Raw genomic sequence first — 57,671 nt, forward strand, 5'->3', positions numbered from 1 at the left:
CCACCACCAGCCACGAACCCGACAACCGCCCCCGGGACACATCAGCCAACGGCTTCCACGTCACCCGATAACGCCAACCATCCACCACCGACTGCGTACGGCGTCGGCGGCGCCACGCCGACAGCGCCGGAACGACCTCGCTCAGCGGCTGTTCGCCGTCGAGGTCCAGTTCGAGCGCGGCGGCGAGTTCGGACACGTCCTCGTGCTCGACCGCGTTCCAGAAGGCCCTGTCGGCTGAATCGGTACCATGCGCTGCCAGGGCAGCGGCTTCGTTGGCGGCGGTCCGCGAGTCCATCCAGTAACGCGAGCGCTGGAAGGCGTACGTCGGCAGCTCGACCCGTCGCGCACCGGTACCGGCGAAGAACTGCGCCCAATCCACCTCCGCCCCCCGAACGTGAACGCGAGCGACAGCGGTGAGCAGGGTGCCCGTTTCGCTGCGGCCGGAGCGCAGGGCGGCGGCGAAAGCGGTGTCCTGCGCGTCCACGCCGTCCTGCGGGTGAACGCAGTCCTGCACCATGGCGGTGAGCACCGCGTCCGGGCCGAGCTCCAGGAAGGTGCTGGTGCCGCGCTCCTGAAGGGTGCGTACGCCGTCGAGGAATCGTACGGCTTCGCGCACGTGCCGCACCCAGTACTCGGGACTGGCCAGCTCGCCGGCGCCGGCGGCGCGGCCGGTGAGGAGAGAGACGAGGGGTAGGGTGGGCGTGCCGTACTCCAGGACCTGCGCCACTCGGAGGAATTCCTCCAACATGCCGTCCATGTGCGGCGAGTGGAACGCATGACTGACGACGAGCTGCTTCGTCCTACGGCCCTGCGCGGCAAATCCGGCAGCGATCTCCGCCGCTGCGTCCTCGTCACCCGCGACCACGACCGAGTGCGGGCCGTTGATGGCGGCGATGCTCACTCGCTCCGTAAGCAGCGGAAGAACCTCGTCCTCCGACGCCTGCACCGCGATCATCACGCCACCACCTGGCAGCGCCTGCATCAGGCGACCGCGTGCGGCGACCAGCATGCACGCGTCCTCCAGCGAGAACACGCCCGCCACATGCGCGGCGGCGATCTCACCGATCGAGTGCCCTGCCAGGAAGTCCGGCTTCACACCCCATGACTCGATCAGCCGGAAAAGCGCCACCTCGACCGCGAACAACGCGGGCTGTGTGTAGGCGGTCTGGTGCAGGAGCGCGGCCTGGGGTGTGCCCTCCTCGGCGAACAGCACGTCGAGGAGCGGGAGTTCGAGCTGGTCGTCCAGATACCAGCAAGCGTCGTCGAGGGCGTCGGCGAACACCGGGTAGACGTCGTACAGTTCACGGCCCATGCCGAGGCGCTGGCTGCCCTGCCCGGTGAAGAGGAACGCCAGCTTGCCGGTAGCGGGTGCGCCGTACACGACGGAGGGTGTCTCGGTGCCCTCGGCGAGGGCGTGCAGGGCGCGCAGGAACGCCTCGCGGTCGTCGCCGAGTACGACGGCGCGCTGCTCGAAGACGCCGCGGGTGGTCGCGAGCGAGTGGCCGATGTCGCGGGGTGTGGCGTCAGTGTCCGCCGCAAGGCGGGCGCTGAGTCGGCGGGCTTGGGCGCGAAGGGCTTCGGGGGTCTTGGCGGACAGGGCCAAGGGCAGGAGGGCGGATGCGGTCGCGTCATCCGACACCTGTTCCGACGCCGGCATGGCATCCGGCACCTGTTCCGGTGCGGACATCGCTTCCGCCACGCGTTCCGCTGCGGCTGCGGGGTCGGCCGCTACAGCCGTCCGCGCGTCGGCGCGGTCCTCGGCCGGCGGCTCTTCGATGATGGCGTGCGCGTTGGTGCCGCTCATGCCGAACGAGGAGATTCCGGCGCGGCGCGGGCGGCCCGTCTCCGGCCATTCCACGGCCTGCGTCAGCAGGGAGACCTGACCGGCGTCCCAGTCGACGTGCGGGGTCGGCGCGTCGACGTGCAGGGTCTGCGGGAGCACGCCGTGCCGCATCGCCATGATCATCTTGATGATGCCGCCGACACCGGCGGCTGCCTGCGTGTGGCCGATGTTCGACTTCAGGGAGCCGAGCCACAGTGGGCTGTCCTCGGGCCGGTCCTGACCGTAGGTGGCAAGGAGCGCCCGGGCCTCGATCGGGTCGCCGAGGGTGGTGCCGGTGCCGTGGGCCTCGACGGCGTCGACGTCGGCGGTGGCCAGGCCCGCGTTGGCGAGCGCCTGGCGGATGACGCGCTGCTGGGAGGGGCCGCTGGGGGCGGTGAGGCCGTTGCTGGCGCCGTCCTGGTTGATGGCGGAGCCCCGCACGACGGCGAGCACCGGGTGACCCTTGGCGCGCGCGTCCGACAGGCGCTCGACGAGCAGCATGCCGACGCCCTCGCCCCACGCCGTACCGTCGGCCGCGGCAGCGAACGGCTTGCATCGGCCGTCGGCGGCCAGGCCCCGCTGGCGGCTGAAGGCGATGAACGAGCCGGGGCTGGCCATCACGGCGGCGCCACCGGCGAGCGCAAGGGAGCATTCGCCGGTGCGCAGTGCCTGTACGGCCAGGTGGAGGGCGGCGAGCGAGGAGGAGCAGGCGGTGTCGACGGTGACCGTCGGGCCCTCGAATCCGAAGGTGTAGGCGATGCGGCCGGAGGCGACGCTCGCCGCGTTTCCGGTGACGAGGTAGCCCTCGAATCCGTCGGTGGCGTCCTGGAGTCGGGGGCCGTATTCCTGGGTCTCGGCGCCGACGAATACGCCGACCTGGCCGCCGCGCAGTCGGGCGGGGTCGACGCCGGCCCTGTCGAATGCCTCCCAGGACGTTTCGAGGAGCAGTCGCTGCTGCGGGTCCATGGCGAGTGCTTCGCGCGGTGATATACCGAAGAATGCTGCGTCGAATTGGTCCGCGTCATGCAGGAAGCCGCCCTCGCGGGCGTAGCTGGTTCCGGATCGGTCCGGATCGGGGTGGTACAGCGAGTCGAGGTCCCAGCCTCGGCCGGTGGGGAATTCCGATATGGCGTCGGTGCCGGCTGCGACGAGGTCCCACAGCGATTCGGGGGATTCCACGCCGCCGGGGAAGCGGCAGCCGATGCCGACGATGGCGATGGGTTCGTCGCTGCTGACGGCGGCGGTGACGGGCGCCTCGGCGGCATCGTCCAGGCCGAGGATCACGGTGCGCAGATGGCCGGCGAGGTGGGCGGCGGTGGGGTGGTCGAACGCGAGGGTGACCGGCAGCCGCAGGCCGGTTCCGGCGGTGAGCCGAGCGTGCAGGTCGACGGCGGCGAGCGAGTCGAAGCCCAGTTCCAGGAAGGGGCGGTGGGGGTCGAGGGTGGCGGGGGCGGAGTCCCGCAGCGCGGCGGAGGTCAGCGAGGTGACCCACTCCAGCAGGGCGGTGCGCTGTTCGGGCTCGGTGAGGCCGGTCAGGCGCTGCCGCCACGACGTGGTCACCTCGGGGCTCCCGCCTGGTGTTCCGCTGGTCTCGGAGGCGGCAGCGGCTGTGGCGGCGACACCGGTCTCGGAGGCACCGTCAGCTTCGGCAGCAGCACCGGTTCCAGAGGCGCCGTTGGCTTTGGCTTCGGCAGCGGCTTCGGAGGCGACATTGATTTCGGGCGTGAAATCCTCGGACTGATTCACCATCGCGCGCTCCATTACCCCCGGATAAGATTCCAAGACCAGGGGTCACTCTCGCATGCGTGAGAAGTGGGAGAAACCCCTAACAAGCCCCTATGGACCCCTATCTCAGAGCCCCGGGAAGCACCCCTTGACTGGCGTGCGCGACTACATCAGGATGCGCCGAGAAGGCTGGCAATTGCAAGAATTTCGATGCTATTTCATCCTCTGACTTCCGGCCCGGCAAATGAATGCCTCCCCGAGACGAGCGCGTTCCCGTGCGCGTTCCCGTGCGCGTTCTGTTCGTCTCGGGGGCGCCAACGGCGGGCTGCCTGTGGAGGGACGCGGGCAGGGGCCGTATCCGGAAGTCATGTCCGGATACGGCCCCTGCCGCTTGTCGAGGCAGTCCGGTCGAGATGTCGAGGTGGAGGGGCGGCACGGGGGTCGCCGCCCCTCCACCTCTCGGGGGATCGCCAGTTGGTCTTGGGAGGGTCAGCCGCGGGGGACGCGTTCGATGAACGCCGCGAGCAGCTTGGGCACGGCCTCCTCGGCGAAGGCGAGCCCGTCGCCGACGGAGACATCGCGGACCCTGTAGATGCCGTCGCCCGCGGCGGTGGTCGCGCCGAGGGTGAGCAGTCCGTTGCGGCGCTGGAAGAAGGAGCGGGTGATGTTCCAGCCGATGACTCCGTCGCGCTGGAGGGCGGCCGTGCGGTGCGCGAAGGTGCCTGCGCGCACGACGAGGTAGCGGTCGCGGATGCCGTGGCCGAGCGTGCGGTAGGCGTCGTTGGCGAGGGCGATGACGACGGGCAGTCCGACCAGGGCCGTGATCCAGGCGGAGTGCACCAGGACGGGGCTCAGCCACAGTCCGAGCCCCAGCAGTATCGCCACGATGGGCACGAGGACCATGAGGCCTCGGTTGATGCGGCGGCGCAGGGCGACGCGAGGGTGCGGGACGAGCTCGGTGAGCTCCGTCGGGGACCGGTCCTCGGCGAGGACGTCGGCGGCGACGCGCAGGGCCTCTTCCCGGGGTACGGGCGGGGTCAGACAGCGGCGGCTGCGGTTCTCGTCGCGATTGCCGAGGCCGCCGGCGATGGCGTTCAGCCGAGCCCCGCCCGCCCGGCGCAGCAGCATGGGCTCGTTGACCTCGACGCCGCGCAGTCGGCGCTCCTCCAGGGTGACGGAGCGGGAGACGAGCAGGCCGCGCCGGACCTGGAAGACACCGTCCTGCAGGCGCTCCAGGCGGTAGTTGGCCCAGGCCTCCACGAAGGTGACGGTGGAGACCGTGACTCCCGCGACGACGATGGCCACGATCGCCACGAGGATGCCGAACCACAGGGGTACGGAACCGAACCGGTCCTCGATGTCGTTGACGATGCCGAGTTCGAGCGGGTCGATCTTCATCTCGTGCAGGATGCGGTAGGCGGTGCCGGCGCCGAGAAAGACGCTGCCGACGCCCCAGATGGTGAGCGGGGCGTACCGCAGCCAGGCCCAGTCCATCTCCGCGATCGTGACGTCCTTGTCGGAGCCGCTGGTGATGTCGCTACCACGCCGGTCGAGCAGGAGCCGGCGCAGCTCGCGCGCCTGGTGTCCGGTGATGCCGTCCAGTGAGAGCTTGCGGGTGGACGACGAGCTCTGTTCGCCGGTGCCGATGCGCAGAGAGGTGAGGCCGAAGAGGCGGTGCATCGGCTTGGCGTCGAGGTCGACGCTGCGGATCCGGTCGACGGGGACCGAGCGGCGGCTGCGGAAGAGCAGCCCCGAGCGCAGTTCGATGCGTTCGCCGGTGACGCGGAAGCGGGTGGTGAGCAGCCGCATCGTGCTGATCCCGGTGATCACCAGGAAGGTGATCAGCAGAGAGCCGAGGGAGATGAGCGCCTGGAGGTTCGCGCCGGTCAGGACGAGCGTGACGATGAAGAGCGCGAGCGGTCCGCCCAGCATGCTGAGGTTGACGAGCAGCAGGCGGGCGCTGAGCTTCCGCCACTCGGTGGCCTCGGCGACGCCGCCACGGTGGGAGGTGACGGTGGTCCCCCGCTGCTCGGTGTCGTGGCTCATGTCGCGTCTCCCGGCGTGGCCTGGGTGGACTTGGTGAGGTGCTCGACCACTTCCTGTGCTGTCCGATGGTCGATGCCCTTGATTTTCACGGCGCCGGTGGCGGAGGCGGTGGTGACGGTGATGCCGGAGAGACCGAAGAGCTGCTGAAGGGGGCCGCGAAGGGTGTCCACGGTCTGGATGCGGGACAGCGGAACGACACGCCAGCTCTGCCAGAGCCAGCCGGACGTCGCGTAGACGGCTTCGTCGGTGGTCTCCCAACGGTGCACCCGGTAGCGCCAGACGGGCATGACGGCCATGTAGGCGAGGCCGGGTACGAGCGAGATCAGGAAGGCCCAGCCGAAGAAGGGCCGCGCGGGCGGGATGAAGAGGTACAGCGCTCCGAAGACGAACGGCAGGGGCAGGGCGGACATCGCCGACTGCAGGGTCCACCAGCCGAGAGCCCGGCCTTCGACACGATTTCGGGGAGGCCTGAGCCTCACATCATCCAAGCGCTCCACTGTTCACCCTTGCTTTGAGAGATCACGCACCCGAACCGGAACTGGCGAGGTCAGTGCGCGCTGACGGAGCCCTCCTGGGCCGCGACCGTGCTGCCGGCGGCCGGAGTGTCCTGGTCGCGCAGCCGGCGGCGCTTGTTCAGCAGGACGGCGGTGCGCGTCAGCACCATGGACAGGGCCATGAAGACGAAGGCGTTGGAATAGACGTCCTGGCCGCTGAGTTTGTAGTGGATGCTGAAACGGATGATGCCCTCGCTGAACCAGTGCTCTGAACCGTAGGCGAAGAGCACACGTGAGGCGGACAGCACGCTCCATACGAGCGCGTAGCCGATACCGCCCTTGGTGAAGATCTCACCGGAGGCGTCCAGGTGGGCGGGGAGCAGTGCCGAAGCGATCAGCCCGCAGATGACACCGGCGCCGATGCCGGCGAGCTGGAGCAAGGGGTCGTTGCCGTCGGCCGGCAATGTGTGGACGAAGAGCGCAATGACAATGACGACCGCGGCGATGGAACGCAGCATCCGCATGTTGGTGACGCGACGGGTACCGAGGTCGGTCGACAGAACAATGATCAGGATCGTCCCGCTGGCGATCAGCGCGGTCAAGAACGGGCTCATGGGGTGTGCCTCTTCCAATCCTTCGGCGGTACCTGTCGTTCGGCGGTGCAGTCTCCGTGCCTCTGCACTCGACGCTAGGGCTCGTGCGGGGAACGCGGGGACAACCGACCAGTGGGTTCGGCTGTCAACCGACTGGTGGACACGGTGTACGCCGGCGGACCCGTTGCCGCTTTCGTGCCGAGTCCGGCGAGGGTGATAGGACTTGTCGGGTGAGCACTGAAGCCCGGGCTGGGGACGCGGCCGACGTTCTGGAACCCGCCTCTGAGGCGGGAACCCGATGGTTCGGCTTGTGGGACGCCTTCTTCGCGGTCTCGTACGCCGTCACCACCATGCTGCTGTTCACCTCCGTGGGTGAGCAGGCCGACCGTGCCATCGCGATGGCCGCGCTGACCCTGGCCGTACCCTGGTACGCGGCCCTGGGTCGCAGCGCGATGCTTCAGCAGGGACATGGACACGGCCAGCGCAAGATCGTTTTCTCCATCGGCCTGTTCGTGCTGTTCACGGTTGCCGTGGTCTTCGACCTGGCCGCGTCCTTCGCGCTGTTCGCCGTGGTCCCGATGCTGATGATGAGTCTGGCGACCTCACCGGCCATCGCCGTGGTCATGCTGGCCAATCTGATGCCGGTCATCGTGGTGTGGCTGCGCCGCGGCACCTTGGACCGCGGCATCCTGGCCGTTCTGCCCACCTCGCTCCTCGGCATCACGCTGTCCGTGATGCTCGGGCTGTGGATCACCCGCGTGACCCGGCAGAGCCGGGAACGGGCCGGATTGATCGAGGAGTTGCGCCGGAACCGGGAGCGTGTCGCCCGGCTGTCGCGCGAGGCGGGGGTCTCCGCGGAACGCGAGCGGCTGGCCCGGGAGATCCACGACACCCTCGCCCAGGGACTCACCAGCATCATCAGCCTCGTAGAGGCCGCCGAGGCAGACTTCACGGCGGATCCGGAACTCGCCCGGTCGCATCTGGGGCTGGCGGGGCGCGTGGCCCGCGAGAGCCTGGCGGAGGCCCGCGGGTTCGTCGCCGAGCTCACCCCGCCCGCGCTGCGCGAGTCGTCGCTGGTGCAGGCCGCACGACGGCAGGCCGAGGGCCTGACGGCACAGACCGGCATGCGGGTGGACGTCAGCATCGAGGGCAACGAGCGGGAACTGCCGATGACACTCAACGTGGTGCTGCTGCGCTCCCTCCAGGAGGCCATCGCGAACATCCGCAAGCATGCGGGCAAGGCCCGCACGGCCGAGATCCGGCTGGTGTACTCGGAGGGCGCCGTGCGGCTGCTCGTACGGGACGACGGGCCCGGATTCACCGTCACCGAGGACCAGCAGGGTTTCGGGCTGCGCGGAATGCGGACCCGCGCACAGGAGATCAGCGGGGCGGCGACCGTGGTCAGCCGCCCGGGAGAGGGCACCACCATCGAGGTGACGGTGCCGGTGAACGGAGAGGCAGCCGATGAGCGCTGACACTGCTATCAGCGTCCTGCTGGTCGACGACCATCCAGTGGTACGTGAGGGTCTGAGTTCGATGCTGCAGTCCGCCGACGGCATCAGCGTCGTCGGACAGGCCGGCTCGGGCGAGGAGGCGATCGCGATGGTCGCCCGGCTGACCCCCGACATCGTGCTGCTCGACCTGCGGATGGGCGGTATGGACGGGGTGGACACCACCGGCCACATCCTGCGCGCCTCCCCCGCCACCAAGGTCGTGATCGTGACGACGTACGAGAGCGACACCGACATTCTGCGGGCCGTGGAGGCAGGCGCGGCGGGCTATCTGCTCAAGGGCAGCTCCCGCGACGACCTGATGCACGCGGTGCGAGCGGCGGCACGCGGCGAAACGGTCCTGACCCCCTCGCTCGCCCCCAAGCTCTTCCGGGCCCGGGTGGTGGAACCGCCGGCGTTGTCGGACCGCGAACGCGAAGTGCTGCAGCTGGTCAGCCTGGGCCTGACCAACGCGGACATCGGCCGCCGCCTCTTCATCAGCGAGGCGACGGTGAAGACGCATCTGCTGCGCACGTTCAAGAAGTTGTCCGTCTCGGATCGCACGGCCGCGGTGATCACGGCCTTGGAGCGCGGCCTGCTGTCGTGAGACGCTCGGTCGCGGATGTGCTCGCTCTCAGGCGATGCCCGGAAGGCTGACGTCCGAGAGCCGTGCGGGCAGATCGCGGCGCCGCTTGACCTTCAACTTGCGGTATATACGCGTCAGATGCTGCTCGACCGTCGACACGGTGACGTACAGCTTCGTTGCTATCTCACGGTTGGTGTGGCCGCGCGCCGCCAGCAATGCCACCCGCGCCTCGGCCTCCGACAGGACCTCGACTTCCTTGGGCGGCTCCGCCTCCCGGCCGCTCTGGGCACCCACCTCGCCGTCGCTCTGGCCGGGCATGAACTGCCGGCACAGTGGTTCTGCGCCGCAGGACTTGGCTACGTGCCAGGCCTTGCGGACGAGCATCCGGGCCCGGTTGATGTCGCCGAGAGCGCGGTAGCTGCTGCCCAACTCTCCAAGGGCCAGGGCAAGTTGAAGCCGGTCCTGCCCCTCTTCCAAGGTCTCCACGGCCTCGCTGAGCCGCTTGAGCCGGTACTTGAAGTTGCCGCTGGTGCGGGCGAGCAGGAGCAGCAGGGAGCCGCGGGGACGGCTGCCCGGTGGCCCCGCCTCGCACTGCTCCTGCTGCTCGACGTACTCGCGGGCGCGTGCGGTGTTGCCGAGAGCCAGCCATGCCTCGGCGGCGTCGAGCCGCCACGGCACGAACTCCACGGCGTCCATGCCCCAGGCCTCCATCAGCTCGCCGCAGGTCAGGAAGTCGCGCAAGGCGGCATGGTGGCGCCCGGTCGCCAGATGGCAACGGCCCCGGGCCTTGAGGTAGTGCAGACCCGAGAGGGTGGCGAACATGGCCTCGGGTACGGGCTGTTCGAGCAGACTCATGGCCTCCTCGTGGTTGCCCATGTGAACCTCGGCCTCGACGAGGATGGCCAGCGGCAGCGCAATGCCCACACCCCAACTCTGCGAGGAGATCCGGGACAGGGCTTGCCGAGCCTGGGCGGCCGCGCCGGGCAGGTCGCCGCGGCGTAGCGCGATCTCGGCCCGTACCGCGCCGAGGGCGGCGTGCCAGGTCGGGGCGTTGCGTGCGGAGCACTCGCCGAGCAGCCGATCACACCAGTCGAGCGCCAGGTCGAGGCGCCCGGCATAGACGACGGCCATCAGGGCGAAGACGAGCGGCTGGAGAGTGCGGTCGCTGAGGTGGTAGCACTGGAGTACCCGGGTGGCTTCGGAGACGGCGGCTTCCGTCTGCCCTCCGCGCAGGGCGGTCCTGACGGCGTCGGCGGCCTGGACGTAGGCGCTGTCGGGCTTGTCGTACGGTACGGCCGCGAGCGCTGCGGGCTGCGTCCCCGGCGTGTCTGACAACGCTGTCCTGGGCGGCTCCACGGCCTCGAACAGGGCGCTGAGCGGCGGGCTGACCATCGTGAGCCAGCTCTGGGCGGCGGCGAGGGTGCTCGGGTCGTACGGGTGGGGGCCGGCGGTCCGCAGCTGACGTAGCGTCTCGCCCGCTCCCTGGGCCTGCCCCATCCACACCAGCGCCGAGACAGCCTGGACGAGATCGCGGTCGCAGAGCTGGCCGGCGGCGAGCTCGCGGGACAGCTGCCGCAGATGACTCTCCGCCGCGGCCGGGCTGCTGCGCCACACGATGCGCACCAGCCGGGACTTGAGGGCGGCGCGCCGGGGCCCCTTGGGGCAGGAGGCGACGGCCAGTTCACCGCATCGCAGGGCGAGTTCGTGTTCGTCCTCGACGAGGGCGTACTCGGTCGCCTCCTGGAGAACGGGGATCGCCCAGTCCTCGACGTTCTTGCGGGCGGCAAGGAGGTGACGGGCCACGTCCAGCGCGGCAGCCCCCTCTTGGTGCAGCAGCTTCGCGGCCCGCAGGTGCAGGGCGGACAGCGCAGCGGGCGGGGCGGCCTCCAGGACGGCGGTGCGGGCCGCGGGGGTACGGAAGGCACCTTTGTGCAGAACCGCGCACCGGCCAAGGTCCTGGAGGGCCTGTTGGATGGCTTTGACATGCAGGTCGACGATACGGCTGAGCTGGTCGGCGGAGCACGCGTCGCCGAGTACGGCAACGCCCCGGGCGACGGTCAGCATCTCGGGGTCGCCGCGGTGCAGGCAGTCGAGCACCGCCTGTTCGAAGGTCTCGGCGGGGGCGAGCCGTTGGAACGACTCACTGTCCCGGAGAGCCGTGAGACTGTCCTCCAGCAGCGCCCGGAGCAGCAGCGGGTTGCCGCCGGTGGTCTCCTGGCACTCGACGGACAGCCGATGCGCCGTCGACGCCGAGACGTGGTCGCCGAGGACGCTCGCAGTGCCGCTCTCGGTGAGCAGGGGAAGCCGGATCGTGGTGCAGTTGGGCTGGCGCAGCAGTTCGGCGTGGAAGGCGAGCTGCGCAGGCCGCAGCCGGACGGCTTCGGTGAGCACGATCAGCACGCGTGCCTGCCGCACCCGGCGGGCGAGGCACAGCAGGAAGTGGAGGGATAGTTCGTCGCCATGGTGGACGTCGTCGACGGCGATGACGATGGTCCTGTTGCGGGCGATCCGCAGCAGCGCGGCGCAGACGTGGGGCATGACGCGCTTGCCTGCTTCGACCGCACTTTCGGCGTCGGTTGTCTCGGCCGAGACGCGGTCCAGCAGTTCGGAGGCGTAGGCGTTGACCTCGGGCGAAATGAGCGCGGCACTGTCGAGGATCCTGCGCAGAATGCCGAAGGGAAGATAGCGCTCCGCTCGGGAGCCGGCGGCTTCGAGGACCAGCGCACCGGCGGAGATGGCCTCATCGGTGAAACTTTCCAGCAGGCTCGTTTTCCCGCTGGCGACGGCCCCGTTGATGACGGCGACACGTCCCCGGCCACGCAGTGCGCTGCCGAACAGTTCATTCAGCGTGTCCAGCTGCTTCTCGCGCTCGATCAGCCTTGCCGCCACAGACTTCCCTTCCCCCACACTGCACAACTTCCGGAGACTTCACGACGGGCCGGCCGACACTCGAGGAAGGCGCCGTCGCACCGTGTGTCCTGCGTGTGCACCGTGTGCACCGCCCGGCCGCCATCGCGGCCTGCCCCGTGTGATCGTCCGTCGGGCAGCCGTTGGTCATTCGGCTTCCCGGCCTCCGCCTGTGGCGGAGGCTGGCACGGGGCGTACCGGGGTTTCCCGGCTCCTCCACAGCGCTCTGCTCAGTCCTTGCGAGCCGCTGCGGCGAGTACTTCGGAGACGATCTTCATGATGCGCTCCTGATGATTCGCCAAGAAAAAGTGGCCACCAGGGAAACAATGAATGTCGAACCCACCGGTGGTGTGCCCTTCCCAGGCATCCGCTTCTTCCCGGCTGGTTCTCGGGTCGGCATCACCGGTCAGCACCGTGACAGGGGTCCGCACGATGTCTTCCTGCGCCGCGCGGTAGTTCTCGATCGCGGTGTAGTCGCTGCGAATGGCAGGCAGCACCATACGAAGAATTTCCTCGTCGCCGAGAATCCTCGAATCAGTGCCACTGAGTTCACGCATTTCCGCCACGATGCCGTCGTCGTCACGCAGATGCACCGTCTCACGGCGGAAGCTCGAGGGCGAGCGCCGCCCGGAGGCGAAGATCCGCACCGGCGTGATGCCGTGGTCGCGCTCCAGCCTGCGGGTCACCTCGAAGGCCAGAATCGCACCCATACTGTGGCCGAAGAATGCCAGTGGCCGATCCAGCCACGGCACGAGTTCTCTGGTCAGCGTATCGGCGTAGACGCCGATGTCGGTGATCCCGGGCTCCTCTCTGCGGTCCTGTCTGCCGGGGTACTGCACCGACAGAACGTCCACTGCCGGAGCCAGCGACTGGGACATGGGGAAATAGAAGGGGGCCGAGCCGCCGGCGTGCGGGAGACAGACCAGCCGGATCGGACTTTCGCCCGAAGGGTGGTAGCGGCGAACCCAGCGGCCAGTGTTCTGCTTCTCAATCACGGACTGAAACTCCCTGTTCGAGTCCCAGATACAGGCGCAGGCGTTCGACGGCGCGAACACATTGGTACATACGTTTCACGAGGCCATGTCTAGCAGAGCAGCCAAAGTCGGGAGTACCCCTACTCGACACCCCTACGCTGGCCGGAACACCCCTGCCCGCGCCCCTGAACTGGCGTGATAGCCCGTCACATAGGGCACCGCCCGGGCCCGGCGCGGAGCGGCCGGGGCACAGTTCCGCCGACCTCTGCCGGTTGCTCCGGATCGGTTCCCGACATCAGCGACTTCTGGCTGGATGGCTTGAAGTGGTTCGTCTCCCACTCCCCGCGAGGCGCCGCCTTTTTGCGTTTGCTTTACGGATGCGGCCTCCAGCGGCAGGCGATCGCACCCGCGATGTGACCCAGCCCACACAAGAGCCATGCCGACTGGTCGGTATGCTTCCGGTAACTCAGCAACTGGAGGCTCGATGTCTGCGATCAATCGCCAGATCCGCCTGGCAGCCCGCCCCGTGGGTGAGGTCACAGCAGATGACTGGGAGCACGCGTCAGCGCCTGTCGCCGAACCGGGAGACGGCTGTTTCGCCGGGCGGACGCGCTTCATCTCACTCGATCCCGCAATGCGTGGATGGCTCGACGACCGCCCCTCCTACCTGCCACCCGTGGGCATCGGCGAGGTCATGCGCGCGGGATCGGTGATCGAGGTGACGACCTCCAACCATCCCGCGTTTCAGCCCGGCGACCATGTCGTCGGCACGTTCGGCGTCCAGGAGCACGTCGTCTCCGACGGCAAGGGCGCCGTGAAGGTCGACCCGTCACTCGCCCCGCTCCCGACCTTCCTGGGCGCACTGGGCATGCCGGGCATGACCGCCTACTTCGGACTGCTCGACGTCGGCGCCCTCAAAGAGGGTGACACCGTCGTGGTCTCCGGCGCCGCCGGTGCGGTCGGTACCTTGGTGGGCCAGATCGCCAAGGTGAAGGGCTGCCGCGTGGTGGGCATCGCCGGCGGCCCGGAGAAGTGCGCCCTGCTGACCGACGAACTCGGCTTCGACGCGGCGATCGACTACCGCTCCGGCGATCTGAAGGGCGCGCTGCGTGACCAGACGCCCGACGGCATCGATGTCTACTTCGACAATGTCGGAGGAGAGATTCTCGACCTGGCCCTCACCCGGCTCGCGATGCACGCACGCGTCGTGGTCTGCGGTGCGATCAGCCAGTACAACAACGCGACACCGGTCCAGGGCCCGTCCAACTACCTGTCGCTGCTCGTACGGCGGGCACGGATGGAGGGCTTCGTGGTCTTCGACTACGCCAAGCGCTTCACGCAGGCCACGCAGGACATCGCCGGCTGGATCGGCGACGGCCGGATCAAGGTCAAGGAGCATGTGGTGAAGGGCACGGTGGACGACTTCCCCGCGACACTGCAGATGCTCTTCCGCGGTGAGAACGTCGGCAAGCTCGTTCTGGAGCTGGCGTGAGCACCGTACCGCCGCCGCTTCAGGGCAAGGTCGCGATCGTCACCGGTGGCGCGAGTGGCCTGGGGCGTGCCACCGCGCTGGCGCTGGCACAGGCCGGTGCCGAGGTCGTCGTCGCGGACCTCGACGCGGCGGGAGGCCGGGAAGTGGCCGAGCTCGTCGGCGGCAGCTTCCACGCCTGCGACGTCTCCGACCTGGAGGCCAACCGGGCGCTGGTGGACCGCGTGGTGGAGCACTGCGGCGGTGTCGACATCGCCTTCCTCAACGCGGGCGTGACGACGGGCTGCGGTGTCGGCGACGACTTCGACGTGGCGCGCTACCGCCGGGCGATGGGCGCCAACCTCGACGGAGTGGTCTTCGGCGTGCACGCGGTCCTGCCCGCTCTGCGGGCCCGCGGCGGCGGGGTGATCGTGGCGACCTCCTCACTGGCCGGCCTGGCTGCGGCTCCCCTCGACCCGGTCTACGCGGCCAACAAGCACGCGGTGGTGGGACTCGCACGCTCGCTGGGGCCGGCTCTCGCGGGGGAGGGAATCCGCGTGAACGCGATCTGTCCGGGGTTCGCCGAGTCGCGGATCATCGACCCGCTGCGCGACATGCTCTCCGACGAGGGGGTGCCCGTGATCCCGGCGGAGGTGGTGGCGGACGCGGTGGTGCGGATCGTCACCGGCGACGGCGCCGGAGAGTGCTGGTTCGTGCAGGCAGGCCGCGAGCCGGAGCCCTTCCGGTTCCGGAACGTACCCCGGGCGCTACCGGCTCCGGCGATCTGAAGAGTGTGCCGACGCACGCCCGGCCGGATGGGCGAGGGACTCCATCACGGCCGGTGCGCGCGAGCGCGATCGGCACCGGCCCGCGTCGCCTGCCGCACGAGACCGGCTCCCTGCAGCGGCGCGACGGCTCGGTGGGCGCCCGGCCGGCTGCTGGGCAGTGCTCAATCGATGACGGCGTTGGTCACGGTCGCGTCCGCCGGCGCCCGTACCGCGTTCAGCACGACGGCCGCCACCGACTCCGGCCGCAGGAAGTGGTCCGGGCAGTACTCGTGGCCCGCTCGTTCGGCTGCCTTGCGTTGCAGCTCGGTGTCGGTCGGGCCCGGGTGGATCGAGGTCACCCGGACTCCGTTGGCCTTCTCTTCGGCCTGCAGGGCGTCCGCGAACGCTCGCAACGCGTACTTGCTGGCGGTGTAGGGACCGCGGTTCGACTTGATCCGGAGTCCGGATCCCGCATTGATCAGGACCACATGTCCTCGGCGCCGGCGAAGTGACGGCAGGAGCAGCCGGGTGAGTTCGGCGGCCGAGAAGAGGTTGACCGCGAAGATTCGCTGCCACACGTCCAGTGAGGCATCGGCGATCGCGCCGGGCTCGGCGACGGCGGCATTGTGTACGAGCACGTCGAGGCGATCGATGTCGGCGGTGGCCCGGGCGAGTCCGCCGGGGTGTGCCAGATCGGCCACCCATGGACGGGCCCTGCCCGGCAGGTTGTGGGCGAGCCTCTCGAGTGACCGGACGTCGCGGCCGCCGAGGAGCACATCGTGTGTGGGCGCGAGTGCGCGGGCGATGGCTTCCCCGATGCCCCGGGAAGCTCCTGTCACGAGTGCGCGTGGTCGTGTGGTTGTCATGACGCAGTACCTCGCAGAACGGGCCGGAACGTGACCGGCAGGCTGGTCAGTCCTCGCATGAACCGGCTGTGTCCCCAGGTCAGTTCGGAGGGATCGACAGCGAGCGCCAGCTCGTCGCAGCGCTCCAGGAGGGCGCGCAGCGCGATCATGCCTTCCGCCTTGCCGAGCGGCGCGCCCAGGCAGTGGTGGATCCCGTGCCCGAACGCGAGGTGTCCTCGACTGTCACGGAGGATGTCGAACCGGTCGGGATCGGCGAAGCGATCCGGGTCCCGGTTACCGGCGCCGTAGGACAGCAGTACGGCTTCTCCGCCTCCGGGCACGGTGACCTCTCCGATCTGCATTTCGCAGGTCGTGAACCGCAGTACGGGCGCCATTTTGATGGGGCCGTTGTAGCGCAGGATCTCCTCGATCGCCTGCCCCATGAGATACGGCCGGCTGCGGAGCAGCTCCAACTGCTCGGGGTGTTCCAGCATCGCCAGCACTCCGCTGCCGATGAGATTCGCGGTCGTCTCGAAACCGGCCACCAGGAGGAGGAAGGACATGCTGATCACCTCGTCCTCCTCGTGATCGGTCTCGAGCAGCCGTCCCAGCAGGTCGTCGGAACCGTCGCGGGAATCCTTCTTCGCCTTCAGCAGCCCGGTGAGGTAATCGCGCATCTCGGCGGCGGCCTCCGGCATACGGCGCTGGTCGCCCTCGCTCATCTCCACGTAGACGCCGGCCAGCCGCGCAAAGGTGTCGCGCCCCTCGGCAGGCACGCCCAGTACCTCCGAAATCACCGTGAGCGGCAGACGCTTGGCGAAGTCGGTGATCACATCGAAGCGCCCCAGCGGAAGCAATGGGGAAATGAGTTCGTGGGTGATCTCCTGGATGCGTGGACACAGCGCATCGATGCGGCCCGGTGTGAACTCACCCGCCACCAGCGCACGAAGTCTGGTGTGGTCCGGGGGGTCGCAGCGGAGCATGTTGCGCGTGACGGTGTAGGTTTCGCCGGCGAATACCCATGGAACGGACTGCACGGTTCTGTTGCAGCGCCGAGGATCACTGCTCAACCGTGGATCTCTGCTCAGGGTTCGGATGTCCTCATGGCGCGTGACGAGCCATACGGGAGCGCCTGCGAACACCACGCGTCGTACGGGGCCTTCGGCCCGCAGCTGCGCCAGCAGCCCGTACGGTGCTTCGACGTAGCGTTTCTGTGCCATGAGATCGGTGACACCGCCGGCAGCCGTCTCGTCGGGCGGCCTGCGGCAAGAGGCGTCGTTGTCGGCCTGTTCGGCAGTCACGGGTCCTCCCTGTACCGCGGAGTCGCTTGTGTCCTTTGGACTCGTGCATGAGCAGGCAGCGCCAGGCGCACCGGCAACGCGTCGCAATGGGGGTTCGACGGGTCGGCCGTACACGGAGTCCACGCGCCCCATGAGTGGTAGATGCTGCGGTTCCGACGCTCCAGGTAGCAAATGAGATTGACCGGCCACCCGGTGTTGACGAAGACGTATTTGTCCATCCGCGTCGGGTGTTCGCTCAGCGGCGACCCGCTGCCGCCCGGTGAGTCGATGTTGTGCCAGTCGGGGTGAAGGTGAATCGACCCGAGAATGTCAAGCCCATCCAGCTCGGCGTCCCGCATGATACGGAGCAGGTCGATGGAATCGCACCAGTATCCGCGATGGGGGTTCTCGTAGGCCGCTCCGAAGCAGGGAATGATGGATTCCGAGAACTCTCCCAGGGCCGCACTGTCGGTGGCCCGGACGTTGCGACCGAATTCGACACGCTCGACGCGTGCGCTGTCGCCACGCATGCAGCCGACCAGCACGCCGAAGCACGCGTAGGGGAAGCCGGGCCTGATCTCTTCGTAGATGCGAAGCGCGGCGTCGAGGAAGGCGGAGCAAGCGGCGCTTTCCAGGAAGACGTGCACGTTGTCCGCGCGTTCATCGGGGCCGCTGCCGTTCATCACCATGAGCACTCCGGTCGTACGACAGGAACAGAGGTGAACCCGCGCAGCCGCCCGAAGCGCTGAACCGGTGGCCGGGCAGGCGCGAGATCCGGAAGGCGCTGCCGCAGCCGCCGCAGCACCATCGACATCTCCAGGTACACCAGTTCGGCGCCAAGACAGTAGTGAGCGCCTCCGCCGAAGCTCAGGTGACGTGCGCCGTCGCGCCCCGGCCGGAATTCGTCCGGCCGGGAGAACACGCCGGGATCCCGGTTGGCGGCACCCAGCACCGGCCAGACCTGCGACCCCGCGGGTATCGACACACCGCTGAGGACCACCGTCTTCGTGGGGATCCGGGGGGCGGGGGTGAACTGTACGGGCGCGTCGTAGCGGAGCACCTCGTCGACGAACATCCGGGCGCCGGCAGGGCCGTCCAGGAAGACCGCCCTCTCGGGGTGGCGCATCATCAGGACGATCCCCGTCTCGATCCCCGCAGCGATCTGCGGGTACCCGGCGACCATGAGTCCCGTGACAATGCTGACCAGTTCGTCATGGGGCAGGGCCTCAGGACAGTCGGTGTGGGCACGGACGAGTTCGGACATCAGATCATCGCCGGGCGCACGGCGCCGGCGGACCACTTCCGCCTGGAGGTAGTCGGTGAGCTGCCGCATCGCCGCGGCGCCACCGCTGTCCTGTCCGGGGAGCGGCCCGGAGGTGGGAAAGATGTCCGCGACGAGCGCCGACACGACGTCCCGATCCCCCTGCGGCAGTCCCAGCAAATGCATGATCGTGTCGCGCGGGATGGTCTCGGCGAGTGCGGTCATGTCGGCGACGCCGTTGCGGAGGGTCTCCACCACTGGCTCGATCAGCTGGTCGCAGAGCCTGCTGAACCACGGCTGCCGGCACCTCACATGCTCGACGAATCGCCGGGCCACCGCGGTACGCATCCTGGTGTGCCGGGGTGGGTTCTGTGAGCTCATGACACGCGCCAGAACGGGCGCCGGATGATGCCGTGTCCCACCGGAAGCCCTGCGAGCGCCCGGCGCGAGAAAACACTCGCGTTCGGTCAGGACACGCTGACAGTCCGTGTAGCGGGTCAGCAGGTACGAGCCGGTCCGGCACCTGTACACGGGTGCGGTCTCACGCAACCGCTCATAGACGGGATACGGGTCCCTTGAGTGAACATCCACAAGGGCGTCGGTGGAGCCGATGGTTCCCATGGCGTCACCCCTCGCCGTGACGGTGGTGGCGGGCCGGCCAGCCCCGTGTCCGTGGGACGGAGGCCCTCTTCCGGGGTGCAGCGGAGATCTCTTTTCAGCGCACCACCATTGACCACTCCAATCGGGTGACGTGCTACTCGGACCCCAGCCGGATTACTCCGAACGGGTGAGTCGCGCGGTGTGCAACCCCTGGGTTGCACCTGAGGGGTGCCGAACAAGCCGCACTTCGTGATTGCTGCCGGGAGGGAAACTCCGATTGCCGGCGCGGCGCCCGGTGATGAGATGCTGCGCTGCGCCGCCCCGCACGAAGTGAGGAACCCCAGCCGCGCGGGGGCGCTCGACACACGCCCGTCCCCGAGAAGAGAGATGGCCCATGTCCCGGCGCGTACCCGACCTCGATGAACTCGACCGCAAGATCGTCGCGATGCTCGTGGCCGACGCGCGGGCCGGCCTGCGGGAGATCGGGAAGGCGATCGGCCTCTCGGCGCCCGCCGTGAAGCGCCGGGTGGACAGGCTGCGGGAGCAGGAAACAAAGGAGATCCGCGAGTAGCCCCCGAAGTCCATCTTCTTCCGGCGCGCTCCCGGCCGCCCCGGACCGGCCGGCTCCTGCTCCGTCACGCAGGCGCGGCGGTGTGTGCCTTGGCGATGAGCATGTCGAGGAGCGAGAGCAGGGCGTTCCGGACGTCCTCACGGGAGCGGGCGTCGAGCATGAGGATGGGCGTGTTCGGGTCGCGCAGATGCAGCGCCGCCCTGATCTCCTCGGCCGTGTACGGCTGCTCGCCGTTGAAGCAGTTCGCGCCGACCACGAACGGAAGCCCGCGGTTCTCGAAGAAGTCGACGGCCGCGAAGCTGCGGTCCAGGCGTCGGGTGTCGACCAGCACGATCGCGCCGAGGGCCCCGTTCAGGAGGTCGTCCCACATGAACCAGAAGCGCTCCTGGCCCGGTGTACCGAACAGGTAGAGAACGACTCCGGCGTCGGTGAGGGTGATACGCCCGAAGTCCATCGCGACGGTGGTCACCGTCTTGGACTCGATGCCGTCGAGGTCGTCGACGCCGACACCCGCGGCCGTCAGCCGTTCCTCCGTACGCAGCGGCTCGATCTCGGAGACCGCCTCGACCAGCGTCGTCTTGCCGACGCCGAATCCCCCGGCGATCAGGATCTTGACGGGGGCCGCTTCCTGGGCAGGGGAGTCATATCCGGGCAAGGCTGTCCCTGATTCTCATGAGCAGGTGGACATTGGTGGTCTCGGCCTCCGCCAGGGGCGGCCGGTGGTGGATCAGCCCGCGGTCCGCGAGTTCGCCGAGAAGGACCGTCATCGGAGTGAGGCGCATGTGCATCCGGGCCGCGATCTCGGCGACCGCCCGCCCGTCCGGCGCCGGGCACATGGCGAGGATGGCCTGCCACTCGGTGGGCAGACCACCGTGGCTGTCCGCGGCGACCGCCGCCGTGATCGTGGTGTCCATGGTCAGGACAGCGTGCGGGGCGGCTGTACGGCCATCGGTCAGTGCGTACAGCCGCGTCCGGCGACGGCCTCGGCGCTGCGGATCGTCCGGCATTACGACGTGGGCGCCTGGGTGCGCTCAGGGGTGCCCAGCCACTCACCGAGCGCCTGCGCGGTCCGCACCGCCTCGCCGCCCAGCTCCCCGAGCCGTGCCTTGCGCGAGGTCACGACGATCAGCGTGCTGCCCTCCCCGCATCCGACGATGCAGAGATACCTGTCGTCCATCTCGACCAGCTGGCGGATCACCCGGCCACCGCCGACCTCCCGGGATATCGCCTTCATCGTGGCCGCGATTCCGGAGGACGCCGCGGCGATGCGCTCCGCCTGGGGCCGTTCCAGCAGGTAGGCGCTGAGCTTGATCCCGTCGTTGGACAGGAGCACGGCTCCTTGGATGCCGGCGATCCTGCTCAGGTTGTTGTCCAGGATGCTGAAGATCATGTCGTTCGGTGCCGTCGTCATGGCTGGTCCTGTCGGAGCTCTTGTTCCACTGTCTGGGTTCCGTGTTCGTAGTCCGCCCATGCGTCGGCCACCTCTTCAGGTGTCGCCTCGCTCTGACCGGCCACTGGTTCCGGTGCGCGTGGCGCGCGGAGTTGCTCGGCGATGTGGGTCTGCGGGACGCGCTCGGGCAGGGGCGGCCGGGAGTCGCCGTCCGGTGCCACGGGCCGGATCGGGAGCGCGCTCGCCTGCGACCGCTCATGTGTCCGACGGCTCGGCAGCCCGGACCGCGAATGCAGGACCAGCTCGGGCTTGCGTTCTTCGTTGCGCAGCGGTGCGGGGACGGGCGGCGCCGACTCGTGCGGCTGTTCGTGCTCGGTCGGCACGAGCAGTTCCTTGGGGATGATCACTACCGCCGACGTCCCGCCGTACACCGACCTGCGCAGCATGACCCTGGCCCGGAGCTGCTCGGCGAGGTGGCCGACCACGAAGAGACCCAGCCGGTGCGCGTTCTCCGCCAGTACGGCGTACGGCGGGGCCGAGTGCAGCCGTCCGTTCATCTCCTCGTAGCTCGCCGGGGTCACGCGCGGACCACGGTCCTCGATCTCGAGCGACAGCCCGTCCGCCACCAGCTCGGCCCGGATGACGACCTTCGACCTCGGCGGGGAGAACCGGGTGGCGTTGTCCAGCAGCTCTGCCAGGAGATGGCTGATCTGGCTGATCACGCGCGGTGCCACACTGATCTCGTCCAGGGCCTGCCGCTCGATCCGCCGGAAGTCCTCGACTTCCGCGGCAGCCTCGCGCAGCAGGTCGGCGACGCGCATGGGCTCGGTGTGCGGGTCAGGGATCTCACCGCCCGCCAGGATGAGCAGGTTCTCGACCTGCCGCCGCATGCCCACCGTCAGCTGGTCGGATCGCATCAACTGGGTGAGGAGCGCCGTGTCGTGGCCGAAGGAGTCCTGGAGGTCCTCGGTGAGGCTCAACTGGCGGCTGACCAGGTTCCCGGTACGTGAGGCGATGCCCGCGGCAAACAGACCGAAACCATGACGTTCGTCCGCGAGCTGCCTGTGCCCGTCGACGGACACGGCGACGACCCGGGCGAACGCGTCCCTGATCCGTCCCACCTCGTCCTGAGCACCGGTCGTCCTGGGCAGTGTGTCGGCATCGACGGGCTCACCACGCTGCAGCCGGGCCACGACATCCGGCAGCGTCTCCTCGGCGATGGTCATCGTGCGCTCGTACAGACCGCGCAGGCGGCGGAACACGGTGCGCGTGGTGAACACGACGACACCTGCGACGACCAGCAGTGCCCCGCCGCTTCCCGCGACCAGCCAGGCGACCTCCGCCTCGAGCTCTGCCGCCTTGGCGTCGGCCCGTGCGAGCAGCGCGCGCGCCCGGTCGGCGTTGAGCGTGCCCCACTGCGCCGCCCACTTCTCATGCGCGACCCGCCAGCCGTTGACCTCCCTGGGGAGCTTCACACGCGTGCCGATGTCCCCGTGCTCGGACACGACCGCGCGCTCGATGCGGCTCTTGGTCTGCCACTCCTCCGAGCCGTTGATCTGCGCGTAGAGCTCGCCATCCGCATCGGACAGATACGGCACGATCCATATGTCGTACAGGTAGCGCTGGGCTCCGACGGCGTTGACGAAGTCGGTGAACCGGGAGCTGGTCAGCTCCCTGGACGGTCCGGCCTGCGCGAGGATCGTGTCCTCCTGCGCCAGGATCTCCGACGCCGAGAACATGGCGACGACCACGCGGCTCTCCTGGGCGAGCGCGCCGTCCTCGAGGTGGCTGAACTCGTCCTGGTAGAAGCGGATCATCTGGCTGATCATGCCGGTGTAGAAGGCGATCGTACTGTCGGCGCTGCCACTGCGGGCGTCCGCGCGCTCCCGGTAGGTCCCCAGGTCGTCGAGGCCCTCCGTCACCTCCAGGAGGCGACGGTCCGCCTGCTCCGATCCAGCCGTGGCGGTCGCGGACGAGCGGCGGAATTCGGCCGCGGCGAGGTCCGTTGCCGTGCGCCGGTGCCGCAGGTCCTTCTCGGACACGGAAGAGCGCGCCCACCGTGCGGCCGTCGCCGACCGCTCGGCCTGCATCTCGGTCATGAGCTTGTACAGGGGGACGCCGATCCGTTCACCGGTCGCCACATCGCGACGCAAGTGCTCCGACTGTTCAAGCAACCGGTCCGCCGTCACGACAACTTGGACACCCATCGCCACGGTGGGGACCACCGCCAGCCAAATGAGCAAGGTACGCAGGCGCACGGTACGCCGTCGACGAATTCCCGATGGGTCTCGGGGGCCTTCGGGTTCTATGGGAGACATCAGTCCTCGAGGGCGGGGAGAGCGGGGACAGGCCGACAGCACGGCCCGGCGCAAGCCCGGGACGGGAGGGGAACGGCTGGTCCTGCTTCGGTGGAACGTGAGGGATGCAGATCATAACCAGCCACGCCGAGAAAATGAGAGGTTGCCGGAGTGATCCATGCGTGGTATGGGCGTCCGATAGTGCCGAAAACCGGGGGTTTGTACAGGAGTTCAGTTGATACCGCCTCGAAACGGCCCGGCGCCTGTGTCCGAGCCGCAGCATCTACGGGCCACCGCACAGGGCTCGTTGAACGTGGAGTTGATGGTGCCCGTCAGGCCGAGCCGTCCAGTGACGGCGGCGAGTGCGGACAGGACGGTGAAGGTTTCGGGCCGCCCCGCACCACCCCATGCCATCACATCCAAGTCGTGGATCCGGCCGCCGTGTTCGCGACGTCGCAGTCCCCCCGCGAGGCACAGAACGTGGTGGCGCTCAGCAAGACCGGCGCGACGTGGCACGATCTGTCAGGTGACCAGCAGACCCACCACGGCGCAGCGGCTGGGCGACCTCGCGCGGCTGCGGCGCGTCCGCGACCGGATCGACCGGGAGTACGCGCAGCCGCTGGACGTCGAGGCGCTCGCCCGCGGCGCGAACATGTCGGCCGGCCACCTCGGCCGCCAGTTCCGGCTCGCCTACGGTGAGTCGCCGTACGGCTACCTGATGACGCGGCGCATCGAGCGCGCGATGGCGCTGCTGCGCCGCGGCGACCTCAGCGTCACCGAGGTCTGCTTCGCGGTCGGCTGCTCGTCGCTGGGCACCTTCAGCACCCGCTTCACCGAGCTGGTCGGCATGCCGCCCAGCGTCTATCGGCGCCAGGCGGCGGACGCGACGGCGGGGATCCCGTCCTGCGTGGCGAAAGTGGTGACCCGACCGATCAGGAATCGAGAAGCACCGCATCCCGAGCCGTAGCTAGCGTGATCGCCATGGACATCACCATCCACGCGAGCTTCCTCCCGCACGACGCCCCGGACGCATCTCTGGCCTTCTACCCGTAGGCCGGCGAGCCCGAGGCCGGCCAGGAGCCGACCCGAGCAGCCGTACGGCGTGGCGACTGCGCTTCCGCGATCCCGCGGGCGACCTGATCCACATCCGAGAGCTGCGCTGAGCCGTCCGGCGATCGCGCTGAAGGCCACGCCGACGAAGGACAACCAGACGTTACGCTCGAAGCTCGTCGGATCGAGCCGGGCGACGCCGACGGAGCCGACTGAGGCCGCGAAGGCGGCCCCGCCCAACAGATGGAGACACGATGAGCAAGGCCACGAGGACGGACACCCCGTCGCCTGCGCTGCACGCTGCCGACAGCCACGATCTGATCCGCGTGCACGGCGCGCGCGAGAACAATCTCAAGGACGTCAGCGTCGAGATCCCCAAGCGACGGCTGACGGTGTTCACCGGCGTGTCCGGCTCGGGCAAAAGCTCGCTGGTCTTCGACACGATCGCCGCGGAGTCGCAGCGGCTGATCAACGAGACCTACAGCGCCTTCGTACAGGGCTTCATGCCGACGCTGGCCCGGCCCGAGGTCGACGTGCTCGACGGCCTCACGACCGCGATCAGCGTCGACCAGCAGCGGATGGGCGGCGACCCCCGCTCCACGGTCGGCACCGCCACCGACGCCAACGCGATGCTGCGCATCCTGTTCAGCCGGCTCGGCGACCCGCACATCGGCCCGCCCAGCGCGTACTCCTTCAACACGGCCACGGTCAGGGCGAGCGGTGCGATCACGGTGGAGCGCGGTGCCAGGACCAAGGCCGAGAAGGCGACCTTCACCCGCACCGGCGGCATGTGCACGCGCTGCGAAGGCCGGGGCAAGGTCTCCGACATCGACCTCACCCAGCTCTACGACGACTCCAAGTCGATCGCCGAGGGCGCTTTCACCATCCCCGGCTGGAAGTCGGACAACGTGTGGACCGTGGGGATCTACGCCGAGTCGGGCTTCCTCGACCCGAACAAGCCGATCCGCAGGTTCACCAAGAAGGAGATGCACGACTTCCTCTACCGTGAGCCGACCAAGGTGAAGGTCAACGGCGTCAACCTCACCTACGAGGGGCTGATCCCGAAGATCCAGAAGTCTTTCCTGTCCAAGGACAAGGAGGCGATGCAGCCGCACATCCGGGCGTTCGTGGAGAGGGCGGTCACCTTCACCAGCTGCCCCGAGTGCGACGGCACCCGGCTCAGCGAGGGGGCCCGGTCGTCGAAGATCAAGGGGATCAGCATCGCCGACGCGTGCGCGATGGAGATCCGGGACCTGGCCGAGTGGGTCCGCGGGCTCAAGGACACCTCGGTGACGCCGCTGCTCACCGCGCTGCAGGGCACCCTCGACTCGTTCACGGAGATCGGCCTCGGCTACCTCTCGCTCGACCGGCCGGCGGGCACGCTCTCCGGCGGTGAGGCACAGCGCGTCAAGATGATCCGCCACCTCGGCTCCTCGCTCACCGACGTCACCTACGTCTTCGACGAGCCCACCATCGGCCTGCACCCGCACGACATCCAGCGGATGAACAACCTGCTGCTGCGCCTGCGGGACAAGGGCAACACGGTGCTCGTCGTGGAGCACAAGCCGGAGGCGATCGCGATCGCCGACCATGTCGTGGACCTCGGCCCGGGCGCCGGTACGGAGGGCGGCACCGTCTGCTTCGAGGGCACCGTCGAGGGGCTGCGGGCGAGCGACACCGTCACCGGCCGCCATCTCGACGACCGGGCCACCCTCAAGGAGACGGTGCGCACGCCCGCCGGCTCGCTGGAGATCCGCGGCGCGACGGCGAACAACCTGCATGGCGTCGACGTCGACATCCCGCTCGGCGTGCTCTGCGTGGTCACCGGCGTCGCCGGCTCCGGCAAGAGCTCGCTCGTGCACGGGTCCGTCCCCGCCGAAGAGGGTGTGGTCTCGGTCGACCAGAGCGCGATCCGCGGCTCCAGGCGGAGCAATCCGGCCACGTACACCGGACTGCTCGACCCGATCCGCAAGGCGTTCGCCAAGGCCAACGGCGTGAAGCCGGCACTGTTCAGCGCAAACTCCGAGGGCGCCTGCCCGACGTGCAACGGCGCCGGCGTGATCTACACCGACCTGGCGATGATGGCCGGCGTCGCCACGACCTGCGAGGACTGCGAGGGGAAGCGGTTCCAGCCCTCGGTGCTGGAGTACCACCTCGGCGGCCGCGACATCAGCGAGGTGCTCGCGATGTCGGTGACCGAGGCCGAGGAGTTCTTCGGCACCGGCGATGCGCACACACCGGCCGCACACAAGATCCTCGGCCGGCTCACCGACGTCGGACTCGGCTACCTCAGCCTCGGCCAGCCGCTCACCACACTGTCCGGCGGCGAACGGCAGCGGCTCAAGCTGGCCACCCACATGGCCGACAAGGGCGGGGTCTACGTCCTCGACGAGCCGACCACCGGACTCCACCTCGCCGATGTCGAGCAACTGCTCGGCCTGCTCGACCGGCTCGTCGACTCCGGCAAGACGGTCATCGTCATCGAGCACCACCAGGCGGTCATGGCGCACGCCGACTGGATCATCGACCTCGGCCCCGGCGCCGGCCACGACGGCGGCCGGATCGTCTTCGAGGGCACACCCGCCGACCTCGTCGCCGCCCGCTCCACCCTCACCGCCGAGCACCTCGCGGACTACGTCGGCGTCTGACCGAGGCCTTCGTGGACACCCGTGGGACGAGTCGTCTCATCTGTTGCGACTCGTCCTCGGGGGCGTGGTTGGAGGTGATCTCGCCGGGTGCGGGCATCGGGACAGGGTGGTTTCGTGGCCGTACGAGGCACGCAGAGGTGCCGGAACGAGGCGTACGGCCATGACAGCAGCGGGAAAGCGCATCGCCCGGGAAAGCAGCTTCTGGCATCGCGGCGCCGAACTGTTCTACGACGACGTCGGTGAGGGCGATCTCGCCGTGTACGCACATGGCGGATTCGTCAGCCAGGCCACCGAGGACCGGATGGACTTGTTCGGGTGGGAGCCGGTTCTGGACGCGGGGCAGCGCTTGGTGCGTTATGACGCCAGGGGGCACGGTCGATCGACCGGCGCCGCCGTGGACACCGATTACACGTACGCCTCCCTCGCGGACGATCTGCTCGCCCTGCTCGATCATCTGGGGGCCGACCGGCCCGTCAACGCCGTCGGCGCGTCGATGGGATGCGCAACCGTGCTGCACGCCGCCGTGCAGGCGCCCGAGCGGTTCTCCCGGCTGGTCCTGCTCATCCCGCCCACGGCCTGGACGACGCGGAAGGCGCATGCCCGAAACAACCGGGAAGCCGCTGACACGATTGAACGAGAGGGAGTGGACGTCTGGCTCGCCGCCCAAAGGCGGCAGCACCGCCCCGCGGTCGTATCTGTCGTATCCGATGTTCCCGAGTTTCCGCCGACGCCCGCCGAGCGGATTCTGCCGTCCGTCCTGCGCGGGCTGGCACTGTCCGACCTGCCCTCCGCCAAAGCCGTCGCCGAACTGTGCCGACCGGTCCTGATCCTGGCCTGGGCCGATGACCCGGGTCACCCCCTGTCCACCGCGGAACGGCTGGCCGGTCTTCTGCCGGACGCCGACCTCCATGTGTCCCGGACCCGTTCAGACATCCGCACCTGGGGGCATCGCATCGCGGTCCATCTGGCCCGACCTCGGCCGTGACCTGCGTCTCTGTACGTCCCGTCCCAGGAAAATCGGTACGCACCGAAGCCTCCCGCGCCTGACAATCAAGGTCCATCAACGGGAGGAACACATGAGCCAGGCATTCCTGACCCTCCATGGGCTGCTGCCGCCGGAGGAGTTGGCGGCGGCGCTGGACGCGGGGCATGTCACCCGTAAGCCGCACCCCGAACTGCCGCTGTCGATCTACACGTACACGAGGACGTGCCAGTACGAGCGGGTGTGGAACCGGGTGACCACGCGCTGCCGCGGTCTGGTCGCCGACGACGCCACCGGCGAGATCGTCGCGCTCCCGCTGCCGAAGTTCTTCAACGTCGGTGAGCACGAGGCCGGTCAGCCGTACGCGCCCGCCCTCCCGGACGAATCGTTCGAGGTGTACGACAAGGTCGACGGCAGCCTGGCGGTGATCTTCCACTATGCGGGCCGGTGGCACGTCGCGTCCAAGGGATCGTTCATCAGCACCCAGGCCACCTGGGCTCAGCGTCTGCTGGACGGCAAGGACACCTCCGCCCTGGTTCCCGGAGTGACCTACCTGGCCGAGATCCTGTACCCGCAGAACCGGATCGTCGTCGACTACGGCGACCGCCGTGATCTCGTGCTCCTCGCCGCCTTCGCCAAGGACGGCACGGAGATACCGCTGGCCGAGGCCGCGTCCTGCTGGACGGGCATCGGCTCGGTCGTCACGGTCTGGCCCCCCATGCCGCTCGCCGAGCTGCTCGCCCTGGCCGAGTCCAACCGGCTGCCGGGCGGCCGGGAAGCCACGGGCACCGACGCGGAGGGCTTCGTGCTGCGCTTCGCCTCGGGCGTACGGGCCAAGGCCAAGCTCTCCGAATACGTACGGCTCCACAAGGTGCTCACCGGCATCACCGAACGGGACATCTGGCGCAGCCACGGGGTCCAGCGCTTCACCGGTCTGCCCGTCAAGCAGGTTGCCCAGGCACTGGGTTGCTCGACGGCGGACATCGAGGCGTCGGGCGGCAAGCCGCTCGACGCGCTGCTGGAGCAAGTGCCCGACGAGTTCGACGCGTGGGTGCGCGGGGTGATCGGGCGGATCGAGGAGGATGTGGCCGCACGCGAGTGTGCGATCGATGAGGCGTACCGGTCGCTGGCCCATCTCGCGGGCGACCGGGGCGCTTTCGCCCGCGCCGCGAAGGCACTGCCCGACGCCGCCGTGCGCCCTGCGATGTTCCTGCGCCTGGACGGGCGCCCGACGGAGTTCGTGACGTACCGTTCCGTCCGGCCGGAGGCGCCCGACCCGTATCTGACCGACGAGGAGAATTGACCGTGCCCGTAGTACATGTCATGACAGGGCTCCCGGCCTCGGGGAAGACGACGGCCGCGCGCAGATTGCAGGCGGAGTCCGAGGGCCGTATGCGCCGGGTGAACCTCGACGACCTGCGGACGATGCTCGACGTCCCGGCGCCCGAGCGTGACCGGTCGTACGCGCACGAGCAGACCGTGCTGGCCGTCCAGGACGCCGCGGTGCGGGCGGCGGTCGACGGCGGGTTCGACGTCGTCGTGGACAACACCCACCTGACACCGCACATCCCCAAGCGCCTGAAGGCCGCGGTGGCCGGCCAGGCGTCCTTCGTCGTACACGACTTCACCGATGTGCAGCTGGAGGAGTGCATACGGCGCGATGCCGGGCGGGACAGGGCTGTCGGCGAGGAGATCATCCGGATCCTGGCCGACAAGCACGCGAAAGCGCGGCGGGGTGGCTGGCAGCTCACCGAGGCATGGCTGAACGACGAGCCGTCGGTGGAGCCGTACACTGCCGACCCGGCGCTGCCCTCGGCGGTCATGTGCGACATCGACGGCACACTCGCGATCAGGGGCGACCGCGGCCCCTACGACTTCACCCGCTGCGACGAGGACGTGCTCAACGTGTCGGTGCGCGGCGCACTGTGCTCCTTCCGGCGTGCCGACGGGGATGTCATCGTCCTGCTCTCCGGCCGCGGCGAGGAGCACCGGGACAGGACGGAGGCATGGCTGCGCCGGTACGAGGTCCCCTACGACGAGCTGTGGATGCGTGCTGCCGGCGACGGCCGCCGTGACGACGTCGTGAAGGCCGAACTGTTCGACCGGCATGTCCGCAACCGCTTCGCGGTACGCGTCTCCCTCGACGACCGCGACCGCGTCGTGGCAGTGTGGCGCCGCATGGGCCTGCCCACCTGGCAGGTCAATTACGGCAACTTCTAGGCCGTGTCCGGGCGTTCTGGACACGCGCGGCCACGGGCTTCCAGCGGCGGAGGGCGGTACGGCCACAGCTGCGCAGCTGCGACGGGCACACCCGGGCACGCTGACCGCCGCTGGTGATGAGGGCGTTCACCGGGGACATCGGATCCGCGCCCATCGACTTCGCCACGAGGACGCCGACCATCAGCGGGAGAAGGGTCGCGGCGAGGGCGGTGCCCGTGGTGGTGACATGCTGCATGCGGGGGCGGCGCTGCGCGGGGGGATTCATGGCTCCCATTCGAGCAACGCGCGCGGCTCGGGAGATCGGACGGCGTACTCAGTTCGTACGTCCTCACGTACTCATACTCCGGCATGAGGCGGTGCACGATGTACTCGCGGCCCTCGTACGAGATCGGTACGGCTGCCGGTGCGAGGGGCCGGGCCGCGCGCTCAGGCGTGCGGCCGGGCCAGGGCCTGACCCACCGGACAGGCCCTACTGCGCCGTCCGCTCCCGCAAGCTCGTCTGCCACGCCGGGGCCGGTTCCTCCGCACCGGCCTCCTCCTGCCGGCGGCCTCCGCGTGCGAAGAAGTCGGCGAGGGGCAGCATCGCCGCCCCGACGGTCACGGCGTCCGGCCCCAGGGTGCCGAGGTCGATGCGCACGCGGGCGGCCGGGTACGACAGCGCGTAGGAGGTGGCGTACGCCCGTACGGAATCCAGGAACCGGGCACCGAGCTGCAGTCCCGCCCAGCCGCCGACGAGGATCCGTTCGGGCTGGAAGAGGTTGATCAGGTCGGCGAAGCCGGCGCCCAGGTACTCGGCGGTCTCCTCCAGGACCGCAAGGGCGGTCGTGTCGGCCTCCGGCACGGCACCGTCGGCGCCGGGGGCCGGGTAGGCGGCGGCGAGCATCGCGGTCAGCGCGGTCTCCTCGTCCGCGCCGGCGGGCGGCTGCCCGCCGGCCTCCGCCCAGCGTTCGAGGAGCGCCTCGGCGCCCGCGTACGCCTCCAGGCAGCCCTGGGCGCCGCAGCGGCAGCGGCGGCCCCGGACCCGTACGGTCAGATGGCCCCATTCGACGGCACGGCCGGGGCGCATGTCGTCGGTGACGACGCAGGCGCCGACGCCCGAGCCGAAGAGCACCACCACGGCGTTGCGTGCACCGCGCCCCGCGCCGAACCACATCTCGGCCTGGCCGAGGGTCTTGGCGCCGTTGTCGATGTAGTACGGCACGGTTTCGGGCACCAGCCCGGACTCGCGCAGCAGGCGCTCCAGCGGTACGGCGTCCCAGCCGATGGTCTGGCCGTGCACCACGGCGCCGTCCTCCGGGGTGCGCGCCACGATGCCCGGCACGCCGATGCCGACGCCGAGCAGCCGCTCGGGCGGGACGCCCGCGGCGTCCAGGACTTCGGCGATGCCGTCGCGCAGATGGCCGACGACAACACCGACGTCGTAGCGGTCGTGCCGGTGCGGGCTGTCGATCGCCAGCGGCCTTTCCGTGCGCGCGAGTTCGGTCAGGGAGAGGTCGAAGAGTTCGATCCTGACCCGGGTCTCGCCGACGTCGACGCCGATCATGCAGCCGCTGCCCGGTCTGATGCGCAGGAGGGTGCGGGGGCGTCCGCCCGCGGAGTCGACGTTGCCGGCCTCCTCCACCAGGCCCTCGGCGAACAGTTCGGCGACCACGTTGCTGATCGATCCCGAGCTCAGCCCGGTGGCCGGACCGAGCGAGAAACGGCTCAGCGGTCCGTCGAAGTACAAGCGCTGCAGAACGGCAGCGCGGTTCTCGCGCCGCAGGTCACGCACAGTGCGGCCGTTGCGCACGGTCACTGGGGCCCCCTCGTCGAAGTCCTGACCGAAACATACCTCTGTCGCGACCCTTGACGCGACCTTCTCTTGAGGTTTAACTCACATCCTAAATTAAGCCACGAGGGGACTTCAGGGGGTGAACGCGGGACGCTACGCCGACCCTCCTCCCTCCACGGCTTTCGCCACTCCCCCGAAAGGGTCCTCTGGAGCCATGCGCAGAATCAGAGCCGCGGCCACCGGCGCCGTCACCCTCTCCCTCGCTCTCACCATGGCTGCCTGTGGTGGCGGCTCCACGACCGACGGATCCGGATCCGGCGAGCAGCCGAAGACCCTCACCTACTGGGCCTCCAACCAGGGCGCCAGCCTGGAGGTGGACAAGCAGGTCCTCCAGCCCGAGCTCGACAAGTTCGAGAAGCAAACGGGCATCAAGGTCAAACTGGAGGTCGTGCCCTGGTCGGACCTGCTCAACCGCATCCTCACCGCGACCACCTCCGGCCAGGGCCCCGACGTCCTCAACATCGGCAACACCTGGAGCGCCTCCCTCCAGGCCAGTGGCGCCCTGCTGCCCTGGGACACGAAGAACTTCGAGAAGATCGGCGGCAGGGACCGCTTCGTCGATTCCGCCCTCGGCTCCACCGGCGCCCCGGGGCAGGACCCGGCCGCAGTCCCGCTCTACTCCATGGGCTACGCGCTCTACTACAACAAGAAGATGTTCAAGGACGCCGGCATAGAGAAGCCGCCGGCCACCTGGGACGAGCTGGTCGCGACCGGCAAGAAGCTGACCAAGGACGGCAAGGCGGCGATCGGCGTCGAGGGCGCCAACCTCGCCAACAACATCCACCAGGTCTTCGTCCTCGGCAAGCAGCACGGCGCCGACTTCTTCACCCCCGACGGCAAGCCCGACTTCACTTCCGAGGGAGCCGTCGCGGCCGTCAAGCAGTACGTCGACCTCATGGCCGAACACAAGATCGTCGCGCAGGGCAACGCCGAGTACGCCCAGAACCAGTCCCTGAGCGACTTCGCCAAGGACAAGACCGCGATGGTCCTCTGGCAGACCGCCTCCGCCACCTTCAAGGCACAGGGCATGAGCGACGACGAATGGGGCGTCGCCCCCGCCCCCGTCCAGTCCGGCGCCCCCGGCCAGGGCACCGCCGTCAACTCCATGGTCGCCGGCATCAACCTGAGCGTCTTCAAGAACACCAAGAACATCGACGGCGCCATGAAGTTCGTGAAGTTCATGACCAGCGACGCGGAGCAGAAGATCCTCAACCAGGCCTACGGCTCCATCCCGCCCGTCAGGACCGCGCAGCAGGACCCCGCGTTCGGCACCCCCGCGATCGCCGTCCTCAAGAACACCCTCGCCACCAGCGCCGCAGCACTGCCGCAGGTCCCCGAGGAGTCGCAGTTCGAGACCGTCGTCGGCACCGCGGTCAAGGAGCTCTTCGCCGACGCCGCCGCCGGGCGTCCGGTGACCACCGCCTCGGTCAAGGCCAAGCTCGACAAAGCCCAGCAGCAGATGCCCAAGAAGTGAGCACGGACGCCACCATGACCACCACCGCCCTCGACAAGGCCGGCGGACGGACCGTCCAACAGCACCTCCCCGGGGCGGCGCGTGACCCACGCCGCCCCGGGCGGCTTCGCCGCGTCACGCTGCCCTATCTGCTGCTGCTCCCCGCCCTGGTCCTTGAACTGCTCGTCCACCTGGTGCCGATGGTGATCGGCATCGTCATGAGCTTCAAGGAGCTCACCCAGTTCTCCATCCGCGACTGGGGCACCGCGCCCTGGGCCGGCCTGGACAACTACACGATCTCGGTCGGCTTCGACGCCCCCGTGGGCCAGGCGCTTCTGAAGTCGTTCTCCACCACCTGCCTGTTCACCCTGCTCTCCGTCGGCCTGTGCTGGCTGATCGGCACCGCGGCCGCGATCTTCATGCAGGAGACGTTCCGCGGCAGGGGCTTCCTCCGCGCGCTCTTCCTGGTCCCGTACGCGCTGCCCGTCTACGCGGCGGTCATCACCTGGGCGTTCATGTTCCAGCGGGACAACGGCCTGATCAACCACGTCCTGCACGACCAGCTCGGCCTCGGTGACAGCCCCGCCTTCTGGCTCATCGGGGACAACAGTTTCTGGGCGCTGCTCATCGTCTCGGTATGGAAGGGCTGGCCCTTCGCCTTCCTCATCGTCATGGCCGGGCTGCAGAACATCCCCCGCGAGATGTACGAGGCCGCCGCCATCGACGGGGCCGGCATCCGGCAGCAGATCCGCCGGATCACCCTGCCGTCGCTGCGCCCGGTCAACCAGGTCCTCGTCCTGGTGCTGTTCCTGTGGACGTTCAACGACTTCAACACACCGTTCGTGCTCTTCGGCAAGGCGGCGCCGGAAGCGGCCGACCTCATCTCCCTCCACATCTACCAGTCGTCGTTCCAGACCTGGAACTTCGGAACGGGCTCGGCGATGTCGGTCCTGCTGCTCCTGTTCCTGCTCGTCGTGACCGGGATCTACCTTCTGGTCACCTCCCGAGGAAGGAAGGCCACCGATGCCTAGGCCGCGGCCCCGCTCGCCCATGGCCGTCCCGCGGTCCTTCCTCTGGAGCCGGCGGATCTTCCTCACACTGCTCACGGGCTTCGTCCTGCTGCCGGTGTTCGTGATGGTCTCCAGCTCGCTCAAGCCACTGCAGGACGTGTCGGGGAAGTTCCAGTGGATCCCCTCGGGCCTGACCGTGCGCCCGTACATCGACATATGGGAAACCGTCCCGCTCTCCGACTACTTCACCAACTCCGTGATCGTGGCCGGCGCGGCCACCGTCTGCTCCGTCGTCATCGCGGTGTTCGCGGCCTACGCCGTCAGCCGCTACAGCTTCCGCGGCAAACGCGTCTTCACCGTGACCGTGCTGTCGACGCAGATGTTCCCCGGCATTCTCTTCCTGCTGCCGCTGTTCCTCATCTACGTCAACATCGGCAACACCACCGGCATCGCGCTCTTCGGCTCGCGCGGCGGTCTCATCCTCACCTACCTGACCTTCTCCCTGCCGTTCTCGATCTGGATGCTCATCGGCTACTTCGACTCGATCCCCCGGGACCTCGACGAAGCGGCCAAGGTCGACGGCTGCGGGCCGCTGGGAGCGCTCTTCCGGGTTGTCGTACCGGCTGCGGTCCCCGGCATCGTCGCCGTCGCCGTGTACGCGTTCATGACCGCGTGGGGCGAGGTCCTGTTCGCCTCCGTCATGACCAACGACACCACCCGCACCCTCGCGGTCGGCCTCCAGGGCTACTCCACCCAGAACGACGTCTACTGGAACCAGATCATGGCTGCCTCCCTCGTCGTGAGCGTGCCCGTCGTCGCCGGATTCCTGCTCCTCCAGCGCTATCTCGTCACCGGGCTGACCGCCGGCGCGGTCAAGTGACTCCCCGTGCCACAAGTGACCCCCTCGTCCGCAGGTGACTCCCTTTCCGTTGCTCGTTTCCGAGAGGTCCTCCGTGTCTGAACCGACTGACTCCGAACCGACTGACTCCGCGTCGGCTGACTCCCCATCGACGAGCACCGAAGCGATGGACCTTGCCGCCTTCCCCCACGACTTCGCCTGGGGCACGGCCACATCCGCCTACCAGATCGAAGGAGCCGTCACGGAGGACGGCCGGGCCCCCTCCATCTGGGACACGTTCTCCCACACCCCCGGAAAGGTCGACAACGCCGACCACGGCGACGAGGCCTGCGACCACTACCACCGGTGGCCCGAGGACATCTCGCTCATGCAGCGGCTGGGCACCAACGCCTACCGCCTTTCCGTCGCCTGGCCCCGTGTCGTGCCGGACGGCGACGGGCCGGTCAACGCCCGCGGCCTCGACTTCTACGACCGTCTGGTGGACGGCCTGCTCCAGGCGGGGATCACACCCAGCGTGACCCTGTACCACTGGGACCTTCCCCAGGCTCTCCAGGACCGGGGCGGCTGGACGGAACGCGACACAGCCGAGCAGCTCGCCGCCTACGCCTCGGTCGTGGCCGAACGCCTCGGCGACCGGGTCACCCAGTGGGCCACCCTCAACGAACCCCTGTGCTCCGGATGGATCGGCCACCTCGAGGGCCGGATGGCCCCGGGTCTGACCGACCTGACGGCCGCGGTGCGCGCCTCGTACCACCTGCTGCTCAGCCACGGTCTCGCCACTCGGGCCGTTCGCGCGGCAGCGCCCGGCGCGCAGGTCGGTCTCGTGACCAACCACTCCACCGTCGAGGCGGCTTCGACCCGCCCCGAGGACATCGCGGCGGCCGCCCGCATGGACGGCCACACCAATCGCTGGTGGCTCGACCCCGTGTACGGCCGTGGATTCCCCGCCGACATGCGCGAGCTCTACGGGGTCGAACTGCCCGAGCGGCCGGGCGACATGGAGACCATCGCCGCCCCGCTCGACTGGCACGGCGTCAACTACTACTTCCCGGTCACCGTCGCCGACGACCCCGAGGGGCCCGTCCCGTACGCGCGGGACGTCCGTCTGCCCGACGTCCCGCGCACCGGCATGGACTGGCAGATCGACGCCGGCGGACTGGAGGCACTGCTCATGCGCCTCACCGACGACTACGGCGTGAGCCGGCTCTACGTCACCGAGAACGGCTCGGCCTTCCCGGACACCGTCGGCCCGGACGGCGCCGTTGACGACCCCGAGCGAACCCGCTACCTGGAGCAGCACCTGGCGGCCTGCGCCCGTGCCGTACGCAAGGGGGCCCCACTGGCCGGCTACTACGCCTGGTCACTGCTCGACAACTTCGAATGGGCCTACGGCTACGACAAGCGCTTCGGCCTCGTCCACGTCGACTACCCGACCCAGCAGCGCACCATCAAGACGAGCGGGCATCGCTACAAGGAGATCATCCGAAGCCACCGGCAGCACACCATAACCGGCTGATCCGCCAGGGCATGAGAAAGGCCGCGCCGGACGCGGAGATCTCGTACTCCAAGGACGCCTCGGCAGCCACCGAGGGCTACGACGTCGGTGTGGTCGTCGTCGGCGAGACCCCGTACGCCGAGGGCTTCGGCGATGTCGGCAACGGCAACGACCTGGAGCTGACCGCCGCCGACAAGGCAGCCGTCGACAAGGTCTGCGCCGCGATGAAGTGCGCGGTCCTGGTGGTCTCGGGCCGCCCGCAGCTCGTCGGCGACCGGCTCGGCGGCATCGACGCGCTCGTCGCGTCCTGGCTGCCCGGCACCGAGGGCGACGGCGTCGCCGACGTCCTGTACGGCAAGCGCCCCTTCACCGGACAGCTCCCGGTCACATGGCCGAAGTCCGAGGCGCAGCTGCCGGTCAACGTCGGCGACGCGGCGTACGACCCGCTGTTCCCGTACGGCTGGGCCTGACCACGCTCGACAGGAAGCCCACCGGAGGGGAATCCGCCCTGAAGGCCATCGGCATCGCGGCGAAGGTCCTGCAGGCGGCCGGCCACGGTGACTCCGAGCAGGGCAGGGAACTGGTCCGCAGGGCGCGGCTGATCGTCCAGCAGCGGATCGGCGGGCACCTCACCGAGGCCTCGGCGAAGCCCTTCGCCGAGGCGGACCACCTCCTGCTCACCGGAGACCTGCCCGGCGCGGTCGCGAAGCTGACTGCCGCCTACCGGGCGGCCTGAGCAACGTGCGACGGCCCGGGCGCCGTGGAGCTGGCGCCCGGGCCGTCAGCGCCTCAGGGGTAGCTCACCAGGTTGGCCACGTTGGTGGACGAGTTGGAGGGACCGCCTCGGTCGTTGATGACGTGCCGGATGGTCCCGGTGCCGCCGAGCGAGACGGTGACCATGTTCTGGAAGCGTACGTTCGGGTTGTTGGGGACCTCGAAGGCGTGCTCGGCCGTCACGCTCGGGTTCACGTTGAAGAAGCAGTAGCTGCCGAGTCCGTACGCCTGGTGACTGGTGACCGTGTTCGCCACCTTGTACGCGGCGTAGCCCTGGGTGGAGCCGTTCATCCAGGCGGACTGGTTCGGCGGGTCGTACGGCATCTCGTTCTGGTAGAAGTACGTCCGCCCGCCGTTGCCGTTCCAGATGGTCTGGTGCTTCTGGTAGTGCTCGACGAACAGGCCGTACATGGTCACGTTGTCGCCGTTGACGACGAGTCCCGTGTCCGCGGTGTTGCTGTTCCAGCCGATGCCGGTGCCGTGGTCACCGCGCCAGATCCACATGTGGTCGCCGATGACGTTGTCACTGTTGACCACGAGGCTCGTCGTCGCCTTGCCCACGGCGGCTCCGCCGACGCGGAAGAAGACGTCGTGCAGGGAGGTGGGGTTGGCCGAGTGGTTCGCGGCGGCGCCGGCCGGGCCGACCTCCATCAGTGTCTGCGAGTTGGTGGTGCCGGCGTCGAAGAGGACGCCCGCGACCTTCACCCCGTCGACATCGGCGACCGTCATGGCCGTGACGCCGTTGTCCGGGATGAACGTGGCGAGGCCGAGACCGAGGACGACGGTGTCGGGCCGGGTTACCCGCAGGGTCTGGTTCAGATGGTAGACACCGGGTGTGACCAGCAGGTTCTTGCCCTCGGCCAGTGCGGCGTTGATCTGTGCGGCGGTCGCACCGGGCTTGACGACGAAGAACTGGTCCATACCGAGCGAGCTGCCCGCAGTGTTCCCGTTCGCCCAGGTCGTGGCCGAGGAGTTGGTCCTCAGGGACGGTACGAACACCTTGTAGGCGCCCGCGCCGTCGACGTACAGGAAGGGCTTCTCCCGGACCGTCGGAGTCTGGTTCACCGTGGTGTACGGCGGGTTGGGGAAGCTGTTGCCCGGTACACCCTGGCTGCCGACGAAGACCATGTTCCAGTTGGCGCCGTTCCAGCTGCCGAGCTGGGAGTTGCGGGTCAGCCACTGCTGTTGGCTGCCGGACCGCACCTGGCCGTCGATCTTGCTGTCGGCCATGAATCCGCCGCTGGCCCAGCCGCCGTCGTCCAGCGCGAGATTGCCGCGGACGTGCATACGCCGGTACGGAGCGGCCTGGGACACCGCCCACCGGTCGGTGCCGCCCGTCGGGTTCACCGACAGGTTCTCGGCGCCGCGCCAGAAGTTCTGCGTGGCGTTCTGCGGCGGGAACCAGTCGGCCTCGACATGGACGGCGCCGTTGATCGTGACCGAGTCGGGCGACTGGCCGAGGCCGAGGACCTGGGTGTAGAAGCCGACGTTGACGTCGTTGTTGTACGTTCCCGGCTTGAACATCACCGCGTAGCGCTGGGAGCCGAACTGGTTCGTCTCCTGCTGCTGGAAGATCGAGTTCAGCCGGCTCTGGATCGTGGACGACGGCATCGACGGGTCGAAGACGACCACGTTCGGGCCGAGGTCGACATCGCCGGGCGCGGTGCTCACCGGTGCGACCTGGAATCGCTGGGCAGCCGTGCCGTTGCAGGTGTACTGCACCAGCTGGACGCTGTCGGCCGTCGAGGCGGACGGAACGTCGAGGCACTTGCCGCTGTGCCGGCTGACGAAGTGGTACGCGCCTGCGCCCTCGTCGACGGCCTGCCACTGCTGGTTGTTGCCGCCGCCGTACGTCCACAGGTGCACAGCCGCGTTGTCGGCCGAGGACGTGTCGCTCACATCCACGACCTGATGGGCGTCATTGCGGTTGTTGATCCGTACGAAGCCGTCGCTCGTCGTTGTGAAACTCCACTGCTGTGCGGTGGTGTTGTTGCAGGTGTATTGCTGCACAGCAGTGCCGTTCACGGTCGCGGCCGACCGCGCGTCCAGGCACTTGCCACTGCCCGCGTTCACCACCGTGGCCCAGCCCGAGGGCAGGGCGGCGGCGGCCGTGGCCGTGGGTGCCTTGGCGGAGGCCGGCGGGTTGACGGCCTGGGTGGGCTGGATGGCGGTGAGAACCGAGGCGGCCGTGGCCCCGGCCACGACGGCCGCGACCCAGGGGCCGGTGATGCGGACCGGGGTTGAGCTGTGGCGACCCGCTCTGGGTGTTCGCAGGGATCGGAGCACGGTCTTCTCCTGTGCCGACTGCACGGCATGAGTGGGGGGTTGGGCGCAAGAGCATGCACATGACATCCACGCGCGCGGTTACTGCGCCGACCGGGATGGGGTGGGGGATGTGACAAGTGGACCCGCGAGAGGCTTAGTTCACTACGTGATTTAAGAAGTGAACAACAACCGTGTCAAGGGCTTGGTACGGACCACAACCGGTCCGGCCCACCGCGCGGGTGTCGCGCGGTGGGCCGTGGTGGGTGGGGCAGTGCCCCTGCGGGCGTGATCGCCGACGTGTCGACGGGCCCAGTGGCTGCGTCGTTACGGCGCCATCTCGTACGCCCCGGACAGCGCCTCGACGCGCTGCCAGACGCGCGCCGAGCGAGCCTCGTCGACAACGGGACGCCGCACCGCGCCCAGCGCCCAGCGCTGCTGCTCCTCGGTGGCGGAGTCCTTGCCGTGCAGCTCGACGGCGTGCGCGGAGAAGTCGCGGACGAGGACCGAGAACAGCTCGTCGAGCACGTCCTCGTCCAGGTCCTTCAGGCGGGCCTGCTCCAGTATCAGCTGGCCGTGCACCACCAGCGCGAACAGCTGGCCGACGGCGAGAAGGAGATCGAGGTCGCGGCTCTGCTCGTCGTCGGGGGCTGCGGTGGTGACGAACTCGCACAGGGCGTCGGCCTGCTCGCGGAAGCGGGCGACGTTGGGCACCGTGGCATACGTGTCGTAGGCGGTGCGCCAGTCGTGGAAGCGTACGGAACCCAGACCGCGGGCCGGTCCCTGCCGGAAGAGGAACGCGTCGTCGGCCGCGTCGAGGCGGGTCGGCACGGGCGCGTACTCGGCCGGGTCCAGCAGGTGGTTGCGCATGAACTTGAGGATCAGCGCGAGGTTGACGTGGACCGTGCCCTCGAGCTTGGGCAGCCCCCGGATCTCGGTGGCGGCCTGCGCGAAGTAGGTGTCCTTCTCGAAGCCCTTGGCCGCGATGACGTCCCACATCAGGTCGATGACCTTCTCGCCCTCCGTGGTCACCTTCATCTTCGTCATCGGGTTGAACAGCAGGTAGCGGCGGTCGTCGGGGCCGGCGGAGCGGAAGTAGTCGACGGCACGGTCGCTGAACAGCTTCATGCCGACCAGGCGGACGTACGCGTCGGCCAGCTCGCGGCGCACGTGCGGGAAGGCGGTGACGGGGCGGCCGTAGAGGATGCGGTTGTGCGCGTGGGTGACGGCCTCGTACATCGCGTGCTCGCAGATGCCGATCGAGGCGGTGCAGAGGTTGAACTTGCCGACGTTGACGGTGTTGAGCGCGGCGTCGAAGGCGGCGCGTCCGGTGTGCAGGACGTCGTCGGGACCGACCGGGTAGCCGTCGAGGCGGAACTCGCTGACGTACTTCGAGGAGTCGACGACGTTCTGCACGAGGTGGTACGCCGGGTGGCGGCTGTCGGCGGCGAAGAAGACGTACCCGTCCGGGCCCTCGATGTCGGTGCGGCGGCCGAAGACGGAGACGAGCCCTGCGGCATTGCCGTTGCCGATGTAGTACTTGGAGCCGCTGGCCCGGAAGCCGCCGTTGCCGTCGGGCTCCAGCAGCATGTCGGTGGAGTAGATGTCGGCGCCGTGGGTCTTCTCGGACAGGCCGAAGGCGAACACCTCGCCCTGCTCCAGGAGTTCCGCCGCGCGGCCGCGAGCAGCGGCGTTGTCGCTCTGCCAGACCGGGCCGAGACCGAGGATGGTCACCTGCCACGCGTACCAGTAGTCGAGGCCGTAGAACCCGAAGATCTCGTTGAGCGCGGCGATCCGGGCGGTGTCCCAGCGCTGGTCCTCCCGTCCGGCGGCGGAGGACGGGGTGAGGAAGGTGGCGAACAGCCCTTCCTTGGCGGCGAACGCGAGGAAGTCCGCCAGCCAGGCACGGGAGCGGTAGTCCTCGATCAGCCTGCGCTTGCCGCGGTCCTCGAACCAGTCGACGGTGGCACGCAGCAGCCTGCGGGTCTCGGGGTCGAAGTGCGCCGGGTCGTAGGTCCGCGGGTTGAACAGCAGGGCGTCGGTCATGGAGGTTCGCCTTCCGAGGGGTCGAGGGTTGAGGGTTGCCGGTTGGCGGTTGGCGGTTGCCGATTGCCGATTGGCGGTTGCCGGTTGCCGATTGCCGATTGGCGGTTGCCGGTTGGCGGTTGCCGGTTGCCGGTTGGCGGTTGGCGGTTGGCGGTTGGCGGTTGGCGGTTGGCGGGGAAGAGAAGCCGGGCGGTTCAGGAGTGCGGCTGCGACGCGCCGAGCCGGTGCAGGGTGGCGAGTACGTCGTCGAGCCAGGCGATCGTCATCCGCTCGTACGCAATGCCGCCGCGCAGCACGACATGCTGCAGTTCCTGACCCGCGTCGGGCGGTGCGGGGGCCTCGGGCCCGGTGAAGTCACGCAGTTCCCCTGCGAGATAGTGCGCAAGCCGGTCGCTGTGCACCTGGCGGTGCCGCTCGACCTCGCGAAGGAGCGCGCCCGGGTCGTCGAAGGCCGCACCGCGGATCTTCACGGCGAGGTCGTGCCGGATGCTCTCGGGTTCGATCGGCTCGTGCAGCCACTGGGAGAGGGTGGCGCGGCCGAGGCCGGCGACGGAGTACTCCTTCTTGTCCGGCCGGCCCTGTTGCGGCACCTCGCGGACGTCGAGCAGGCCGTCGCTCTCCATGCGCTTGAGAACGCGGTAGATCTGCTGATGGGTGGCGGTCCAGAAGTAACCGATGGACCGCTCGAACCGCCGGGCCAGCTCATAGCCGGAGCCCGGCTGCTCCAGCAGAGAGACGAGGATCGCGTGTTCGAGCGCCATACCTCGATCTTTCTATGCAACTCGTTGCATAGACAAGCGGCAGCGCCCGGGTGAGACACGGCTCACCCGGGCGGCCCGGGAACAACTCGCTCGCAGCGTCCGGATGGATCACTCCGAGGCACGGGCGCTCCGGGGTCGGCGCACCGTCGAGGACTCCCGACCGGTCAGCCGCCGAGCGTCGCCGCTTCGGCCGCGTGGAGGTGGGGGCGGGCGAGATTGTTCGGGAGCAGGATGCGCCGGAGCTCGTCCTTGGTCAGCAGGCCCTTGTCGAGAACGAGGTCATGGACGCTGCGGCCCGTCCTGAGGGCCTCCTGGGCGACGGCGGTGGCCTGCTCGTAGCCGATGTGCGGGTTGAGCGCGGTCGCCAGGCCGATGGAGTGGGCGACGACGTGGGCGAGGTGCTCACGGTTGGCGGTGATGCCGCTGACACAGCGTTCGGCGAGGGTCAGACAGCCGGTCCGCAGGTGCGTCAGGCTCTTCAGCAGACTGTGGGCGATCACCGGTTCGAAGGCGTTCAGCTGCAGCTGGCCCGCCTCGGCGGCCATGGTCACCGCCATGTCGTTGCCGATGACTTCGAACGCGATCTGGTTGACCACCTCGGGCACGACGGGATTCACCTTGCCCGGCATGATGCTGGAGCCGGCCTGCACCGGCGGCAGGTTGATTTCGGCGAAGCCGGCGCGCGGTCCGCAGGACAGCAGCCGGAGGTCGTTGCAGACCTTGGAGAGCTTGACGGCGATCCGCTTCAGCACGCCGGACAGCTGAACGAACGCACCGGCGTCCTGCGTGGCCTCGACGAGGTCGTCGGCGACCGTCAGCGGCAGTCCGGTGATGGCCCCCAGATGCCGGGAGGCCAGCGCCGCGTATGCGGGGTGGGCGTTGAGTCCGGTGCCGATGGCCGTGCCGCCGAGGTTGATCTCACGGATCAGCTCACGTGCCTCGGTGAGGCGCTTGTGGTCCTCGCCGAGCATGATCGCGTACGTCGCGAACTCCTGCCCCAGAGTCATGGGCACCGCGTCCTGCAGCTGGGTACGGCCCATCTTCAGGACGTCCGCGAACTCCTCCGCCTTGGCCGCGAACGCACAACGGAGCACCTCCATGGCGTCCAGCAGACGCTGGGCGGTGAAGTCGAGGGCGATCTTGACGGCGGTCGGGTAGACGTCGTTGGTGCTCTGTCCCGCGTTGACGTCCTCCAGCGGGTGCAGTTGCCCGTACTCGCCCTTGCGGTGGCCGAGGAGTTCCAGAGCACGGTTGGCGACGACCTCGTTGGCGTTCATGTTCGTCGAGGTGCCCGCGCCGCCCTGGATCACGTCGACCACGAACTCGCCGTGCAGCTTCCCGGCGCGTATCTCCTCACAGGCGGTCACGATCGCGTCCGCCTTGCGGCCGTCGAGCAGACCCAGCTCCCGGTTGGCGAGGGCCGCGGCCTGCTTGACGCAGGCGAGGGCGGTGACGAGGTCCGGGTAGGCCGATATCGGGGTGCCGGTGATGGGGAAGTTCTCCACTGCCCGCAGGGTGTGGATGCCGTAGTAGGCGTCGGCCGGGACGTCCCGGTCGCCGAGCAGATCGTGCTCGGCGCGGAACTCGGGGTGGGCGTGGGTGTGGACGTGCGTGGCCATGAAGGTGCGGAACTCCTGTCGGGTGCTTGCACGGTGGGGTGGGAGGGGCGGCTGGGAGCGGTTGAAAGGGTTCCGAGGCGTGTTACCGGGACCCGGCGGAGCCTCTGGTGTACCGAGCGGGCAGTCGATGGGCGGTTCGTCCTCCGCGGCCGGCGCCCGGCGCCCGCCCGGCACGGGCCGCGGCCTGCGTCGGCGGTGGCCGGAGACAGGGCCGGTCGAGCCGGAACTGCCTGAGGATCTCCGGGTCCCGGCGGACCAGGCCCTATGTCTGGACGAGCTCGACAGCCACGCCGGCGTCGGCGGAAACGGCCTCGCCGAGCGCGTGCCGGAGCACCCGGTCCCGCTCGCGGGGGTCGGTGGCGGCGAGCAGCGCGGTGAGTACGGCGATCCGGGCCTGGCCGGCGCGCAGCGTGCCGGTCGGCACGGCGCCCGCGGCCACGAGATCGACCGCGCCACCGTGGGTGTAGATCTCGGCGACCGGTCCGGCCTGGACACGGGTGGTCAGGGCGACGAGCACGCCGCGGGCCGTGGCGGTGGCGACGGCCTCGACGATCTCGGGGGTCGCGTTGCCGGCGCCGGTGGCCACGAGGACTATTCCCTGCGCCCCGGCATCCACGGCCGCGTTCAGCAGCAGCGCGTCGGCGTCCGCGTGGTGCATCACCATGTCGACGCGGGGCGGAGTGTCGGGCATACCGGGCAGCGCGAGCCCGCCGGGGCGCCGCGGGTGGCCGAGTACGGAAACGCGCCCGAAGCCGACGTTTCCGATCCGGGTGCCGGACGGGTCGCCGAAGGCGTCCGGGGCGAGCGTCTGCGTCTTGACGGTGCCGCGGGCCGGGTGCACCTTGCCGTCAAAGGTGACCAGTACGCCCAGACCGCGCGTCGTCGCGGCCGTCAGCAGCGCATCGTGGAGATTGCCCGGTCCGTCGCCGTCGGCCGCGTCGAGCGGAAGCTGGGCGCCGGTGAAGACCACCGGGCGGGGGTCGTCGTGGTGGAGGTCGACCAGGAACGCCGACTCCTCCAGTGTGTCCGTGCCGTGGGTGACGACGATGCCGTCCACGCCGGGGTCGGCGAGCACCTCGTGCACCGTGCGCAGCAGGGTGAGCTGATGAGCAGTGGTGAGACGGGGGCTGTTCACGCTGAACAGGTCGACGACCTCGACAGTGATGCCTTCGGGCACCGCGGCGGTCGCCATGACCTCCCGGCCATGCGCGTCAGCGGCGAAACCCGAGCCCTGCCAGCGGCTGGCTATCGTCCCACCGGTACTGATGACGACGATCCGTCCCACAGTGCCCACTCCTCGTCCGTGCCGCTGGTGAAGCGGCGAATTCGACGGGGCACGCGGCCCGGCCTCGCTCTTGGCCCGGCCGGGCTGCGCCCCATGGCTGATCCGGGGGGTGACCGGAGCAGTCGGACGCAATGATATGAGTTTGTTCGCGCAATATGATCGCCAATCTCGACCCGTCGGTGCCCGCGCGTGGTGGATAATTGCTCCATGGATGAGATCGACCGAGAAATCTTGCGCGAGCTCCAGAACGATGGCCGGCTGAGCAATCAGGAGCTCGCCCTGCGAGTGGGCCTGACCCCTTCGCCGTGCATGCGCCGGGTCAGGCAGCTGGAGCAGGACGGGGTGATCCAGGGCTATCGGGCGGTCATCGACCCGGAAGCGGTCGGCCGGAGCTTCGAAGTGCTCGTCTCCATCGAGGTCAAGCGCGACCGTGAGGTGGTCGAGGCGTTCGAGGCCGCACTCCAGGACATTCCGGATGTCATCGAGGCGTACCGGCTCTTCGGCAGCCCGGGATGCCTGCTGCGCATCGCAGTGGCGGATCTGCGCGCGTACGAGCGGCTGTGGATCGAGAAGCTGACCGCGCTGTCCGGCGTCAACGAGGTCAACTCGCAGATCATCATGAAGCGGATCAAGGAACCGCGCGGCCTGCCGGTGGAGGGCTGACACTGCTGCGCCGGGCAGGGATCGTCACACGCCCCCGATCAGGATGCCCGGTCACATCGGCCGCGGGCCCCTCGACCGCTCGATGCCGTCGCCACTCTCCCGCAGCAGGCGCAGAAATGCCCTCACACCCGCGATGAGCTCCTGGTTGTCGGTGAGCCGGTTCACCGTCGACTCGAACTCCCTGCCCAGCACGGCGATCTTCCGGTCGGCCTCGTCGGCCCGCTCGTAGGACGCCATGCCCAACGCGTCCACGGAGCGCCGCAGTTCGGCGAACGCGTGGTACTGCTCCTCGGCCTTGCCCTCCAGGACCTTCATCCCGGCCTCCATGCGATCCACCCGCGCGCGCATCTCCACCACGTCGTCGCGCGGGTACGTCACGTCCTTGAGCAGCGCACCCAGGCGCCGCCGCAGTTGCGCAAAGTAGGCGCCCGCCGGCCGGAAGAGGGTGCTCAAGAGGAAGAACCCGGCGAACCAGTAGCCGGTCACCCGCCCCGTCGCCATAGTGACCACAACCGCGACACCCGCAGTCACTACATGTCCCGCCACCGCCGCCCGCAGCATCATCCGCGCGATGCGCGCAGCCTCGGCGTCCCGCGCCGACGAGACCTCCATGCCCTTGTCCCGGCTCACCGCGATCTCGGCCAGCACCGCATGAGCCCGGAAGTACAGGTTCCACGGCACGGTCAGGAGCACGAGCAGCCACAGCAGGCCGAGCACCCCGGCTCCCGCCCCGAGCACCACCGCCGGGGGCGCCCCCACCACATAGGCCAGGATCACGGCCGCGACGGTAGCCGCGACGGCCAGTCCCGCGCCGAAGAACTTCCCCATACCGTCCCGTCCCCCGTATGAGCATGCACGGGCGCGGCCCTCTGCCACGCTGCGTCTCATGGTTCCGCTCCGGCCGACGGCACACATGAGTACGAGTACTCACCCGAGCGATGCGACGGGAGCCGGCCTCGTCACCCGACGAGGCACGCTCACCACGCATCGTGACCACCTCGCACGACGGAAGAGGGAGCGGAAGGAGGGAGAGCAGCCGGACGACAAGCCGCACTCCGGCCACCGAAAGCAACGAGACGGTTACCGAACCCGGCCACACCGGAGTCGCTCGCCCACACAAGCCCCATGAGGGTCGCTTGAAGCGGTGCAAACCAGCGTAAGCTGGCCAGAACGCCGTAATGCGCCATGAGTAAGCGATGGAGGCGGCGCATGACCGACCCCTTCGGCTTTCTCAAGATCCCCCGTCGGCCCGTCCCGCCCCGCCCCGTCGAGGAACGACTGGGCGACTGGAAAGAGGTCTACGCGGGGCAGGCGTTGCTGCCTCTCGTGTCCGAGCAGGCGAGGCGCTGCATGGACTGTGGCATACCGTTCTGCCACAGCGGCTGCCCGTTGGGGAATCTCATCCCCGAGTGGAACGTGTACGCGTCACGGGGCGACTGGCGTGCCGCCGCCGAGCGGTTGCATGCGACGAACAACTTCCCGGAGTTCACCGGGCGGCTGTGTCCGGCGCCGTGCGAGGACGCCTGCGTGCTGGCCATCAACGCCGATCCGGTGACGATCAAGAATGTCGAGCAGGCCATCGCCGACGAGGCCTGGGAACGCGGATACGTGGCGCCGAAGCCACCCGATCGCCTCAGCGGAAGAACTGTCGCCATCATCGGCTCCGGACCCGCGGGGCTGGCCGCGGCGCAACAGCTCACCCGTATCGGCCACACCGTCGTCGTCTACGAGCGCGCCGACCGCATAGGCGGACTGCTGCGCTACGGCATCCCCGAGTTCAAGATGGAGAAGCGGCAACTGGACCGGCGCATCGAGCAGATGCGAGCGGAGGGCACCAAATTCCGCACCGGTGTGGACGTCGGCCCCGATGTCGACGCCACCGACCTCAGGAGACGTCACGACGCGGTGATCGTCGCCGTCGGCGCCACGCAGCGCCGCGAACTCCCCGTCCCCGGCCGTGAACTGGACGGTATCCATCAGGCCATGGACTATCTGACCATCGCCAACCGGGTCACGGAAGGCGACCACCCCTCGCCCTCCCTCACCGCCGAAGGCAAGCATGTCGTCATCATCGGCGGCGGCGACACCGGCTCGGACTGCCTGGGCACCGCCCTGCGCCAAGGCGCGGCCTGTGTGGTCCAGCTCGACATCAACCCGGAGCCCGGCGACACCCGGCCGGACACCCAGCCCTGGCCCATCACCCATCCGAAGGTCTACCGGATCTCCCATGCCCATGAAGAGGCCCGTGGGCGGGAGGGCAGGGATCCGAGGCTCTTCTCGTCCGCCACCCTCCGCTTCGAGAGCGACCAGGCCGGCCACGTACGCGCACTGCTCCTGACCGAAGTGGAGCCCCGGGCCAGAACGCCACGGCCGCACACCGAGCGGGTGATCCCGGCGGAGCTGGTCATACTCGCCCTCGGCTTCTCCGGCCCCGAGCCGGGCACTGGCCTGATGGAGCAACTCGGACTCACGCTGAACGACCGTGGAAACTACGCCCGGGACGCGGCCTTCGCAGCCAAAGCCGCCGAGGCCGCTGAAACGGCGGGAGCAGCAGGAGCGCCTGGAGCGGCAGCGCAGGCCGGGAGGACAGAACACCCCAACACGGACGGCGTGTTCGTCGCCGGCGACGCAGGACGCGGCCAGTCCCTCGTCGTATGGGCCATCGCGGAAGGGCGAGCAGCCGCAGCCGCCACCGACTGTTACCTCACGGGCTCCACCCGGCTCCCCTCCCCCATCACCGCCACACACCGACCGCTCAACACATGACACCTTCACAGCCGAGCCCGACGCCAAGGTGGCCTTCGCGCAGCACCGACGCAGTCTCGAGCGCCGGGCACCCTGTCGCGGCCGACGGCACGTCGGGCCCGACAGGGCACACAGGGACGGGCCCGGCCCTACTCATCAAGGGCGCCTTGGAGTAGCCATAAGTCCAGCTTATGAGGTCATAGGTTCGAACCCGGTACCTGAGCAGGTATTTTGTTGCGAGGGTGGCGATCAAGACACCCGTCGCCACTCGAAGGGAACCTGTCATGCGCCGCCCCCTGCGGGTCGCCATCATCGGAGCCGGACCCGCCGGGATCTACGCCGCCGACGCACTGCTGAAGTCCGAGGCCGCTGCCGAGCCCGGTGTCTCCATCGACCTCTTCGAGCGGCTGCCTGCTCCCTTCGGGCTGATCCGGTACGGCGTCGCCCCCGACCACCCCCGGATCAAGGGCATCGTCAACGCGCTGCACCAAGTGCTGGACAAGCCGCAGATCCGGCTGTTCGGGAACGTCGACTACCCCAACGACATCGGCCTCGACGATCTGCGCGAGTTCTACGACGCGGTGATCTTCTCCACGGGTGCGAACGCCGACCGGGCGCTCGACATACCTGGCATCGGCCTCGAAGGGTCGTACGGCGCGGCTGACTTCGTGTCCTGGTACGACGGGCACCCGGACGTGGCCCGTACCTGGCCGCTGGAGGCCGAGAAGGTGGCCGTGCTCGGTGTCGGCAACGTCGCGCTCGACGTGGCGCGGATTCTCGCGAAGACCGCCGACGAGCTCCTGCCGACGGAGATCCCGCCGAACGTGTACGACGGGCTTGCCGCCAACAAGGCTCTCGAGGTTCACGTCTTCGGGCGCCGCGGGCCGGCGCAGGCCAAGTTCAGCCCCATGGAGCTGCGGGAGCTCGACCACTCCCCCAGCATCGAGGTCATCGTCAACCCCGAGGACATCGACTACGACGAGGGCTCCATCGCCACACGTCGCGCCAACAAGCAGGCGCACATGGTCGCGCAGACCCTGGAGAACTGGGCGATCAGGGACATCGGCGACCGGCCGCACAAGCTGTTCCTGCACTTCTTCGAGTCCCCGACCGAAGTCGTCGGCGAGGACGGAAAGGTCGTGGGACTGCGCACAGAGCGGACGCAGCTCGACGGCACGGGCAATGTGACCGGCACGGGCGAGATGCGCACGTGGGACGTGCAGGCCGTGTACCGGGCGGTCGGCTACCTCTCCGAGGAACTGCCGAAGCTGCCCTTCGACTTCGTCAGCGGCACGGTGCCGCACGACGGCGGCCGCGTCATCGAAGGCGGCGAGCACATGCAGTCGACATACGTCACCGGCTGGATCAAGCGTGGCCCGGTCGGCCTCATCGGCCACACCAAGGGCGACGCCAACGAGACGGTCGCGAACCTCCTGGACGACCACGACAAGGGCCGCCTGCACACGCCCCCCGCGCCTGGCCCCGAAGCGGTCGTCGCCTTCCTCGACCGCAACGACGTCCGCTACACCACGTGGGAGGGCTGGCACCTCCTCGACGCGGCCGAGCGCGCCCTCGGCGCCGCGGTGGACCGGGAGCGGGTGAAGATCGTCGACCGCGAGGGGATGCTGCGGGCGAGCGAGGCATAGAGGCGGGCCGCCCCGGTTCCCCCGGGGCGGTCTGCGGCGGCGACATCACCGGGGCACGTTCCCCGCCGTGGCCCGGGCCCGGGAAGTCGGGTTACGGCCTGACCAGCGACCCGTTGGCCCCGACCACGGACGGCGTCCGGGATCACTCGATCAGCCGGTACATCGCTGCTCCGGGGAAGAACTTGATGTGATGTGAAGTGATCTGGCCTGGTCGGCGGAGGAACTCACTGCCCGGCCGATCCCGGTGCCGACTCCATCGCGATGATCGTTGCGCACATGAAAGTGCGGCGTGCCGGGCCGGTTGGTCCTGGCACGCCGCGATGGGGGTGGCGCAGCCGCACCTGGTCACCCGGGTGCGGCTAGCGGTCCGGGGCTAGCGGTCGTGGTGGCGTCCGCGACCCCACGGCTCGTCGTCGTATCCGCGGCCCCACGACTCGGTGTCGACGGTGCGCCCCCGGTCGTTGCGGAGAGTCGCGGTGTCGTGCCTGTCCCAGATCTGCTCGCGGCGGTCCTGGTACACGTCGCGATGGGTGTCGCGGCCGAAGCCGGTGTGGACTCTGACGCTGGAGCGGGCGGGCAGGCGAAGGTGCTTGAAGCGGTAGCGGTTGCCGTCGCTGTCGCTCAGGGTCCAGCCGCTCAGGTCCACCGCGTGCCGGCCGGCGTTCGTCACTTCGACCCACTCGGCGTTCAGGCTGCGGTTGGAGCGGTTCTCGCGTCCGGGGCTGTTGTGCTGAACCTGGCCGATGACCACTGCGGAACGCCGGGACTCGTGGCGGCCGTGGCGGTCGTAGCGGTCGTCCGTGTCGGCCGCGGACGCCGGCAGGGCCGCTACGCCGACGAGCACGCCGGACGCGAGGACCGTCGCGACAAGGCGACGGGCGTTACGAGAAGCAGACATGGATGCCCTCTCAAGTCAGTGCGCACAGACTCTGGATCAGGGTCGGTGAGCGGACCATGTTCTCGGCCGGTGCCGAGGACGCACACCCTGGCGTGATCACCTCGACCACAAGCGGATGAATCGACCCGAGTTACAAAAAGCAGACATTTCCGTAACTCTCCGCTGTATAGGGCATCGACGGGGAGGTGCCCGGCCGGCGAACCCGCTGCCCGATACAGCGACCCGTACAAGGATCAACAACAAGCGGTTGCCATCGGTCGCGCCACCCCGCACGCCACCCCGGCCCCAGGGGTCACGCGCCTGCAGATCTCTGTAACAGCGCGGACGCTCGCCACGCCGTACGGGCGAGGCGCGTCGTACAGGCGAGGCATGCCGCCCGGTCCGCGTTCCGGGCCTCGCGCCGCAGCGGCCGTCCTCGCTGGTCCTGGCGGCCGTGGAGTGGGACGCTGAGAGGGGGTGCGGGCCCGAGAAGATACGGGAGGGCCGATGGGACGAGACGTCCCCGCGCTGGTGTTCACCCGTGAAGACCGGCGGCGCTACCGGAACAAGATGCAGCAGTGCCTCGATGCCTTCGCCCTGATGCTTCGCGAGGCGCGCTTCGAGTCCGAACGGCCCCAGGTGGGCCTGGAGATCGAGCTGAACCTGGTGGACGCCGCGGGCGAGCCGGCGATGCGGAGCACCGACGTACTCGAGGCGATCGCGGATCCCGCGTGGTCCAGTGAGCTGGGCCGGTTCAATCTGGAGATCAACATCCCGCCGAGGCAGCTGACGGCGGGCGGGCCCGATGCGTGGGAGCAGGAGATCAGGGACGCCCTCAACCACGCCGAGGAGCACGCTTCGGCGGTGGGCGCCCATCTGGCCATGGTCGGGATCCTGCCGACGCTGAAGCTGTCGGACGTGGGCGAGGCGGCACTGTCGGAGAACCCTCGGTACCGGCTCCTGAACGAGCAGGTGTTCGCCGCCCGGGGTGAGGATCTACGGATCGCGGTGGATGGCGTGGACCGGCTGCGGACCTACGCGGACACCATCACGCCGGAGGCGGCGTGCACCAGCACCCAGTTCCATCTGCAGGTCTCACCGGACGAGTTCGCGGGGTACTGGAACGCGGCGCAGGCGATCGCGGGTGTGCAGGTCGCACTGGCTGCCAACTCTCCCTTCCTGTTCGGCAAGGAGCTGTGGCGCGAGACCCGGATTCCCCTCTTCGAGCAGGCCACGGACACCCGTCCCCAGGAGATCAAGGTGCAGGGAGTCCGGCCGAGGGTGTGGTTCGGCGAGCGGTGGATCACCAGCGTCTTCGACCTCTTCGAGGAGAACGTGCGCTACTTCCCCGCGCTGCTGCCCCTGTGCGACGAGGAGGACCCGCTGGAGACGCTGGACGGCGGCGACATCCCCGAACTGGCCGAACTCACATTGCACAACGGCACGATCTACCGGTGGAACCGCCCCGTCTACGCCGTCGCCCACGACAGACCCCATCTCCGGGTGGAGAACCGGGTGCTGCCGGCCGGGCCGACGGTGGCCGATGTGCTGGCGAACGGTGCCTTCTACTACGGACTGACGCGCGCCCTGGTCGAGGAGGACCGGCCGGTCTGGTCACGGATGTCGTTCTCGGCGGCCGAGGAGAATCTGCACACCGCGGCCCGGCACGGGATCGACGCACGTCTGTACTGGCCGGGCATGGGCGAGGTGCCGGTGGCCGAGCTCGTTCTGCGGCGCCTGCTGCCGCTGGCGCATGCGGGGCTGGAGCATTCGGGCATGGATGCGTCGTGGCGGGAGCCGCTGCTGGGAGTCATCGAGCAGCGGTGCGTCACCGGCCGTAACGGCGCCGTGTGGCAGTCGGAGATGTTCCATCACATCGCCGACACCGCTCACGTGGATCACCATGAAGCGCTGCGGCGCATGACAGTGCAGTACATGGACTACATGCACCTCAACGCGCCGGCTCATACCTGGCCCGTCGACTGAAGCGGCGCCCCGGCCGCCCCGGCCTCCCACGTGACTACCGCCCTGCACGGTAAGGGAGCGGTCGCGGGGCGTGTTGCGCACATCTAAAATTGGGCATATCAGACAAACCCGGCCGATCATCCTTGCCCCGGGCTCTTGGGAGTGCTCATGAACCGCATCTCGGTGACTGTGGACGGCATCGCCTACGAGGACGACGTGGAACCACGTCTGCTGCTCGTCCACTACCTGCGGGACCGACTGGGGCGGACCGGCACCCCCATCGGCTGCGACACCAGCAACTGCGGCGCGTGCACCGTCGAGCTGGACGGGCAGAGCGTCAAGAGCTGCTCGGTGCTCGCGGTGCAGGCAGACGGGGGCGAGGTGACGACCGTCCAGGGGCTCGGTGCCGAGGGCGGCGGTTTCGACCCCTTGCAGAAGGCGTTCCACGAGAAGCACGCCCTGCAGTGCGGATACTGCACGCCCGGAATGATCATGGCGGCGCGGGATCTGCTCCGGGAGAATCCGCATCCGACTGCTGACGAGGTACGCGAGGCCCTCGAAGGCAACCTCTGCCGGTGCACGGGGTACCAGAACATCGTCCAGGCCGTGCTCGCAGCCGCCCGCGACGGACAGGGAGCCGTGGCATGACCGCGCAGCCGGCGGGCGGAACGCGCGAGAGGGAAGTGGGCCGTGCCCGGGCGCGCAAGGAGGACGCGCACCTCCTCACCGGACAGACCACATGGACGGACAACATCAGCGTGCCCGGGATGCTGCACATGGCGATTCTGCGCAGTCCCATGGCGCATGCGCGGATCGACCGGGTGGACGTGACGCCCGCGCGGGAGCGGCCCGGGGTCGTCGCCGCGTACAGCGGGCGTGACCTCGCGGACGGGCTGGCGTCGATGCCGTGCGCATGGCCGGTGACCGAGGACATCGTGATGCCCGACCATCCGCCGATCGCCGTCGACGAGGTCCGCTACGCCGGGGACCCGGTGGCCGTGGTGGTCGCACGGGACCGCTACGCGGCGGCCGACGCGCTGGAGGCGGTGGAGGTCGACTACACGCCGCTGGAACCGGTGCTCGACCTGGAGGCCGCCCTCGCGGACGGCGCACCGCTGGTCCACGCGGACAAGGGGACGAACCGGTGCTATGTCTGGCCGCTGACGACCGGTGAGGACTGGGAATCGGTCCAGGCGCGGGCCGACATCGTGGTGCGGCGGCGATTCGTCCAGCAGCGTCTGATCCCCAACGCGATGGAGCCACGGGCCGTGGTCGTGACGCCGATCGCCGCGTCCGGGGAGTACACCCTGTATTCCGCGACCCAGATCCCGCACATCGTGCGGGTGCTGATGGCCATGGTGACCGGCATTCCGGAGCAGAAACTGCGGGTGATCGCGCCGGATGTCGGCGGCGGGTTCGGCTCCAAGCTCCAGGTGTACGGGGAGGAGGCGGTCGCGCTCGCCGTCGCCCGGAATCTGGGCCGCCCCGTGAAGTGGACCGAGTCGCGCTCCGAGGGCTATCTGGCCACCCACCACGGCCGCGGCCAGATCCAGGACGTCCGGATCGCCGCGACGCGCGAGGGGAAGCTCCTCGGCCTGAAGGTCGATCTGCTGGCCGACATGGGCGCGTATCTGATGCTGATCACGCCGGGGACTCCGCTGCTCGGCGCGTTCATGTACCCGGCGATCTACAAGATGGACGCCTACGCGTTCACCTGCACCGGTGTGTTCACGACCCGGACCCCCACGGATGCCTACCGCGGCGCAGGGCGGCCGGAGGCGACGTTCGCGATCGAACGGATCATGGACGAGCTCGCCGTCGAGCTGGGCATGGACCCACTCGAGCTGCGCCGCCTCAACTGGATCGGGCATGACGAGTTCCCGTACACGTCGATCGCGGGACTCACCTACGACAGCGGCAACTACGAAGCGGCGACGGCCAAGGCGCTCGCGCTGTTCGGCTACGAGGGGCTGCGCGCCGAGCAGCAGGAGCGGGCGCGGCGCGGCGACCCGGTCCGGCTGGGCATCGGCGTGTCGACGTACACGGAGATGTGCGGGATCGCACCGAGCCGGGTGCTGAGGGATCTGCGGTACGCCGCCGGGGGCTGGGAGGCGGCGACCATCCGCATGCTGCCGACCGGCAAGGTCGAGGTGGTCACGGGGACGAGCCCGCACGGTCAGGGGCATGTGACCTGCTGGAGCCAGATCGCGGCGGATGTGCTGGGTGTGCCGTTCGAGGATGTCGAGGTGGTGCACGGGGACACCCGGGCGGCGCCGCAGGGGATGGACACCTACGGTTCGCGTTCGCTCGTGGTCGGCGGCTCGGCGGTCCACGCGGCGGCGCAGAAGGTCGTGGAGAAGGCCAGGAAGGTCGCCGCGCATCTGCTGGAGGCCAGTGAGGACGATCTGGACTTCGCGGACGGCGTGTTCTCCGTGCGGGGCTCGCCGGAGGCACGGCGGACGATCCAGGAGGTGGCATTCGAGACGTTCTCCTCGCACGACCTGCCCGACGGCATGGAGCCGACGATCAACGCCGAGCATCTGGTGGACCCGGACAACTTCTCGTATCCGCACGGGACGCATCTGTGCGCGGTCGAGGTCGACACGGAGACGGGGCGGACGCGGATTCGTTCGTACGTGTGCGTCGACGACGTCGGCCGGGTGGTCAACCCGGTGATCGTCGAGGGACAGGTGCACGGAGGCCTCGCGCAGGGCATCGCACAGGCCCTGTACGAGGAGGCCGTGTACGACGACGACGGCAACCTGGTGTCCGGGACCATGGCCGACTATCTCGTGCCGTCGGCGATGGATCTCCCGGAGTTCACGACGGAGCGCACCGAGACGCCGGCAACGTCGAACCCGCTCGGGGTGAAGGGCGTGGGCGAGGCCGGGACCATCGCGTCGACGCCGGCCGTGGTGAACGCGATCGTGGACGCGCTGCGTCCGCTGGGCGTCACGGACGTGGCGATGCCGTGCACCCCGGAGCGGGTCTGGCAGGCCATCAGGCAGGCACGCACGGCGGGAGGACGGTCCGCGGCGGGCCAGGAGCGACCGGAGGGCGAAGTACCGACGACGGGCCAGGCGCCCGCCCCGAGCGAAGAGGGGATGGCATGATCCCTGCAGCCTTCGACTACGCGCGACCGGAGACGCTGGACGAGGCCGTGCGCGCGCTGGCGGGCGCCGGTGAGGAGGGGAAGGTGCTGGCCGGCGGTCAGAGTCTGCTGCCGATGCTGCGGCTGCGGCTCGCGTTCCCGGAGCTGGTGGTGGACGTCGGGCGGATCCCGGAGCTGAAGGGCGTGCGTGAGGACGGGGACGTTCTGGTCATCGGGGCGATGACCACGCATCACGACGTGATCCGCGATCCGCTGGTACGGCGCCACGCAGGGTTGCTGACAGCAGCGACGGAGACGGTCGCCGATCCGGCCGTACGGCACCGGGGGACGCTGGGCGGCGCACTTTCCCACGCCGACCCGGCCGGGGATCTGCCGGCGGTCGTCCTCGCCCTGGACGGAGAGCTGGTCGCGGCGGGCCCGCAGGGGCGGCGGACGATCCCGGCGCGGGAGTTCTTCGCCGACTACCTGCAGACCGCGCTGCGGCCGGACGAACTGGTGGTGGAGGTGCGGGTGCCGAAGACGGACGGCTGGGGCTTCCACTACGAGAAGTTCCAACGGGTGGCCCAGGCATGGGCCATCGTCGGCGTGGCGGCGCTGGTACGGGGCGGCGACGGCGGTATCGCGGAGGCCAGGGTCGGGCTGACGAACATGGGGGCGACACCGCTGCGGGCCGCGGCGGCGGAGGCGGCCCTCGCGGGCGCCGACGGCCCGCAGGCCGTGGCGCGGGCCGCGGAGGCGGCGGCCGAGGGCACGCGCCCGTCCTCCGACCTGTCGGCATCCGCCGAGTACCGGAAGCATCTGGCCCGGGTGCTCACCCGGCGGGCCGTGCTGGCCGCGGCCGGGATGGCCTGACGGGTTCCCCGTGGAGGAGCGAGCCCCGTGGATGACGGAGATGGGCGGGCCCGCGCAGGGGGCCGCCGGGGGCGGCGCACGCGCGTCCGACTCCGCGTCGACGGCGTCCGGCTACCGGCCGGCGACGGTGTCCGGCTCCGGGGCCGCGCGGGACCATGGCGAGGGACGGTCGGCGGGTGAGGCGATGTCCGTGCCGCCGGGACCCGACGAGGTACGGGAGGGGCTGGAGGCGGTCGGATATCTCGTGGACGACGGGCTGGCGATCGCCTGCTTCCTGGCGTTGAAACTCCATCGGCCGATCTTCTGCGAGGGGGACGCGGGCGTGGGCAAGACGTCGCTCGCGGGGGCGCTGGCGCAGATGCTGGGTGCGCCGTTGATCCGGTTGCAGTGCTACGAGGGG

44 protein-coding genes and 3 pseudogenes (1 of these 47 running past the window's edge) are annotated in these 57,671 nt (G+C 69.3%); 23 read left to right on the plus strand and 24 right to left on the minus strand.

Annotated features, from left to right (window positions below; genetic code table 11):
* From ACZ6ZQ_RS05885 to ACZ6ZQ_RS05900, 4 genes are all read right to left on the minus strand, one after another.
* Window positions 1–3,571 (minus strand): type I polyketide synthase (locus tag ACZ6ZQ_RS05885; protein ID WP_469767335.1); only part of this gene is annotated, 3,571 nt, incomplete at its 3' end.
* Between the two features lie 465 nt (window positions 3,572–4,036).
* Entirely contained in the window at window positions 4,037–5,593 is a 1,557-nt protein-coding gene (locus tag ACZ6ZQ_RS05890) for a PH domain-containing protein (RefSeq protein WP_469767336.1), read from the minus strand.
* The gene (locus ACZ6ZQ_RS05895) at window positions 5,590–6,090 is read right to left on the minus strand and encodes a PH domain-containing protein (protein WP_469767337.1); all 501 of its coding nucleotides are present in this window, start codon (window positions 6,088–6,090) and stop codon (window positions 5,590–5,592) included. The genes ACZ6ZQ_RS05890 and ACZ6ZQ_RS05895 overlap by 4 nt, the downstream gene beginning before the upstream one ends.
* 50 nt (window positions 6,091–6,140) lie before the next feature.
* On the minus strand, window positions 6,141–6,701 hold the full coding sequence (locus ACZ6ZQ_RS05900) for a hypothetical protein (RefSeq protein ID WP_469767338.1): 561 nt from the start codon (window positions 6,699–6,701) through the stop codon (window positions 6,141–6,143).
* A 209-nt stretch (window positions 6,702–6,910) separates the two neighbouring features.
* Between ACZ6ZQ_RS05900 and ACZ6ZQ_RS05905 the strand changes: the two genes are divergently transcribed.
* Window positions 6,911–8,155, plus strand: coding sequence for a sensor histidine kinase (locus ACZ6ZQ_RS05905; RefSeq protein WP_469767339.1), 1,245 nt, complete (start codon window positions 6,911–6,913; stop codon window positions 8,153–8,155).
* Window positions 8,145–8,777, plus strand: a complete 633-nt coding sequence (locus ACZ6ZQ_RS05910) for a response regulator (protein WP_469767340.1) — start codon at window positions 8,145–8,147, stop codon at window positions 8,775–8,777. The genes ACZ6ZQ_RS05905 and ACZ6ZQ_RS05910 overlap by 11 nt, the downstream gene beginning before the upstream one ends.
* 27 nt (window positions 8,778–8,804) lie before the next feature.
* Here ACZ6ZQ_RS05910 and ACZ6ZQ_RS05915 read toward each other — a convergent pair whose 3' ends face one another.
* Window positions 8,805–11,645, minus strand: a complete 2,841-nt coding sequence (locus tag ACZ6ZQ_RS05915; RefSeq protein WP_469767341.1) for a helix-turn-helix transcriptional regulator — start codon at window positions 11,643–11,645, stop codon at window positions 8,805–8,807.
* Between the two features lie 248 nt (window positions 11,646–11,893).
* Entirely contained in the window at window positions 11,894–12,658 is a 765-nt protein-coding gene (locus tag ACZ6ZQ_RS05920) for a thioesterase II family protein (RefSeq protein WP_469767342.1), read from the minus strand.
* Between the two features lie 463 nt (window positions 12,659–13,121).
* On the opposite strand from ACZ6ZQ_RS05920, the gene ACZ6ZQ_RS05925 reads away from it, so the two are divergent.
* Together ACZ6ZQ_RS05925 and ACZ6ZQ_RS05930 are read left to right on the plus strand one after the other, a co-directional pair.
* Entirely contained in the window at window positions 13,122–14,129 is a 1,008-nt protein-coding gene (locus ACZ6ZQ_RS05925) for an NADP-dependent oxidoreductase (RefSeq protein ID WP_469767343.1), read from the plus strand.
* On the plus strand, window positions 14,126–14,893 hold the full coding sequence (locus ACZ6ZQ_RS05930; RefSeq protein WP_469767344.1) for an SDR family NAD(P)-dependent oxidoreductase: 768 nt from the start codon (window positions 14,126–14,128) through the stop codon (window positions 14,891–14,893). Before ACZ6ZQ_RS05925 ends, ACZ6ZQ_RS05930 begins: the two co-directional genes overlap by 4 nt.
* Before the next feature lie 161 nt (window positions 14,894–15,054).
* Here ACZ6ZQ_RS05930 and ACZ6ZQ_RS05935 read toward each other — a convergent pair whose 3' ends face one another.
* Genes ACZ6ZQ_RS05935 through ACZ6ZQ_RS05950 form a run of 4 tightly spaced genes read right to left on the minus strand, consistent with a single transcriptional unit; the run spans window position 15,055 to window position 18,639 of the window.
* Window positions 15,055–15,738, minus strand: a complete 684-nt coding sequence (locus ACZ6ZQ_RS05935; protein ID WP_469767345.1) for an SDR family oxidoreductase — start codon at window positions 15,736–15,738, stop codon at window positions 15,055–15,057.
* Window positions 15,735–17,018 (minus strand): cytochrome P450 family protein, encoded by a 1,284-nt coding sequence (locus ACZ6ZQ_RS05940; protein ID WP_469767346.1) that lies wholly within the window; start codon window positions 17,016–17,018, stop codon window positions 15,735–15,737. Before ACZ6ZQ_RS05940 ends, ACZ6ZQ_RS05935 begins: the two co-directional genes overlap by 4 nt.
* Window positions 17,015–17,686, minus strand: coding sequence for a hypothetical protein (locus ACZ6ZQ_RS05945; protein ID WP_469767347.1), 672 nt, complete (start codon window positions 17,684–17,686; stop codon window positions 17,015–17,017). The genes ACZ6ZQ_RS05940 and ACZ6ZQ_RS05945 overlap by 4 nt, the downstream gene beginning before the upstream one ends.
* The gene (locus ACZ6ZQ_RS05950; protein WP_469767348.1) at window positions 17,680–18,639 is read right to left on the minus strand and encodes a cytochrome P450; all 960 of its coding nucleotides are present in this window, start codon (window positions 18,637–18,639) and stop codon (window positions 17,680–17,682) included. The genes ACZ6ZQ_RS05945 and ACZ6ZQ_RS05950 overlap by 7 nt, the downstream gene beginning before the upstream one ends.
* 613 nt (window positions 18,640–19,252) lie before the next feature.
* On the opposite strand from ACZ6ZQ_RS05950, the pseudogene ACZ6ZQ_RS05955 reads away from it, so the two are divergent.
* A pseudogene (locus ACZ6ZQ_RS05955) lies at window positions 19,253–19,402 on the plus strand (AsnC family transcriptional regulator); the annotation flags it as partial.
* Between the two features lie 91 nt (window positions 19,403–19,493).
* Here ACZ6ZQ_RS05955 and ACZ6ZQ_RS05960 read toward each other — a convergent pair.
* The 5 genes and pseudogenes from ACZ6ZQ_RS05960 to ACZ6ZQ_RS05980 form a co-directional block, all read right to left on the minus strand.
* The gene (locus ACZ6ZQ_RS05960) at window positions 19,494–20,084 is read right to left on the minus strand and encodes a GTP-binding protein (RefSeq protein ID WP_469767349.1); all 591 of its coding nucleotides are present in this window, start codon (window positions 20,082–20,084) and stop codon (window positions 19,494–19,496) included.
* Complete coding sequence (locus tag ACZ6ZQ_RS05965; protein WP_469767350.1) at window positions 20,071–20,436, minus strand: DUF742 domain-containing protein; 366 nt, start codon at window positions 20,434–20,436, stop codon at window positions 20,071–20,073. The genes ACZ6ZQ_RS05960 and ACZ6ZQ_RS05965 overlap by 14 nt, the downstream gene beginning before the upstream one ends.
* Window positions 20,436–20,840 (minus strand): roadblock/LC7 domain-containing protein, encoded by a 405-nt coding sequence (locus tag ACZ6ZQ_RS05970; protein ID WP_469767351.1) that lies wholly within the window; start codon window positions 20,838–20,840, stop codon window positions 20,436–20,438. The genes ACZ6ZQ_RS05965 and ACZ6ZQ_RS05970 overlap by 1 nt, the downstream gene beginning before the upstream one ends.
* On the minus strand, window positions 20,837–22,960 hold the full coding sequence (locus tag ACZ6ZQ_RS05975) for a sensor histidine kinase (RefSeq protein WP_469767352.1): 2,124 nt from the start codon (window positions 22,958–22,960) through the stop codon (window positions 20,837–20,839). The genes ACZ6ZQ_RS05970 and ACZ6ZQ_RS05975 overlap by 4 nt, the downstream gene beginning before the upstream one ends.
* Window positions 22,961–23,383: 423 nt before the next feature.
* Window positions 23,384–23,593: pseudogene (locus ACZ6ZQ_RS05980) on the minus strand (F420-dependent methylene-tetrahydromethanopterin reductase); the annotation flags it as partial.
* A 49-nt stretch (window positions 23,594–23,642) separates the two neighbouring features.
* Here ACZ6ZQ_RS05980 and ACZ6ZQ_RS05985 point away from each other — a divergent pair.
* The 5 genes from ACZ6ZQ_RS05985 to ACZ6ZQ_RS06005 all read left to right on the plus strand — a co-directional run bounded on the left by ACZ6ZQ_RS05985 (window position 23,643) and on the right by ACZ6ZQ_RS06005 (window position 30,016).
* On the plus strand, window positions 23,643–24,083 hold the full coding sequence (locus ACZ6ZQ_RS05985; protein ID WP_469767353.1) for a helix-turn-helix transcriptional regulator: 441 nt from the start codon (window positions 23,643–23,645) through the stop codon (window positions 24,081–24,083).
* A 337-nt stretch (window positions 24,084–24,420) separates the two neighbouring features.
* Window positions 24,421–26,814, plus strand: a complete 2,394-nt coding sequence (locus ACZ6ZQ_RS05990) for an ATP-binding cassette domain-containing protein (protein WP_469767354.1) — start codon at window positions 24,421–24,423, stop codon at window positions 26,812–26,814.
* Window positions 26,815–26,974: 160 nt separating this feature from the next.
* A complete protein-coding gene (locus ACZ6ZQ_RS05995) occupies window positions 26,975–27,799 on the plus strand; it encodes an alpha/beta fold hydrolase (protein ID WP_469767355.1) in 825 nt (274 codons plus the stop codon).
* A 91-nt stretch (window positions 27,800–27,890) separates the two neighbouring features.
* Window positions 27,891–29,099, plus strand: a complete 1,209-nt coding sequence (locus ACZ6ZQ_RS06000) for an RNA ligase (RefSeq protein WP_469767356.1) — start codon at window positions 27,891–27,893, stop codon at window positions 29,097–29,099.
* 2 nt (window positions 29,100–29,101) lie between these two features.
* Window positions 29,102–30,016 (plus strand): phosphatase domain-containing protein, encoded by a 915-nt coding sequence (locus tag ACZ6ZQ_RS06005; RefSeq protein ID WP_469767357.1) that lies wholly within the window; start codon window positions 29,102–29,104, stop codon window positions 30,014–30,016.
* Here the strand turns inward: ACZ6ZQ_RS06005 and ACZ6ZQ_RS06010 are convergent.
* Both ACZ6ZQ_RS06010 and ACZ6ZQ_RS06015 read right to left on the minus strand, forming a co-directional pair.
* Entirely contained in the window at window positions 29,997–30,281 is a 285-nt protein-coding gene (locus ACZ6ZQ_RS06010; RefSeq protein WP_469767358.1) for a hypothetical protein, read from the minus strand. The two genes, ACZ6ZQ_RS06005 and ACZ6ZQ_RS06010, sit on opposite strands and share 20 nt — an antisense overlap.
* A 204-nt stretch (window positions 30,282–30,485) precedes the next feature.
* On the minus strand, window positions 30,486–31,811 hold the full coding sequence (locus ACZ6ZQ_RS06015) for an ROK family protein (protein ID WP_469767359.1): 1,326 nt from the start codon (window positions 31,809–31,811) through the stop codon (window positions 30,486–30,488).
* A gap of 190 nt (window positions 31,812–32,001) precedes the next feature.
* On the opposite strand from ACZ6ZQ_RS06015, the gene ACZ6ZQ_RS06020 reads away from it, so the two are divergent.
* The 5 genes and pseudogenes from ACZ6ZQ_RS06020 to ACZ6ZQ_RS06040 all read left to right on the plus strand — a co-directional run.
* Window positions 32,002–33,321, plus strand: a complete 1,320-nt coding sequence (locus ACZ6ZQ_RS06020) for an ABC transporter substrate-binding protein (RefSeq protein ID WP_469767360.1) — start codon at window positions 32,002–32,004, stop codon at window positions 33,319–33,321.
* 14 nt (window positions 33,322–33,335) lie between these two features.
* Complete coding sequence (locus ACZ6ZQ_RS06025) at window positions 33,336–34,331, plus strand: carbohydrate ABC transporter permease (protein WP_469767361.1); 996 nt, start codon at window positions 33,336–33,338, stop codon at window positions 34,329–34,331.
* A gap of 19 nt (window positions 34,332–34,350) precedes the next feature.
* Window positions 34,351–35,190: a carbohydrate ABC transporter permease gene (locus ACZ6ZQ_RS06030; protein WP_469767647.1), complete on the plus strand. Its 840-nt coding sequence runs from the start codon at window positions 34,351–34,353 to the stop codon at window positions 35,188–35,190.
* Between the two features lie 145 nt (window positions 35,191–35,335).
* Window positions 35,336–36,685, plus strand: coding sequence for a GH1 family beta-glucosidase (locus ACZ6ZQ_RS06035; protein ID WP_469767362.1), 1,350 nt, complete (start codon window positions 35,336–35,338; stop codon window positions 36,683–36,685).
* Window positions 36,685–37,400, plus strand: a pseudogene (locus tag ACZ6ZQ_RS06040) (glycoside hydrolase family 3 protein); the annotation flags it as partial. The gene ACZ6ZQ_RS06035 and the pseudogene ACZ6ZQ_RS06040, both read left to right, overlap by 1 nt.
* Before the next feature lie 53 nt (window positions 37,401–37,453).
* Here ACZ6ZQ_RS06040 and ACZ6ZQ_RS06045 read toward each other — a convergent pair.
* From ACZ6ZQ_RS06045 to ACZ6ZQ_RS06065, 5 genes are all read right to left on the minus strand, one after another.
* Entirely contained in the window at window positions 37,454–39,667 is a 2,214-nt protein-coding gene (locus tag ACZ6ZQ_RS06045) for an RICIN domain-containing protein (RefSeq protein WP_469767648.1), read from the minus strand.
* Window positions 39,668–40,027: 360 nt separating this feature from the next.
* Entirely contained in the window at window positions 40,028–41,746 is a 1,719-nt protein-coding gene (locus ACZ6ZQ_RS06050) for an acyl-CoA dehydrogenase family protein (RefSeq protein WP_469767363.1), read from the minus strand.
* Between the two features lie 194 nt (window positions 41,747–41,940).
* The gene (locus ACZ6ZQ_RS06055) at window positions 41,941–42,507 is read right to left on the minus strand and encodes a PadR family transcriptional regulator (protein WP_469767364.1); all 567 of its coding nucleotides are present in this window, start codon (window positions 42,505–42,507) and stop codon (window positions 41,941–41,943) included.
* A 164-nt stretch (window positions 42,508–42,671) separates the two neighbouring features.
* Window positions 42,672–44,126, minus strand: coding sequence for an aspartate ammonia-lyase (gene aspA / locus ACZ6ZQ_RS06060; protein WP_469767365.1), 1,455 nt, complete (start codon window positions 44,124–44,126; stop codon window positions 42,672–42,674).
* 262 nt (window positions 44,127–44,388) lie between these two features.
* Entirely contained in the window at window positions 44,389–45,411 is a 1,023-nt protein-coding gene (locus tag ACZ6ZQ_RS06065; protein ID WP_469767366.1) for an asparaginase, read from the minus strand.
* Between the two features lie 207 nt (window positions 45,412–45,618).
* On the opposite strand from ACZ6ZQ_RS06065, the gene ACZ6ZQ_RS06070 reads away from it, so the two are divergent.
* On the plus strand, window positions 45,619–46,074 hold the full coding sequence (locus ACZ6ZQ_RS06070; RefSeq protein ID WP_453664010.1) for an Lrp/AsnC family transcriptional regulator: 456 nt from the start codon (window positions 45,619–45,621) through the stop codon (window positions 46,072–46,074).
* Between the two features lie 51 nt (window positions 46,075–46,125).
* On the opposite strand, the gene ACZ6ZQ_RS06075 is transcribed toward ACZ6ZQ_RS06070, so the two are convergent.
* Entirely contained in the window at window positions 46,126–46,902 is a 777-nt protein-coding gene (locus tag ACZ6ZQ_RS06075) for a hypothetical protein (RefSeq protein WP_469767367.1), read from the minus strand.
* 381 nt (window positions 46,903–47,283) lie between these two features.
* Here ACZ6ZQ_RS06075 and ACZ6ZQ_RS06080 point away from each other — a divergent pair, with 381 nt between their 5' ends.
* A complete protein-coding gene (locus ACZ6ZQ_RS06080) occupies window positions 47,284–48,840 on the plus strand; it encodes a glutamate synthase subunit beta (protein ID WP_469767368.1) in 1,557 nt (518 codons plus the stop codon).
* 263 nt (window positions 48,841–49,103) lie between these two features.
* On the plus strand, window positions 49,104–50,465 hold the full coding sequence (locus ACZ6ZQ_RS06085) for an FAD-dependent oxidoreductase (protein ID WP_469767369.1): 1,362 nt from the start codon (window positions 49,104–49,106) through the stop codon (window positions 50,463–50,465).
* 373 nt (window positions 50,466–50,838) lie between these two features.
* Here ACZ6ZQ_RS06085 and ACZ6ZQ_RS06090 read toward each other — a convergent pair whose 3' ends face one another.
* Window positions 50,839–51,363 carry a lamin tail domain-containing protein gene (locus ACZ6ZQ_RS06090; protein ID WP_469767370.1) on the minus strand — a complete coding sequence of 175 codons (525 nt, stop codon included), beginning with the start codon at window positions 51,361–51,363 and terminating at the stop codon, window positions 50,839–50,841.
* A 486-nt stretch (window positions 51,364–51,849) separates the two neighbouring features.
* Here ACZ6ZQ_RS06090 and ACZ6ZQ_RS06095 point away from each other — a divergent pair, with 486 nt between their 5' ends.
* The 5 genes from ACZ6ZQ_RS06095 to ACZ6ZQ_RS06115 form a co-directional block, all read left to right on the plus strand.
* The gene (locus tag ACZ6ZQ_RS06095; protein WP_469767371.1) at window positions 51,850–53,328 is read left to right on the plus strand and encodes a glutamate-cysteine ligase family protein; all 1,479 of its coding nucleotides are present in this window, start codon (window positions 51,850–51,852) and stop codon (window positions 53,326–53,328) included.
* 147 nt (window positions 53,329–53,475) lie between these two features.
* The gene (locus ACZ6ZQ_RS06100; RefSeq protein WP_469767372.1) at window positions 53,476–53,955 is read left to right on the plus strand and encodes a (2Fe-2S)-binding protein; all 480 of its coding nucleotides are present in this window, start codon (window positions 53,476–53,478) and stop codon (window positions 53,953–53,955) included.
* On the plus strand, window positions 53,952–56,420 hold the full coding sequence (locus tag ACZ6ZQ_RS06105) for a xanthine dehydrogenase family protein molybdopterin-binding subunit (RefSeq protein WP_469767373.1): 2,469 nt from the start codon (window positions 53,952–53,954) through the stop codon (window positions 56,418–56,420). The genes ACZ6ZQ_RS06100 and ACZ6ZQ_RS06105 overlap by 4 nt, the downstream gene beginning before the upstream one ends.
* The gene (locus ACZ6ZQ_RS06110) at window positions 56,417–57,271 is read left to right on the plus strand and encodes an FAD binding domain-containing protein (protein WP_469767374.1); all 855 of its coding nucleotides are present in this window, start codon (window positions 56,417–56,419) and stop codon (window positions 57,269–57,271) included. Before ACZ6ZQ_RS06105 ends, ACZ6ZQ_RS06110 begins: the two co-directional genes overlap by 4 nt.
* Window positions 57,272–57,311: 40 nt before the next feature.
* Window positions 57,312–57,671: the start of an AAA family ATPase gene (locus ACZ6ZQ_RS06115; protein ID WP_469767649.1), read on the plus strand. 675 nt of this gene lie beyond the right edge of the window; 360 of the gene's 1,035 nt are visible here — the first part of the coding sequence; its start codon is at window positions 57,312–57,314; the stop codon falls past the right edge of the window.

The sequence above is a fragment of the Streptomyces sp. NPDC053673 genome (genome assembly GCF_055585225.1).

Bases quoted from the DNA above. Each gene is read 5' to 3' on its own strand.
- ACZ6ZQ_RS05990 (WP_469767354.1), top strand. From the start codon at position 24,421: ATGAGCAAGGCCACGAGGACGGACACCCCGTCGCCTGCGCTGCACGCT.
- ACZ6ZQ_RS06105 (WP_469767373.1), top strand. From the start codon at position 53,952: ATGACCGCGCAGCCGGCGGGCGGAACGCGCGAGAGGGAAGTGGGCCGT.
- ACZ6ZQ_RS05970 (WP_469767351.1), bottom strand. From the start codon at position 20,840: ATGACGACGGCACCGAACGACATGATCTTCAGCATCCTGGACAACAAC.
- ACZ6ZQ_RS05935 (WP_469767345.1), bottom strand. From the start codon at position 15,738: ATGACAACCACACGACCACGCGCACTCGTGACAGGAGCTTCCCGGGGC.
- ACZ6ZQ_RS06085 (WP_469767369.1), top strand. From the start codon at position 49,104: ATGCGCCGCCCCCTGCGGGTCGCCATCATCGGAGCCGGACCCGCCGGG.
- ACZ6ZQ_RS05900 (WP_469767338.1), bottom strand. From the start codon at position 6,701: ATGAGCCCGTTCTTGACCGCGCTGATCGCCAGCGGGACGATCCTGATC.
- ACZ6ZQ_RS06010 (WP_469767358.1), bottom strand. From the start codon at position 30,281: ATGAATCCCCCCGCGCAGCGCCGCCCCCGCATGCAGCATGTCACCACC.
- ACZ6ZQ_RS06025 (WP_469767361.1), top strand. From the start codon at position 33,336: ATGACCACCACCGCCCTCGACAAGGCCGGCGGACGGACCGTCCAACAG.
- ACZ6ZQ_RS06080 (WP_469767368.1), top strand. From the start codon at position 47,284: ATGACCGACCCCTTCGGCTTTCTCAAGATCCCCCGTCGGCCCGTCCCG.
- ACZ6ZQ_RS05945 (WP_469767347.1), bottom strand. From the start codon at position 17,686: ATGGTGATGAACGGCAGCGGCCCCGATGAACGCGCGGACAACGTGCAC.
- ACZ6ZQ_RS06075 (WP_469767367.1), bottom strand. From the start codon at position 46,902: ATGGGGAAGTTCTTCGGCGCGGGACTGGCCGTCGCGGCTACCGTCGCG.
- ACZ6ZQ_RS06030 (WP_469767647.1), top strand. From the start codon at position 34,351: ATGGCCGTCCCGCGGTCCTTCCTCTGGAGCCGGCGGATCTTCCTCACA.
- ACZ6ZQ_RS06100 (WP_469767372.1), top strand. From the start codon at position 53,476: ATGAACCGCATCTCGGTGACTGTGGACGGCATCGCCTACGAGGACGAC.
- ACZ6ZQ_RS06095 (WP_469767371.1), top strand. From the start codon at position 51,850: ATGGGACGAGACGTCCCCGCGCTGGTGTTCACCCGTGAAGACCGGCGG.
- ACZ6ZQ_RS06070 (WP_453664010.1), top strand. From the start codon at position 45,619: ATGGATGAGATCGACCGAGAAATCTTGCGCGAGCTCCAGAACGATGGC.
- ACZ6ZQ_RS06050 (WP_469767363.1), bottom strand. From the start codon at position 41,746: ATGACCGACGCCCTGCTGTTCAACCCGCGGACCTACGACCCGGCGCAC.
- ACZ6ZQ_RS06020 (WP_469767360.1), top strand. From the start codon at position 32,002: ATGCGCAGAATCAGAGCCGCGGCCACCGGCGCCGTCACCCTCTCCCTC.
- ACZ6ZQ_RS06110 (WP_469767374.1), top strand. From the start codon at position 56,417: ATGATCCCTGCAGCCTTCGACTACGCGCGACCGGAGACGCTGGACGAG.
- ACZ6ZQ_RS06035 (WP_469767362.1), top strand. From the start codon at position 35,336: ATGGACCTTGCCGCCTTCCCCCACGACTTCGCCTGGGGCACGGCCACA.
- ACZ6ZQ_RS06055 (WP_469767364.1), bottom strand. From the start codon at position 42,507: ATGGCGCTCGAACACGCGATCCTCGTCTCTCTGCTGGAGCAGCCGGGC.
- ACZ6ZQ_RS05965 (WP_469767350.1), bottom strand. From the start codon at position 20,436: ATGCCGGACGATCCGCAGCGCCGAGGCCGTCGCCGGACGCGGCTGTAC.
- ACZ6ZQ_RS05995 (WP_469767355.1), top strand. From the start codon at position 26,975: ATGACAGCAGCGGGAAAGCGCATCGCCCGGGAAAGCAGCTTCTGGCAT.
- ACZ6ZQ_RS05950 (WP_469767348.1), bottom strand. From the start codon at position 18,639: ATGAGCTCACAGAACCCACCCCGGCACACCAGGATGCGTACCGCGGTG.
- aspA (WP_469767365.1), bottom strand. From the start codon at position 44,126: ATGGCCACGCACGTCCACACCCACGCCCACCCCGAGTTCCGCGCCGAG.
- ACZ6ZQ_RS05890 (WP_469767336.1), bottom strand. From the start codon at position 5,593: ATGAGCCACGACACCGAGCAGCGGGGGACCACCGTCACCTCCCACCGT.
- ACZ6ZQ_RS05910 (WP_469767340.1), top strand. From the start codon at position 8,145: ATGAGCGCTGACACTGCTATCAGCGTCCTGCTGGTCGACGACCATCCA.
- ACZ6ZQ_RS06090 (WP_469767370.1), bottom strand. From the start codon at position 51,363: ATGTCTGCTTCTCGTAACGCCCGTCGCCTTGTCGCGACGGTCCTCGCG.
- ACZ6ZQ_RS05925 (WP_469767343.1), top strand. From the start codon at position 13,122: ATGTCTGCGATCAATCGCCAGATCCGCCTGGCAGCCCGCCCCGTGGGT.
- ACZ6ZQ_RS06000 (WP_469767356.1), top strand. From the start codon at position 27,891: ATGAGCCAGGCATTCCTGACCCTCCATGGGCTGCTGCCGCCGGAGGAG.